Raw genomic sequence first — 55,973 nt, 5'->3', positions numbered from 1 at the left:
AACCAAAAAAATAAAACGTCAGTTTCAACTGACGTTTTTATGTTATTTAGACTTGATATAGTTGATACCATCTGCCTTCGGCGCAACAGCTTTACCAAAGAAGGCTGCTAGGACGACAATGGTCAAGAGATATGGTGCGATTTGTAAGTAAACGGCTGGTACTCCTTGCAAGAAAGGAAGCTGAGAACCGATAACTGCCAAACTTTGAGATAGCCCAAAGAAGAGACTTGAAAGCATAGCACCAACAGGATTCCATTTACCGAAGATCATAGCAGCAAGTGCGATAAATCCAGGCCCAACGATGGTTGTAACTGAGAAGTTAACAGAAATTGACTGAGCGTAGATAGCTCCACCGATTCCTCCAAGGAAACCTGAAATCACAACTCCAAGATATCTCATCTTGTAGACATTAATCCCCAAAGTATCTGCTGCTTGTGGGTGTTCACCAACTGAACGGAGGCGAAGTCCAAAGCGAGTCTTAAAGAGGATAAACCACGCTAAGAATGAGAAGGCAATTGCTAGGTAACCAAGTAAACTTGTTGACTTGAAGAAGATATCTCCGATAACTGGGATATTAGCCAAAAGAGGGAAATCAAAACGTCCAAAAGTTTGCGTTAAGTTATCCGTTTGTCCCTTGTTATAAAGCACCTTCACCAAGAAGACTGCCAAAGCTGGCGCCATTAAGTTAAGAACGGTACCACTGACAACATGGTCAGCACGGAAATGAATTGTAGCTACTGCGTGAATCAGTGAAAAGATAGCTCCGACTAATCCACCAACTAGAAGAGCCAACCAAGGAGTTAATGCTCCCAAATCTTGTGCAAATTCAAGGTTAAAAACAACTCCAGAAAAGGCACCCATGACCATGATTCCTTCAAGACCAACGTTAACAACCCCACCACGCTCAGAGAAAACTCCTCCGATACTTGTGAAAATAAGTGGTGCTGAGTAAATCAACATTGAAGAAACCATAAGGGTTAACATTGTTGTAATCGACATCCTTATTTACCTCCTTTTAGTTGTTTTCTTGGTTTGACAAAGCGTTCGATGATGTAGTGAACGCTGACAAAGAAGATAATTGAGGCTGTAACGATACTTACAAGCTCAGATGGTACTTGTGCAGCATTCATACCAGGAGCACCTACTTGAAGAACACTGAAAAGAAAGGCTGCAAATAGAATTCCAACTGGTGAGTTTGAAGCAAGAAGACTTACCGCCATACCATTAAATCCAACTGCCAATGATGAACCTTGAACGTATACGTTTTGGAAGGTACCAAGTCCTTCTACTGCTCCACCAAGTCCTGCAAGGGCACCAGAAATAATCATTGATAGAATAATGGTACGTTTCGCTGAAATACCTGCGTACTCAGAAGCAATTGGATTGAGACCAACTGCACGGATTTCAAAACCGAGAGTTGTCTTCTTAAGCAAGAACCAAATAACTGCTACTGCAATGATAGCAAAGAAAATCCCAATATTCATACGAGAGTTTCCTGTTAACTCAGCAAGCCAAGGTGTTTGATAAGTTGCGTTTGCACTTACTCGGATAGATGAGTCTGTACTTTGCATGATATCTTTTGGGAAAGAGTGGATAAAGGCGTTACTTGTATAGAGAACAATGTAGTTCATCATGATTGTTACGATAACTTCAGATGTTCCCAGATAGGCCCTTAAAATACCAGGAATAGCACCAACGATTCCTCCAGCAACTAGAGCAATCACAACTGTCGCAAGAATCAACAATGGACGTGGCAAATCTGGATTAGAAAGAGCGAACCAACCACTCATAACCCAACCAGCGAGTGCTTGTCCTGGAAGACCAACGTTAAAGAATCCAGCACGACTTGCAACTGCAAATCCTAGAGCAATCAAAACTAATGGCCCCATTGCACGGAAGATTTCACCAATACCACGAACACTACCAAAGGCTGTGTAGAACAACTCCTCGTAACCCCAAATAGCATCGTAGCCAAAAATCCACATGACGATGGCTCCGAGTAAAATCCCTAAAATAACAGAAATCAAGGGAACAGAAATTTGTTGTAATTTTTTAGACATCACTCTTCTCCTTTTCCAATTCACCACCAGCCATCAAGACACCAAGCTCTTGCTTGTTGGTTGTTTCTGGTGTAACAATTCCTTGAATCTTACCATCGTGGATAACAGCGATTCTATCTGAGACATTTAGAATTTCATCTAGTTCAAAGCTGACTACAAGGACAGCTTTCCCATTATCACGTTCTTGAATCAAGCGTTTGTGAATGTACTCAATGGCACCGACGTCCAAACCACGAGTTGGTTGGCTGACGATGAGGAGATCAGGGTTTCGATCAACTTCCCGAGCAATGATAGCTTTTTGTTGGTTCCCCCCTGAAAGAGCTGATGCTGGTACAATCTCGCTAGCAGCACGAACATCGAACTCCTGCATTAATTCTTTTGCATAGTTAATGATGTTGGAATAGTTTAAGATTCCCTTCTTGCTAAGCGGTTCCTTGTAGTAAGTTTGAAGGGCAATGTTTTCAGAAATCATCATTTCCAAAACCAAACCATCACGGTGGCGATCTTCAGGAACGTGACCAACACTCATTTCTGTGATTTGGCGAGGGTGTAAACCTACGATGGATTGCCCCTTCAATTCCACACTACCAGACTCAATTTTACGAAGACCTTTGATTGCTTGGATTAATTCTGACTGACCATTGCCATCAATCCCTGCAATTCCGACAATCTCACCAGCTCGAACATCTAGTGAAAGATTTTTAACAGCAGGAACACCTCGGTTTTCATTTACAACCAAGTCCTTAATAGAAAGAACAACTTCTTTTGGATGTGATGCTTCTTTAGCAGTTTTGAAAGAAACAGAACGTCCCACCATCATCTCAGCCAAGTCAGCGTTAGTCGCACCAGCAATCTCAACTGTTTCGATAGATTTCCCACGACGGATAACCGTAACACGGTCAGATACCGCACGAATTTCATCCAACTTGTGGGTAATCAAGATAATGGATTTGCCTTCTTTAACCAAGTTTTTCATGATAGCCATCAACTCATCAATTTCTGATGGCGTTAATACGGCAGTAGGTTCGTCAAAGATGAGAATATCAGCACCACGATAAAGTGTCTTCAGGATTTCAACACGTTGTTGAGCTCCGACAGAGATATCAGCTACTTTGGCAGACGGATTTACCGCTAACCCATAGCGTTCAGATAATTCATTAATTTCTCGAGTTGCTCGAGCAATATCTAGAACACCATTTTTGGTCATTTCACTTCCCAAAATGATATTTTCAGCGACTGTAAATGCCTCTACCAACATAAAGTGCTGGTGGACCATTCCAATCCCTAGACTAGCGGCTTTTGATGGAGAGTCTAGTTTCACAACTTGACCGTTGACCACAATTTCACCACTAGTCGGTTCAAGAAGCCCTGCTAGCATATTCATAAGAGTGGACTTCCCAGCTCCATTTTCTCCTAAAAGTGCATGAATTTCACCTTTGCGCAGTTCGAGGTTAATCTTGTCGTTAGCAACAAATTCACCAAAAACCTTGGTAATTTCACGCATCTCAATGACATTTTCGTGTGCCATGTGCTCTTCCTTTCAGAGTTTTATTTTGTTTCAATAAAACCTGCTAAAGAAACTTAGCAAGCTCTATTGAGACAAAATGATTTGTCTCAATTCTTAAAGAAGCGGCCCCAGGCCGCTTCCTAAGAAATGACTTCCTTTATTTATTTTTCAGGAACTTTAATGCTACCGTCAAGGATTTTAGCTTTTGCATCTTCAACAGCTTTTTTACCTTCTTCTGAAAGGTTAGTTGTTACTAAATCAACACCTTTATCCTTCAATGAGTAAACGATAGTTTGTCCACCAGGGAATTCACCTTTTTCAGCTTTGTTTGCGATATCTTGTACAGTTGTACCAACTTGTTTCAAAGTAGAAGCAAGTACGAAGTTAGCTTCTTTTCCGTCTTTAGAAGTGTATTTACCTTCTTCAACTTGGTCACGGTCTACACCAATAACCCAAACTTTTTCGTCTTCATTTTTGCTTTCATTCAAAGATTTAGCTTCTGAGAAGACACCAGCACCAGTACCACCAGCTGCTTGGTAGATTACGTCTGCACCTGCAGCGTATTGAGCTGCAGCGATTGTTTTACCTTTAGCGGCATCACCAAATGAACCAGCGTAGTCTACTTGAACTTTGATAGATGGGTCAACTGATTCAACACCAGCTTTGAAACCAGCTGCGAAACGAGAAATAACTTCAGATTCCATACCACCTACAAAACCAACTTGTTTTGTTTTAGTAGTTTTAGCTGCTGCTACACCTGCAAGGTAAGCTGCTTCGTTATCTGCAAATGTTACGCTTGCTACGTTCTTTTGATCTTTGATCACATCGTCAATCAAAACATAGTTTTTATCTGAGTGTTCTTTTGCTGCTTCTTCAACAGCGTTGTGAAGGGCAAAACCAACACCAAAGATTAAGTTGTAGCTTCCAGCCGCTTGGTTCAAGTTGTTAGCGTAGTCAGCTTCACTTGTTGATTGGAAGTAAGTGAAACCATTGTCTTTTGAAAGGTTGTGTTCTTTACCCCAAGCTTGTAGACCTTCCCAAGCTGATTGGTTGAATGATTTATCATCAACACCACCAGTATCTGTAACGATAGCTGCTTTTGTCTTCAAATCAGAAGATGAAGCCGCGTTACGAGAAGAGCGATTACCACATGCAGCAAGTCCAAATGCTGCTACTGCAACTAGACCAAGGCCTAGCCATTGTTTCTTGTTCATTACTGAACCTCCTAAATAAGATGCGCAACTAAGTTGCAAGTATGGATAGATTGGTCACTAGGACCTTGTCACTCAAGGAGTGACGCAGACTAATGTAAGTCTGTAAAAGAATATGGAAGTAATTCCCCGACCGTCATCTCGACCGTCGTTTTATCTTTGGCAACTAAGGTCACCTTTAGATCTGGTTTAAAAAATTCGACCATGACTTGGCGACAAGCACCGCAAGGCGAAATAGGTTTCTCAGTTTCCCCATAGACAATCAATTCTGAAAACTCTCGTTGTCCTTCAGAAACCGCCTTAAAGATTGCCGTCCTTTCGCCACAGTTGGTCAAAGAGAAACTAGCATTTTCAATGTTAACCCCTGTATAGATACTTCCGTCCTTGGCTACCAAAACAGCGCCAATCGGAAAATGTGAGTAGGGAACGTAAGCTTTTTTACTAGTTTCAATCGCTAAATCAATCAACTCAGTAGTCGCCATCAGCCAACTCTCCTTTTAAGATTGCTACACCAGAAGATGTTCCGATTCGTGTAGCCCCCGCTTCAACAAAGGCAACTGCATCTGCATAAGAACGAGCGCCACCAGCTGCTTTGACCCCCATATCAGGACCAACTGTCTGACGCATTAGTTTAACATCTGGTAACGTAGCGCCACCTGTTGAAAAACCTGTAGAAGTCTTTACAAAGTCTGCACCAGCTTTTTGGGCCAATTGGCAAGCCAAAACTTTTTCTTCATCCGTTAACAAACAAGCTTCAATAATAACTTTAACAAGTTTGTCTCCGCTCGCTTCAACAACTGCTCGAATATCTGACTCAACTAAATCACTATTTCCTGATTTGAGTGCACCCACATTGATAACCATATCAATCTCATCTGCACCATTCTGAATAGCTTCTTTGGTTTCAAATGCTTTAACAGCTGATATAGTCGCACCTAGAGGAAAGCCTACAACTGTACAAACCTTCACATCTGTGTCTGCAAGTCCTGCCTTTGCGTGAGAAACCCAGCAAGGATTTACACAGACACTCGCAAAATCATAATCTCTAGCTTCAGATAGCAAACAATCAATTTGTTTTTCTGTCGCATCTTGCTTCAAAAGTGTATGATCAATGTATTTATTTAATTTCATTTCGGATTTTCCTTAAATCAGGAGATAATTTCTATAATTTCTCTTGTTTTTATCACTTCGTCACTTATTTTAATTTTAACATATTTTTGAAAATCTGTAACTAGTTCAGGAGAAATTTTGCCATTAGCATATACTTTTGCGACAATTTCACCCTTTTTGACAGAATCTCCAACTTTCTTCTCAAAAACAATCCCTGTCTCATAGTCAAGAGTATCAGTTTTAACAGCACGACCAGCACCTAATCTCATAGCGAAAAGACCGAACTCCATAGCTGGAAGAGCCTCAATAACACCATCTACCTGAGCGGGAATCTCAACTACGTGGTCAACTTTTACTGGTCGATAAAGATCGTCTAAATCCCCACCTTGAGTTACAACCATCTCTTCAAACTTCCTGAGTGCCTGACCATTTTCAAGATGTTGCCTTACTTCCTCGACTGTTTTTTCAACATTTGCTAAAGAAAGCATAATCTGGGCTAATTCACAGATGAAATGACTAATATCTTCACGTCCTTTACCTTGAAGGATTTCTAAAGCTTCTAGAATTTCTAAGCGATTCCCAATAGCACGTCCCAAAGGTTGACTCATATCTGTAATGACTGCGACTGTCTTTCGTCCCACAGCTTTACCGAGATTTACCATAGTTTGTGCTAATTCACGAGCCTCATCGACCGTCTTCATAAAAGCACCTTCACCGACTGTTACGTCTAAAAGGATAGCATCAGCTCCAGCTGCAATCTTTTTACTCATGACAGAACTAGCAATCAAGGGAATCGTATCAACTGTCGCAGTGACATCTCGTAGTGCATAGAGAAGTTTATCCGCTTTAACTAATTGATTAGACTGACCAATAACTGAAACCCCGATATCCTGAACTTGTTTGATAAAGTCATCCTGACTGCGTTCGACTTGGAATCCTTTGATAGATTCTAATTTATCAATCGTACCACCAGTATGACCTAGACCTCTACCACTCATCTTGGCAACTGGAACACCAAAACTAGCGACTAAAGGAGCTAAAATCAAGGTAACTTTATCTCCAACCCCACCAGTAGAGTGTTTATCGACCTTTATGCCCTTGATGGCTGATAAATCGAATTCCTGACCTGTCTTAACCATGTTCATCGTCAAGTCAGAAATCTCACGTGTAGTCATACCTTTAAAAAAAACAGCCATAGCAAAGGCCGACATCTGGTAGTCAGGAACAGTCCCTGCAACATAACCTTCGATCAGCCATTGAATTTCACTTGAACTGAGTTCTTGGCCATCTCTTTTTTTCTGGATTAGGTCTACTGCTCTCATACTTTCACACTTCTAAGGATATAATATCCCTTATCTTTCTTTACAACTTCACAATTACCAAAGACTTCTTCCATTTTATTCTTGGCACTTGGAGCTCCTTGTTTTTTTTGAATAACGATGGTCAGATCACCACCATCTACGAGATAGTCAATACTCTTCTCGATAATTTCGTGGACTACTTGCTTACCGGCACGAATGGGCGGATTCGAAATGACATGGTCAAATTGTCCTTCTACTTGCTCATAAATATTGGACTGAAAAATAGTCGCTTGAACCTTGTTCTTTACTGCATTTTGTTGCGCCAAATCCAGGGCACGATTATTGATGTCAACCATGGTTGCTTGGGCACCATAAGCCTTGACTAAAGACAAGCCAATTGGCCCATAGCCACAACCAACATCAAGAATTTTTTCACCTTTTTCGACATCAAGACATCTTAATAATAACTGACTACCGAAATCAATCATTTTTTTACTGAAGACACCGGCATCCGTCAAAAAGGTCATCTTTTCCCCTAATAGTTCTACCTTTAGTTCGTGAACATCATGGGCTGCATCTGGATTTTCTGCATAATACATTTTACTCATAGTTTCATTTTACCACAAAAATAAGTTAATTGTAAATCGTTTACATGACAACAAAGGCTTTTGTTTGACATCGATTTATTAAAAAATAGTATAAGTTGCCTAATCCCTTAGGGGCCGAGCAAGTAAGAACCCAATGCCATAGTGATAGCAAAGGAAAAAATACAGGCTAGACCAAACAAGAAAAGCCACCATTTTCTTGTTAAAATGGCGAGAATCAAGTAAATAAAACCAATAATTGGTAGCAAGAATAACAAGACAAAGGCAGACCAACTATAGGTCTGACTTCCTAAACTCACAGTAAACTCAATCAAAGTCGGAGATAACCACAGAATCACAACCAGTAAGCTAGCCAGTTTTAGAATTTTATCACTCACTACTAGTCTCATAACATCACCTCATATCACGTCCATTCTATTTATATTCTAGCAAAGAAAGCGCTTTTTCTCAAATAATTCAGATGTCTTTCTTTCCATTTTATGGTATACTGAGTTATCAAACGAGGATATTTTATGACGAACGAATTTTTGCATTATGAAAAAATCAGCCGTAGAACCTGGCAATCTTTACACCGTAAAACAACCCCACCTTTAACTGAGGAGGAGTTAGATTCGATTAAGAGTTTCAATGACCAGATCAGTCTCCAAGATGTAACAGATATTTATCTACCGCTGGCTCACCTTATTCAAATCTACAAACGTTCCAAGGAAGATCTAGCCTTTTCAAAAGGAATTTTTCTCCAAAGAGAGAGTAAAAATCAGCCTTTTATTATCGGAGTTTCAGGTAGTGTAGCCGTTGGAAAATCAACTACAAGCCGTCTCTTACAAATTTTGCTTTCTCGTATTTTCCCTGAAGCAAGCGTGGAATTGGTTACAACTGATGGTTTTCTATATCCCAATAGCGTCTTAACTGAACGTAACATCTTAAATCGAAAAGGGTTCCCTGAGAGCTATGATATGGAGGCTCTACTTAATTTCCTAGACCAACTTAAGAATGGTCAGGATGTTGACATTCCAGTCTATTCTCACGAAATTTATGATATCGTACCTGATAAAACACAAAGAGTTCAAGCAGCGGATTTTGTCATCGTAGAGGGTATCAACGTCTTTCAAACACCGCATAATAGCCGACTTTATATCACAGATTTCTTTGATTTTTCAATCTATGTAGATGCAGCGGTTGATGATATCGAGAGTTGGTATTTGGATCGTTTCTTAAAACTACTTAGTTTTGCACAAGATGATCCCAGCAACTACTACTATCGTTTCACCCTGCAACCCATCAGTGAAGTTAAAGAATTTGCTCATCAAGTATGGACTAGTATCAATTTAACCAATCTACAGAACTATATCGAACCAACTAGAAATCGGGCTGAAGTCATTCTTCATAAATCTAAAAATCATGAAATTGATGAAATTTATTTAAAAAAATGATTTCCCCTTGTCAAAATAACAGTTTTCAGATATAATGGTATAGTTAGTAAATATGGAGGTAAGAACATTGGCAAACATTAAATCAGCTATCAAACGCGCTGAATTGAACGTTAAACAAAACGAAAAGAACTCAGCACAAAAATCAGCTATGCGTACTGCTATCAAAGCTTTTGAAGCAAACCCATCTGAAGAACTTTACCGTGCTGCTAGCTCAGCCATCGATAAAGCAGAAACTAAAGGTTTGATCCACAAGAACAAAGCAAGCCGTGATAAAGCACGTCTTGCAGCGAAACTTGGTTAATCAAAAACCGTAACATACAAAATGAGCTCTTCGGAGCTTTTTTTGTGCCATATTTTGGGAGCATATCATGAAAATAGCAATTATCGGATATTCTGGTTCAGGCAAATCTACCCTGACTGAAAAACTTTCCAACTACTACTCCATCCCAAAACTCCACATGGATACCCTACAATTTCAACCTGGTTGGAAAGATAGCGACCGCAAGTGGATGTATAACGAGATGGAAACTTTCCTTACTGAACATGATGATTGGGTCATTGATGGCAACTACACTTGGTGTTGCTATGAGGAGAGAATGAAGCAAGCTGATCAGATTATCTTTCTAAACTTTTCAGCTTGGAACTGCTTGTTTAGAGCCTTTATGCGTTATCTTAAATATAGAGGAAAAGTTAGAGAGAGTATGGCAGACGGTTGTCCTGAACAGTTTAACTGGGAATTTATCCGCTGGATTCTTTGGGACGGTCGTAGCCCCTCTCACAAGGCACATTATCAAAAAATATACCTTGACTATGCGAGTAAAATTACGATTATTAACAATCAAAAAGAACTTGACCGTTTTCTTCATAAAAAAGAGGTTTCCCTTTAAAGGAAACCTTTTTTCTTATTCTGCAATCAAGGTCTCTAGACCAACTTTCATCATGTCTGTGAAAGTATTTTGACGTTCTTCAGCAGTTGTGTCCTCATCTGGATTGACCAAACTGTCTGAAATAGTCATGATGGCCAGGGCATCCACATGATGTTGAGCAGCAAGGTAGTATAGTGCTGCTGCTTCCATTTCCACAGCTTTTACACCCCATTTACCAAGTTCAATGTTCTTTTCAAAGTAGTTTGAATAGAAGACATCTGATGACAAGACATTTCCGACATGGGTCGTCATACCGAGGTCTTTGGCAATGTGGTAGGCTTTATCTAGCAAATCAAAGCTAGCGATTTGTGGAAAATCGTATTGAGGCCAGTCGTTTCGGATGATGTTTGAGTTGGTTGCAGCTGCTTGTGCCAAGACCAATTCACGAACATGCACATCCTCATTCAAAGAACCAGCCGTTCCCACACGGATCAATTTCTTCACACCGTAGTCAACAATAAGCTCACGCGCATAGATAGAGATCGATGGCATCCCCATTCCAGTACCCATGACAGATACACGGTGACCTTTATAAGTACCTGTGTAACCAAACATGTTACGGACTTCATTAAAGCATACAGCATCTTCAAGGAAGTTCTCGGCGATAAATTTCGCACGAAGAGGATCTCCAGGAAGAAGAATTTTATCAGCAATTTCACCTTGCTTAGCAGCAATATGGATAGACATAATATAAGATACCAAGGGCGTTAAAGAGGCAAAGTAAAAATAGGAAATCCGACAAAGATGCATCGCATCTAGGAGAATTTATCTTTTTTAAACAGCCTCTAGCCCGGGTTCAATTTCAAACCCGAACTCCCTTTCCTTTCATTTTTTGTTTTGAAAAGCTTTCCGCTCGTGTTCAAATTAGAACACATGCTCTACCTTTCTTTTTTATTTATTTTGTTAATGAATCCAAAAACGCAAAGAGTTTGGCATTCATTTCTCGATAATCGTAAGCACGAATGTCTTGAGTGTTTTGAACAAATGTCAGGTTTTGACTTTGTTCTTCCAAAACTTCTTCACCGTCAGCAGCAATCAAGAAATTAACTGCTTCTGAATCAAATTCCAAGTGAGCTTGGAAAGCATAGTGTTTAGAACTGAAGCGAATAATCTGACGTGGACACCCTTGACTGGTCGCAAGAACAACAGCATCTTCTGTCAATCCTGGCATATCGCCATGCCAGTGTCCTGTATTTAGAGTCGATCCAAGAACCTTGACATGTTCATCTTTTAAACCAGCTTCAGTAAGCGATATTGGATAAACCCCAATCTCACGTTCTGGACTGTGCTCATACTTTGCACCATAGGCAACAGACAGGAGCTGGGCGCCAAGACAGACCCCAACAATATAGATATCTGCAGCTATCGCTTCTTTCATAAAAGCAAGCTCAGACTTAGGGTCATAGTAGGGGAAGTTTTCTCTGTCTTCATCAGGTGATTGAGGTCCTCCCATCACAATTAAGAAGTCAATCTCATCCACTGTCTCTGGTAAGGCTTCATTCTCATAGACTTTGGTCGTGGTCACTTGATGGCCACGCTCCTGCGCCCATTTTAGATAAGCGCCCGGCACTTCAAAGGTTTCATGCAGTACAAAATGTACCTTCATCATTTCTTCTCCCATCTCTTTCGAATCACGTAAGACAGACCAGCCGCAAGTACAAGCGGGATAGTCAAATTCCAAGTTTGGCCTGTAAATCCAAGGCTCAGGGCAATGGCTGTCAGAGGAGCTTTTAAGGTCGTCCCTAAAAAGACTGTCGCTCCTAGTAACATCCCTAGAGCAGGATCTAAATGAATCCCAACTGCTGTCAAAAGCAAGGTTACTAGGTAACCAGATCCAATCCCTAAGGCAAATGATGGTGTCAAGGTCCCCCCATAAGCACCATTGCGCAAGAGGAGATAAACCAGAAGCCCCTTCACTGCAAGAGCCAGTGGAAGATAAGGAATCGACTGGCTAGATAAGAGGGCTTGCGCTAGTACCTGGCCATTTCCCATAAAGATAGGAAAAAAGGCTACTAGGCTCCCCAGCACAAGAAAGGCTAGAGGAAGAGCCCAAAGAATCGTCCTATCCTTCCGCCGTTTGTGACTAGCCCGCTTAGCGAGGAAAGAAAAGACCAGAGCCAAGGGAGTGACCAAGAAAGCAATCACAACAGCCTGTATGAAACTGCTAGCCGACCATGAAACCGCAGATAGGTGATAAATGGCCTCCTGACCAACGATGGACTGAGCAAGCCAGGTGGCCAGATAAGTGCTGGTCAAAACCAGTAGAAAGTTCTGCCAACTGTAGGCGAGTCCTAAGGTCTCAAAGACAAATAAGCTACTGGCAAAGGGGACTTGATAGACTGCAGCTAAACCAGCTCCAGCACCACAGGCGACCAAGACTTTTCGGTCTTTGAGAGCTAGTGAGAAGCCCTTCGCCAAGCGACCAGCTAGAAGAGCCCCGACCTCACGTGGAGCTCCTTCTTTTCCGACCGATGCACCTGCTCCGACAATCGCAACCTGCATCCCTGCATGAAGGAGGTGGGCTAAGGGTGCTGGTTGCCTGTCTCCAGCTAAATCCATTTGCTGGCGAATAGACAGAATCTTATAACGCTTTTGCAGGACATACCAGAAGCCAGCTGCCAAGCACCCAGTCACACACAAGACCAGAAATCTACGGAGACCTCCAGCTTCTTGAAATTGCTGGAGCAAATCCGAACTAGCTTGGCCAAAGGCCAGCTCTTGTACCCCTTCTAGTAGATAATGACAGGCAATTCCGACCAGACCCGTCCCGATCCCTAATGATAAGGTGGCTAGAAGTAACCTCAGTCCGTAGGGCAGACTTTGGAGTCGTGCTTTCATTGGATTAGAGTTCAGCAAGGATCGCTTTTAGCAACCCTTTGAAGTCGCCTTTGACGCGCTCTGTCACTTCTACTACTTCTTCGTGGTTGAGCTCTTCTTGGAAACCAGCCGCAAAGTTGGTAATACATGAAATACCAAGAACCTTCAAACCAGAGTGTGCTGCAACGATGACTTCTGGAACAGTTGACATTCCGACAGCATCTGCTCCCAATGTCTTATAGGCACGGATTTCAGCTGGAGTTTCATAAGTTGGACCAGTCACACCAATATAGACACCATCATCCAATTTAATACCAAGTTTGTCAGCCACTTGATGAGCAGTCTTACGGTATTCTGGTGTGTAAGCTTTAGACATATCTGGGAAACGTGGACCAAAGTCATCCAAGTTTTCACCAATCAATGGGTTTTGACCAGTCATATTGATGTGGTCTGAAATAGCCATCAAGGTACCCGGTCCATATCCGATACCACCAGCAGCGTTGGTAACAAGAACCCCTTCACAGCCCAAAACTTTCATGACACGCACTGGGAAAGTAACAACTTCAAGCGGATTTCCTTCATAAAAATGGAAACGTCCTTGAAGTGCTAAAACCTTACGTCCTGCAAGCTCTCCGTAGACCAATTTACCAGCGTGTCCAACAACTGTTGAACGACCCCAGTTCGGAATTTCAGAGTAGTCTACTACGACTGGATTTTCGATTTCTTCAGCTAATTCACCAAGTCCTGAACCAAGGATTAAACCGAACTCTGGCGCCTCTACTCCCTTTTCTTTCAAGAAAGCAGCTGTTTCATTGATTTTTGCTAATAATGTCATTATCTGTCTCCTTCATAATTTTTTAGCAATTGACCGATTTTGTCAAAGGTATTCGCGTTTCGAATAGTAATCTTGCGATAGAAAGGCAGCTTCAGCAGTTGCTTGTGATAGGCTGTTTTAGCGTAGGTTTCTTCTGACAATTTGCCCCAGAAGATTCCATGCTTTCCGAAATGAAGAACTTCATCTAGAAGTTGTAGAGATTTCACTTTCTCTACAACTGTTTCTACATGTAGTCCCTCTGTATAAAAGAGAACATCCTTTCGAGCCATTTCTTGGAACCACCAAGCGGGAAGGGTTCTAAGTTCCTCTTCATAGTCTTCTTGAGACAATAAGGAAAAACTTTTGATAAATGGATAATGCACTCCAAAGAAGCTCTGCAGACTCTCAACTAAGAGAGTTCTAGCCTTACTGCTATCAAAGAAAATATTGCCACTATTAATGTAAGTTTCAACATTTTCTAATCCCAACTCTGCCAATTCCTGACGTAATTGAGCCATCACTACCTTATTCTTTCCACCAACATTGATTCCTCTTACGAGAAGAGCGTAGCGAGTCATCTTAAACTAATTGATCTAGGAAGCTCTTACCAATCATGGCAGTTTCAACGCCAAAATTCTCAGCAATAGTTGCTGAGATATCAGCGAAGTTTCCGACTGGAATTAGACCACTTCCTTTAAAGGATGGGCTGTATGCCAAGAGTGGGATATATTCACGAGTATGGTCAGTACCAGCATAGGTTGGATCGTTCCCATGGTCAGCAGTAATCAAAAGAAGATCATCTTCTCTCATGGCTGCCATAATTTCTGGCAATCGCTCATCAAACTCATGCAAGCAATCACGGTACCCGTGTGGATCACGACGGTGTCCATATAGGGCATCGAAGTCAACCAAGTTAGTGAATGAGAAGCCATGTTTAAAGTCTTCTGATTTCATAGCCTTGATCAAGTTGTCAATTCCATGACTATTTGACTTGTTGTGGCCCATGTCATGATTGATACCAGCGCCATTAAAGATATCGTTGATTTTACCAACAGCGTAAGTATCGATGCCAGCTTCATTCAATTTATCTAAAACAGTCGGTGCAAATGGAGATACAGCCAAGTCACGACGGTTTGCTGTACGAGTGAAGTTACCTGGTTCACCAACATATGGACGGGCAATGATACGACCTAGAAGGGCAGGACGCTCAAGGGTAATTGAACGAGCGTATTCACAGATACGATAGAGTTCATCCAAAGGAATGATATCTTCGTGGGCTGCGATTTGAAGAACTGGGTCAGCTGATGTATAGATAATCAACTCGCCGGTTTCCATTTGGCGTGGTCCAAAATCATCAATAACAGCTGTACCAGAATACGGCTTGTTAGCTTCACGGATAACCTTACGTCCTGAAAATTCTTCAATTTTTGTGATAATTTCTTCAGGGAAGCCATTCCAGAAAGTATCAAATGGTTCTGTGATATTAAGTCCCATGATTTCCCAGTGACCGGTCATGGTATCTTTTCCAAGAGAAACTTCCTCTAGCTTAGTCGCATAACCAGTAGGCTTTCTTTCAGATGGAACAGTCTTCAATGGTGTATCACGAGGGATGTTTCCAAGACCAAGTTTTGCCATGTTTGGTACATCCAAACCTACAGCTTTTGAAATGTGTCCAAGCGTGTCTGATGCACCATCAGGAACACCTGCATTGACAAAGTTATGAGCATCTGGTGCTGCACCGATTCCTACAGAATCTAATACTACCAAGTGAATACGATTAAATTTTGGCATAGTGTGTCTCCTTATTGTTTTAATTATTTTGCTTTTGTTGAAGTTAAAATTTGAAGGCCATTTTGTCCGGCCACAATGACCTTATCAACCATCTGGTTAAACAAGCCGTGCTCAACGACACCAACGACGTGGTCCAATTCTTGCCCAAGAGCAATTGGATCTTCAATGACTTCCAAGGCGAGGTCAATGATAAAGTTCTGCATATCCGTCACAAAACGTTGGCCATCCTTTTCACGGAAGATCGGTTTATAGCCAGCTCGTTCAAATCGACGAAAGACTTGTTCGGCACCGTACTGAACAACCTCTACTGGCAATTTAAAAGCACCCAGTTTCTCGACCAGTTTGCTCTCATCAACAACCCAGATATATTCTTTAGATGGAGTTGCTACAACCTTCTCCATGAGAAGGGCACCACCACCACCTTTGATGCCATTAAACTGACTGTCTACTTCATCCGCACCATCCACAGTTAAGTCTACAAAATCCACTTGGTCAATAGACTTAAGAGGAATATTGAGGCCTTCTGCTTGCTTGCTGGTTACACTAGAAGTCGTTACAGCTGTAATCCGTAAGCCTTCTTCCTTGATACGACGACCTATTTCTTCGACGAAATAGTAGGCAGTGGTGCCTGTTCCAAGCCCGACAACCATACCATTTTTGACGAACTCGGCAGCCTTAATCCCTGCCATTTTTTTCAGATTTTCCACTTATATACCTCCAAATAGAGCTACTTCTATTATATCATGAATACGCTTCAAATTCATCCAAATATTAGAAAAACCCGAACATTTTATTTCGGGTTTTTGATGCTTATTTAACCATATCAGGATCGTAGTCATAAAATCCAGTATCAAGGAAACGATTTTTAGGATGGAGCTTGCGAACTTCTTCATCTAACAAAAAGGCTTGGTCATGTGTGAAGTTCCCTTCTTGAATCAAGTTGCGAGCTTGGATAAAGAGCTTGGCAATTTCCACAAAGTTTTGACCTGGAGTATAGAGACCTTCTAATTTCCAGTGGGTAAAGCCATGTTCTACCAATTCATTCAACTTGGTCATCAAATCAAGGTCATTGTTGGCAAAGATATGAGTTCCATGATTATCCTCAAAAATAGAGTAATGACTCTCTGGGTCACTCGGTTCTGCAAGGAACAAATCACGTTGACGAGTTTTTTCATCATCAATCTGTGTGAAATTGTAGTAGTTTTGCAAGAGTGGACGCTTAGAATGATGGATAACACTAGCACCATAGACTAAGACTTCAGCAGGAATTTCCAAAATTTCAGGCATTTTAAAGAGCTCAGCAGATGGAATTTCGCGCGCCAAGACAGCTTCTGATGCCCCCGCTTTTTGTCCCCAGAAGTTAATCTGACGACTGCTTGTGACCATGGTTGATGCGTCATAGATGGTTTTAAAAGAATAACCATCACGGTTGACCACATAAAATACCCCTGCATCTCCTACAGTAATGTAGTCCGTCTTGATTTCCTCTAAAAAGTCCAAGAATGGCTTAATGCGGTCCATCATATCTTGGTGCATGAGGGCATTGACCGCAACGATTAATTCCTTCCCTGCATCGTGAACGATTTTTGCAATTTCACGCAATTCTTCATGACTAAAGGTGGTCGGCAAACGAAGCCCAAAATCTTTTTCACCAACATAAATACGGTCGACACCAGCCTCGAGTAGCTGTTTTACTTGTTCAATACTTTCAGCAGTTGCTGTAATGATAATCTTTTCCATAGAGAAAATTATACCACATTTCCAAAAAATCAGCTATATAGAAAAGTGAGTCTTGTTAGCCCAAATTTTCAAAAAAAGGGAACCGTATCAATGACAGTTCACTTTTTCGTATTATGCTTGTGTCTTTTCAACAAGTCGTCCGTCATCCATAACATAAACACGGTCAACCTTATCCAGTAAGCGAGTATCATGTGTAATCATGACAACACCCCTGCCTTGCTCATGGGCAATTGAAGCCAGCATATCTGTAACCTGGTAAGCACGTTGTGTATCTAGGCTAGCTGTTGGCTCATCTGCAAGTACAATACTCGGATTATTGTATAGAGCTCTAGCAATTGCAGCTCGTTGCCGTTCTCCACCTGAGAGAGCTTTGGGATAGTGGTTTTGAACCTTCTCCAAATCCAATAAACTGAACAACTCTTGTCGGTCACTTTTTATAGATTTCTTTTTATCCAAACGGTCAATTAAATCTAATTGCTCCTTAACCGTTAAAAAGGGAATCAGATTTGAAGCTTGGAGGATAAAACCAAATTCTCTAAAGCGCAAATCCGTTTTTTCTTTTTCAGATAAATGCCCAGTCTCTTTTCCCTTTACTAGAATCTTTCCACTTGAAGCTTCTTGAAGTTGGCCTAGAGTCGTTAAAAAGGTTGTTTTACCTGATCCAGAAGGCCCCACAATCGCTACAAACTCCCCAGCGTTTAGCTGAAAATTGGTTTCATGGAGAGCTGTAACTTTCATATTGCCTTCGCCATAAGTTTTTGTCACTTGAATCATCTCAATTAATGTCGTCATATCATTCTCCTTATCATTCTGCAATCGCTGTAATTGGATCCACTTTAAGTAGACGCGGAAGTGAAATGACGCCACCTAGTAGTGCCATCAAGCAAATGACCAGGCTTAAGACAAAGTATGCCAACCAACTAGGGTAGAAAAAGAAGGTTGCAGGTAAGACTAAAATGACAGCCCCAATAGCAAATAAGGCTAATCCGATACCCAAACCAGATAAGAGAAAGATTTGGCAGAAAAGAGACCATACGATGGATTTTATCTGAATCCCTTGTGCTCGCATAATTCCATAGAGGCCTAATTTTTGAATGGTAATGATGTAGATAAAAATTCCTACAATCAGACCTGTAATGACAATCATAGCTAGAATCATTCCTGAGAATACATTGACCTGAGGAGTATAGCCAGGAATTTTCGAAATCATTTTTTGAATAGAAATCTGCGTCAAGCCATCAACAGTCACTTCTACATCATTTTGCAATACCAATGCAGAGATCGAACGATTGCCTTTTGTTGTTCCTTGTAAATCCCAATACGTTGTTAGGCTCGTAAAGACAACAGGTTCCGTAAAAAATTTATTTTCTCTGGTCAAACCTACAATCTTAAAACTTGTCTCACTTCCGTTGAGTTGAATAGCGTCCCCGAGTTTGATGCCGTAATTTTCAAAAGACTGATCCACTACCACTTCTTGGTCATTTTCTGGGTAACGCCCTTCAATCAGGGTTGGCGAGATAAAACTGTCCCACTCTTGACCAAAAATAGAGACATTCATTTTGTCACTACTATTAACAAGGTTTGTCACCGCAAACATATAGCTCAGGGGAACAGCATCCTTAGACACTTTATCATTGTAGTCTTTTTCTGGTATAAAGGATGCAGTTAAATTATCATTTGCATAATCGGATAGCACAACTCCAGTTGCTTGCCAATTATCAATAGCAGCCCTGTTATTTCGAACAAGCCCGAGAGCCAAACTGGTCATAAAAAAGACCATAAAAGCAATGAGAAAAATGGTTGTTAGAATTAAACTGTAACGCAGTTTATTCTGTAAAATTTCTTTGATAGCAAGATACATGTCGATCTCCTTTAAGTATTCTGTTGTCGAGGGAACAAATCTCCTCTTTACCATAGCACTAAAGATAGAAAACTATCTCGTCATGAACAGCTAGAATCAATTTAAAAGAATCCTGTCCTTACTTCAAAATTGAATTTATTTGCATCTGTGTATGATTTTTATTCGTTTCAACCATCAAATTTTCCTTGTATATAATATGAGAAAATGATAAAGTTTAAACGGTTTACTCATCCTATCATTTTCCCATCAGCATGTCAAGAATTCCGAAATTGGCCTTGATAACAGATTTTATGCAATTTGTAACAATCCTGTAATAATTCTCTCTTTAAAAAATGATAAAATAGTAATGTACTGTTAAGGAGAGAAATATGCCCGCAAGAAAACTACACCCGTATGAGTTAGAACAAGAAAGTATAAAAACTGCTCAGTTTCAAGATTATGTTCCAGAAAATACTTCTGTTACTAGTGTAAAGGAAGTCCTATTTTTTGTAAACATTGCTTGCTTCTGTGTCTTTTTAGCTATCTTTAGTTTTATGTTCTTATCGCTTAAATTGAACACTGTTTTATCATTTGCTTTGGCTATCGGCCTCAGTCTTGTAGCTTTACAATTTCAGCGCACTTTTATCAAGAAAAAATTCAAATAAAAAAACCTTCGATGAATCGAAGGTTTTTTTATTTATTCTTTCGTTTTGGTGGTGTTGAGATAGCAATCTTGACTTCAAAGATGGTTCCATTTGGTTTATTGTCCTTAACGTTGATAGTTCCCTTAAGAGCATCAACGATTTGCTTGGCTAATGACAAACCAAGACCAAAACCTCCCTTTTGACGTGTACGAGCCTTATCAACACGGTAAAATCGATCAAAGATTTTCTTTTTATCTTCTGCAGAGATACCAATACCATTATCCGCTACCGTTAAATATAGGCTGCGTTCTGTCGTTGAAATCTCAAAATAAATATCTCCTTCTTCTTCCGTATACTTGACAGCATTGTCAAACAGAATGGTCATCAATTGCTTGAGGAGGAGTTTATCTGTGATAATGGTACGATGCACACGGTTTTCGAAACGAAAGACACGATCATTTTCAGATGCAATCATTTCATAGTTGGTAAAGATTGTATTAAAGAAGTCGGGTTCAACTTCTCCAAGCTCCGGCTTAATCCCGTCATCTCTACGCGCTAAATTGAGCAAATTCGTCGTTAGGAATCTCATGTTTCTAACTTCTTCCAAACTAGATGCGATGCTCTCACTAGATTCCATAATAGTCGCTTCTGGTTTTCTAAAAAGTGTTTCCAGACGGTTTTGAAGAACTGCTAGTGGAGTGCGTAATTCATGACTAGCATTTTCCACAAAGCTCTGCTGCTTTTGCATACTTTCGAGTAGGGGCTTAACACTGACACGAGCAAGGTAAAGACTAGCCAAGATAGATAGAATCCAAAAGCTTGCCATCACAACTACGATTAACTGTTCGTGATTTTGACTGGTTTGTTCTAGCTGGCTGGTATTGATTAGGACAGCAGCATACTTAATATTACTAGAGACAGAATCGACTTTCATGTCCGTCAAGACGACACGATAAACCTCATCCTGACCATAGCTATTTACAATATGAAGCTGACGAATATGGTTTAAATCCTTTTTATTGAAGGTTATTCTATCCAAACCTAAGAAGCGATTGCCAGTCACTAGCTGATTGAGATTAGAATCCAGCAAAATAACTTCCGTATTGGAGCTAATTGTGACTCTTTTATCCGGATTTGAGGTAACATTTCCACCATCTATATCCTTAACATTTTCTGTTGCACGATTGACTGCCAATTGAATAATATCCTGAGGATTATTGCTAAGCGCTAAAAGTTTCTCATCCACAGATGTGTAAAGACTGGAGTGCATAACCTGCAAGATAATCAAGGTCATAGCAGAGAAAATCAGAGTAAATACTCCAAAGTTACGGATAAAGTAGCTGAAATCTTCTGCGTACCAATTCTTTTTAAATTTATTAAACATGTTTTAAAATATACCCAACACTACGCAAGGTTTGAAGGTTTTCGGCAAAGGCTGTCCCCTTTAATTTCTTACGAACTTTTGATACATAGACTTCTACAACGGAAATAGTTGTATCACTATCAAATCCCCATAAACGGTCAAAAATCTGTGTCTTAGGTAGAATAACATTTTGGTTTTGGAGGAAATAGACCAAGAGCTCAAATTCTTTACCGAGCAACTCAACAGAAGTATCGTGAACCTTAACCTCATTTGTAGAGAGGTTAACTGTCAAGTCGCCATAAGAAAGAGTGTTTTCGTTAAATTTACCAGAACGTTTAAGAAGGGCTTGGATACGCATTTTGAGCTCTTCTAAATAGAAAGGTTTTGTTAGATAATCGTCTGCCCCAAGTTCAAATCCATGTCCTTTGTCATCGAGACTTTCCTTGGCTGTCATGATCAGAACAGGAGTCGAAATACCTTTTTCACGCAACTCTTTTAAAACTTGGAATCCATTTTTCTCAGGCAACATCAAGTCCAACAGAATCAAATCATATACGCCACTTTCAGCCTCATAAAGACCTTCTTCTCCATCAAAAACTTGCATGACATCAGCAAAATCATCCAAAAAATCAAAGACTGAATTTGACAGGCCTAGGTCATCTTCCACTAATAGAATTTTGATCATCAAAAATTCCTCCTTATTAAGCTTATTATAACAAAAATATCTTAAAAAAAACTCAACTTTCCTTGTTTTTCTAGGAAAAAGTTGAGTTTTTATCATCTATTTAGACTTGAATGTGTTAAGCCTTGCTATATTGTGCAACTGCTGCTTCAACGGCTGCTTTTTCACGCTTAATCAATTCAACGCGAGCTGCGATATCCTTGATACCCATACGGATATTACGGCTAAGAGCTAGGTCAGAAACTTGTGGTTCAAAGAAGGCTTTGTATTCTGCCAAGCGTTCTTCCGTCTTAAAAACGTTTGAAGGGTAGATAACAAATCGATCAAAGCTCATATCTCCACCTAGAGCGCCTTTAACCCAATCCCAGTTTTCACGCGCCCATGTCCAAGCAGTTTCTTGAGTGGCCTTGTGTCCAAGGAAGTGGAGGTACCACAATGCAAGGTCTTGTGGTTTGACGATAAATTTATCCTTCCAAGTTGCGAGAAGCGTTTGGATATTTTCAGCATCTGTGCTGTATGATAGGGCTGCAGCTAACTGACGTTTAAAGACTGCATCTGTAGCATGAGTATATAAGTCGAGGTAAAGAGCTACCAATTCTTTTGTCTCATGATGTTTCATTTCATTGATGAGAACTTGTGAACGAATAGCTGCTGGAAGACCTGCAAGATTGTCCTTATGTAATGCAAAGATTTGACTTGCGACTTGGCTCGCTTCCTCATCATTTGAGCGAATCATCATTGAGATTGTCAATTGACGAACCAATTCGTCCTCATCTGCTTCTCCGTCTTTTGCTTCAAATCCAAGGCGGTTGTAGTTGTATCGAGCAAGTTTCGCAACAAGTGCTTTAAAGGCTTTCTCAGTTTCAGTTCCTTCATCGATAAAGCGTTCAAGGGCTGAAATAACTTGAGAAACTGCTGCAACAACTAGGTAAGATTCTTCTTGTGCTAATTGATCCACAACTGGAAGCAAGTCCGCAAATGAAATGTGACCAGCTTCAGCCAACAAACGACGTTCTTGGACGATTTGAAGTTTGCTTGTATTATCAAGTTCTACTAATTCTGAAAGGATTGCATCCAACAATTCACCTTGATAGTCTGTAATGTAGTGGGCTGTATTTTCAGTGTTGAGTCGAAGGGCTGTTTTGTTTTCAGCAAGCAAAGCAGCGTAGCCAGGAATCTCAATACTTTCAGTTTCGAGTGTATCTGGCAAACCTTTCCAGTTGCTGTTGAGTGGCACTACCCAGAGACGGTTCTTATCTTCGTGTTCACCGATGAAGAATTGTTTTTGTGAAATCTTTAAGACATCATTTTCAACTTTAACAGTCAACACTGGATAACCAGGTTGTTCCAACCAAGAATCCATAAAGGCTGCTACGTCACGACCTGACGCTTGACCAAGAGCATTCCATAGGTCACGACCGATTGTATTTCCATATTGGTGTTTTTCAAAGTAGGCATGCAATCCTTTCGCAAAATCAGCATCTCCTAGCCAACGACGAAGCATGTGCATGAGACGGCTACCCTTGGCGTAGACAATAGCAGGGTCAAAGAGAGTATTGATTTCGTCTGGATGGCTGACCTCAACGTGAACTGACTGAACACCATCTGTCGCATCGCGTTTTAGAGCTGAAGGAACACCACTTGTTTGGAAATCTTCAAAGATATTCCAGCTTGGTTCAATGGCGTCCACACAGACATATTCCATCATGTTTGCGAAGCTTTCATTGAGCCAAAGGTCATCCCACCACTTCATAGTCACAAGGTTACCAAACCATTGGTGAGCAAGCTCATGGGCAATGACAAGGGCTACTTGTTGACGGCTAGCAAAGGTAGAGTTTTCATCCACAACCAAGTAAACTTCACGGTAAGTGACAAGACCCCAGTTTTCCATAGCACCTGCTGAGAAGTCAGGAAGGGCGATATGAAGAGATTGAGGAATTGGATATTTGACACCATAGTAGTCTTCGTAAAATTCGATGGAACGAACAGCGATGTCTAGTGAGAATTCAAGGTTAGAAAGTGGATGTGCTTTGGTTGAGTAGACACCTACCAAAGTACCATTTTTAGTTTTTGCGGTAACTCCTTGCAAGTCTCCAGCCGCAAAAGCTAACAAGTAAGAAGACATACGAGGTGTTGTCTCAAACTTCCAGATACCAGTTTCTTTACGATTCTCAACATCAAGCTCAGGCATGTTTGACAAGGCCAATTCGCCTTCTGCCTGGTCAAAACGAAGAGAAAGGTCAAAGGTTGCTTTTGCTTCTGGCTCGTCCACACATGGGAAGGCTTCGCGGGCAAAGTGACTTTCAAACTGAGTTGACAAAACTTCCTTCTTTACTCCATCAACTGTGTAGTAAGATGGGTAGATTCCTGTCATGTTGTCAGTGATTTTACCTGAAAAAGCAAGAACCAATTCAACTTGACCTGCTTGCTCAAGTTCGATATGAAGAGCTTCGTTTTCGTTATCAAGACTGAATGGACGAGCTTGACCAGCTACTTCTACAGAAGCAATCTCCAAGTCTTTTTGGTGAAGAGAAATACGATCACTTTTAGCATGACCGGTGATGGTTACTTTCCCTGAAAAGGTCTTGGTTTCGCGACTTAAGTCCAAAAATAAATCATAATGTTCAGGAACAAGTTTTTCAATGTAATGTTCTACTGCTTGCATAATGTTCTCCTATTCTAAATATCAGAGCAGATGCTCTAGTTCAAACATACCTATTTTATCATAATTCAGGACAGAAAAAAGCTTTTAAACTACTTTTAGAAGAATTTTGTCTTTTTAAACTAAATATATAAGAAAAAAGTTTCCGAAACGCTTTTATTTTCTAGGTTTTAAGCCGTTTATCAGAAATTGTCAAAAATAGTCAAAAATTGCCTAAATTTATATGAAATTTGCATCAAATTCATTGACTAATGAATATGTTAATGCTAAAATTTGATTGGTATCATTAATACCATGTTATAACATTCATTTTGTCTTACTTTTTCTTTACTATTTTACAGTTAATTTATTAGTTTTTTTCTGTAACGAATCATATTTATTCAGAAATTCAGAGTTCTCTTCTAAATAAAATCAACATGTATTCTCTGTCATGAAGAAAACTAATCGAAAATCCATTCTACGTTTTACTATCAAACATATTGTAGACTAGTTGATAATATACGGAGATTGAAAAACTAGTGTAATTTTATCTACCTTGGAGCAGTAGTAAAATTACACTAATTGTCGTAGTTAGACTGTAAATCTTATTAATGATAAAAGTAAACATTTTGGGTGTTAAAACTAAATAAGAAGATTTTATAGAAGAAAGGATTTGGGGAAATTGAAATCTCTATATAAAAAACTATTTGCGTTTGTAGCAATGATTAGTGTAGTTGCACTTGGTTTGTCAATCATTAACCCAGTGTCTGCAGCAACTGTTACACCAACAGTAACTAATTTAAAAGCTCAAGCAAGTGGACAAAAAGTTACCTTCTCATTTGACTGGGATTTAACAGGTAAATCTGTTAAAGATGGGGATACTTTCACCATTGACACCCCAGAAGGTGTCAATATCACAGAACTCGCAACGCAATCACTTCAAGCTAACGGTGCTGAAGTAGCGACTGTTTCAATGACAAACAAAAAGATTACTTTTACATTCAAAAAAGCAATCGAGTCAATGAACGAAAACGTTAAAGGTGGATTCTCATACAAAGCAGAATGGGATAGCACACCAGGAAATCCTGGAAACAAAACAGCTACTTCAAAAGTAGGTTCTGAATCAGTTGTCATCACACGTCCTGACGGTCCTGGCGTATTTGAATCAGTCTTAAATAAATACAACCTTACAGGTGACTATGTAGCTAAGCAATTCAAATTAGACGCATCTGAAAACTATGCATGGATGAATGTTGGAGATGACTACTATCTTACAAAATGGTTCATCCGTATCAATGGTGATGGTAAGAAACAAGCCCTCACAAACCCTGTTGTATCAGATAAAATCCAAGCTCCAGCTGTAGATTACTCAAAAATCACTTTTGCTCCTGCTGCAAATCACGCTGCAAGTGAATTCTTCGTGGGTACTTACTTGAAACCATCATTCACATTAAGAAAAGGTGGACAAGTGGTTGCTTCAGGTTGGGATTTCTGGAAACATGTGAAATTCGATGCAGACGGCAATGGATTTACTGTGAACTTATCAGATGTTAGTGATGTATTTAAAACAGCATCTAGCGATGAATTGATCGTTGAATACCAAACAATCATTCCTAAGACAACTATTCGAGTAGATAACAATGCTACTTTAACAGCTGATGAAATCACAACGCCTCAAACTGACCCAGCCTTCTGGAACAACACAGAATTGAAATTCTGGGTGAGCGGTGACAAAACCGTAACAGTTCAAAAAGAATGGGTTGGCGATAGCGAAGCAGATCGTAAAGACATCACAGTTCAATTGTACGCTGACGGTAAAGCCTTGGAAGGATTAACACAAACCCTTACAAAAGCTTCTGGCTGGCAAGCAACATTTACAAATTTGCCAGGTATCAAAGATGGTAAGGCAATTGAATATTCAGTAGTAGAAACAAACACTCCAGAAGGTTACACTTCTAAAGTTGAAAAAATTGATGATTCAAACGTGATTAAAGTCGTAAATACTTCAAACAAACCAACAACGACTACGACAACTTCAACTACGACTACGACATCTACTACTACAACTACTGAGTCTACGACTTCATCTACTACTACAACAACTCCTGAGTCTACATCATCAACTACGACTACAACTCCTGAGTCTACATCATCAACTACGACTACAACTCCTGAGTCTACATCATCAACTACGACTCCAGAAGAGCCAACTAGTCAAAATAGTAGTGAAGAATCAAGCTCTACAACGACTACAACTCCTGAGTCTACAACTTCAACTACGACTCCAGAAGAACCAACTAGTCAAAACAGTAGCGAAGAAGAATCAACTTCTTCAACAACAACTCCTGAGAGCTCATCTTCTGAAACAACAGCTCCAACAACTCCAGGTTCAAATGGTTCAACATCATCAACTACAACTCCTGGAGGACCTACAACAGATTCAACAACTGGAGACAAACCAGGACTTCCAAATACTGGTGAACGTAACAGCCTAATTGTTTCTGTTGCTGGTGTTGCAATGCTTATCGTAGCTGTAGGAACAGTTTTACATTATCGTAAAAAATAATCAACCAATGTAGAAGTGATATGAATAGGGATTCCAAAGCCAAACATCTTTGAAATACTTTATCCACAACTTCACTTGATAGATTCAAAAAAGCGGACATGATTGTCCGCTTTTTGTTTACTCGTTTTATCATTTAAAGTCAGAAAAAAGCTTTGGACAACTACTTCCAAAACTTTCTTTTTCAATCTAAAGTGGGTAGACCTTGCGAAATTCTTCCAAAACCACCTTGCTGTCAGGTGTAAAAGCCAGACCGGCCTCATTCATCCACTCGGTGAAAAACTCTTCATGAACCTGACGCCAATAGGCTAAAGACTTGTCTCCTTCACCTTCCTTGTAAGCATGGTCGGCTGACACTTGATGGAAAGGCTGAACGGAAACCTTTGTAACTTCGATGATGCAAACAGCTTTATCTTGACTGTCTAAAATGACATCAAAGGTCCCTGCTTGTGGAAGGGGTTCGTTCTCTATTGCATATAGATCATAGGCTGAGGCGGTTGCTGTTTTTTCACCTTTAAAGACCAGTTCCGCTAAAAGGTCTGGTTCCACTCCAAAAGCCCAGGCGTCTATCTCATCTCCGATAGAGGGGTTGATTTGCTTGTAAGCATTCCACATTTCTTGCGGTGTCATGTGTTGTTCTCCTTCTTTTACCTGCCAATTCATCTTGGAGGTATTACTAAATTCTTCCCTACTTCAAAGACCAGCCACCATCAATCATCAGTATTTGCCCTTGCATGGCGTTGGCTTTTCCACTGGCCAAAAAGAGGCTGACTTCTGCTACTTCCTCTGGCTCAATCCAGCGTTTGATAGGTGTTTCACTGGCTACCCAGTCTGCCAGACCGCCTGGTTCAAAATCAGCTGCGGTCATACCAGTCTTAACTGCACCAGGAGCAATCCCAAAGACCTGGATACCAGCTTCTGCATAGTCTAGTGCCAACTGCTTGGTAAAGCCAGCCAAGGCGTGTTTGGACGAGGTATAGGCGTGACCACCACCACCAGCTAGGCTTGAAGCGATGGAACACATATTGATGATGATTCCTTTTTTATTTTCCAGCATTTGAGTCAGATAATATCGCGTCAACTCTACTGGAGTCAAATAGTTGATTTCAAAAATCTCTTGGATTTCCTGAATTGATTGTTCTAGTAAAGGTTTGTAGTCATCCAAAACTCCAGCTGTGTTACACAAAATATCCACCTGAGGGCACCAGTCAAAAATAGGTTCCAAGTCAAGCGTTAAATCACGTTGTAGAAAGTGAAAATCACCTTGCAAGTCAGGATTATCCCCCTGATCCACACCGTAAACCTGATAACCTTTTTCTAAAAATAGGCGAGCTTGAGCCAGAGCAATCCCTGAGCTAACGCCTGTAACTAAGACTCGTTTAGTCATGGACTTCCACCCAGTCTGTGGCTAGGACATCACAAGGAGTTGGACTCCACATGGAAAAACCTTCCCCTTCACCAGAGACGTTGATGAGGAAATAAGGTGTCACTTCAAGAGCGACTCCGTTTTGTTCAATGGTATCAAAGAGCTGGACATAGTTCTCAGCTCCACCCCAACCAGTACGTACATATTTCTTTTTTGCCTTTAGTCCTGGCAAGATTTCTTCAAATGTCATGTTTTTCTCCTTTATAGTTCTCTTGTTTTATTATAACAAAAAACCGTTTTGCAACGGCTTTTTGACAATTATTTTTCATGTTTTCTTAGGCTTTAGTAGATTACCACTGCAAACCGGCTTCTCTGATTTCCTTTTTAGAGGCAAACTTTCCATTTGGTCGATGCCATCTTCCATTTCTATCTCTAAAGTAGCCACCTGAATTACTGCTTTGTGATTCTTCTGCTGGGGCTTCAGTTTCCTGCTGTGTCTGTTCTGCTTCTTTTTTAGCTTTTTCTTGTGCTTCTTTTTCTTCAGCTTCTTTCTTGGCTTTTTCCTCGGCTGCCTTAAGCTCAGCTGCACGTTCTTCAGCTGACTTAACTGTATTTTTTGCAGTACCATCCGCATAATTTATTTCAGCATTTTCTGAAACATTATCCAAAGCGACATGTGTTACAGAATACTTATCAATTTTTTCCTTGCTACTACCTAATTTAATCTCAAGTAACTTTCCATCCTGATCAATTCCTACGTACTGTAAGATAATCTGTCTAGGAATCAATTCATTATCCTTATAGACTGCTGTCACCTTATAGTCGAGGTAATAGTTTGGATGATTTGCAAGCCATGAATCTAGTCCGTTTTCATAATAAAGCATGCTACTTTGATTTTTGTCATCTGTTCCAGTAAAGGCCCCTGTATTTAACCAGGCTGTCATAGGAACTAGATTGCGACCTTCATCGTTTAGTCCGCTAAATTGATAACCAACTAAATGACCGCGATTCATTAACCAGGCTTCCTTTGTACCATCACCATAATAAAATTTATAGTTATGCCAACCAACTGGATCAAAGGTTAATTTAGCTTCTCTCTTTTCTTTAGGCTCATCACTATCTTTCAGCTGAATATGAGCATAGGTTGCACGAGATTTGGAATCCAGTTCTCCAAGTTCAAGTTGCTTTTCGTTTCTAAAAGTAAGTAAACCAGCTTCCTTGTACAATTTTGTATTATCTTGCGTAGTCTGTTCAGTCGTTACAGGTTCAGTTACTTTCGCCTCTTCCTTATGTTTCGATCAACCAACTGATGTCAGCAACGATAGTAAAACAACAGAAGTCAAAACTATTCTTTTCATTCTATATTCTCCTAAATTATTAAAATATTTATTATATTGTTATCTTATACCATTTTATCATTTTTAGTTTGTATTTTCAAACAATTATATGAAATTTTTTTTAAACAAAAAGAGCGAGATAGAATCTCGCTCTTGAATGGATTTCGTTTTAGTTTCTAAGGCAAATCATTCCCTGCTGCTAGGTAAATCTCATACCATTCTTTTCGAGTTAGGTTAACATTACTTGCTTGGCTAGCTTCTATCAAATGTTTAGGGTTAGTTGTTCCTACTACTGCCTGCATCTTAGCTGGGTAGCGCAACACCCACGCGATAGCAATAGCCGAAGGACTCACTCCATATTTTAGGGCTAGTTGATTTAGAACTTGGTTTAGTTGTTTGAACTTCTCATTGCCAACAAAATTCCCTTTGAAATATCCGAACTGCAAGACTGACCAAGCCTGAATAACCATGTCATTCAGTTTGCAGTATTCAAAGACGCTACCATCACGCAAAGCTGCCTTGTCACCTTCCATATTGACATGGAAACCTGATTCAAATCCTGGCGTGAAAGCTGCGCTTAGCTGTAATTGATTGATCGTTAGAGGTTGTTTGACTTCTCTCTTCAGTAATTCCATCATCATGGGATTTTGGTTAGACACACCAAAGTCTCGAACCTTACCCGACTTGTGCAGGATTTCAAAGGCCTCTGCCACTTGGTCTGCTTCCATCAAGGCATCTGGACGATGGAGAAGCAAGCTATCTAGGTAATCAACCTGCAATCGTTGTAGAATCCCATAAACTGACTCTATAATATAATCTTTTGAAAAATCAAAATAGGTAAATTCTTCTATGCGAATACCACACTTGGACTGAATCCACATCTTTTCTCGCAGGTCAGGACGATTGTTTAACACTTGACCTAGTAATTCTTCGCAACGACCTCCACCATAGATATCTGCCAAGTCAAAGGCATTGATTCCTACAGATAGGGCTGTTTCAACCAGCTCCTCAACCTCCTTGACCGACTTGTCACTGATTCGCATCATGCCTAGGACGATTTCGGACAATTCTCTTTTCTCTTGACCAAATGGAATGTATTTCATGGCAACTTCCTCCGTTTTTCTTCATTATAAAGCAGAATGACACTTTTATCAACTGATACCTTACATAAGAAAAGAACCAGTTCAAACTGGTTCTTTTTAGATCTTAGCCAATCAAACTTCCGTTTGGTACAGCTGGATCAACTGTGAGAAGGGTTAATTTGCCATCATGTTCAGCTGAGAGGATCATACCTTGGCTGACATATTTTTTCATCATTTTACGTGGTTTAAGGTTGGCAACGATTTGTACTTTCTTGCCGACCAATTCTTGCTCATTTGGATAGAATTTCGCAATACCAGAAAGGATTTGACGATCTTCACCATCACCAGCATCTAAGCGGAATTGAAGCAACTTATCAGAACCTTCTACTTTAGAAACTTCTTTGACTTCTGCGACACGGATTTCAACCTTGTCGAAGTCTTCAAACTTGATTTCTTCCTTGTTTAGTTTGAGTTCGACTTCATCTGGGTTCCACTCTTTTTCAACGGCTGGCTTGTTGCCTTCCATTTGTTCCTTGATATAGGCGATTTCTTCTTCCATTTCGAGACGTGGGAAGATTGGTGTTCCTTTGGCAACTACTGTTACACCTGCAGGGAAATCAGCTAAGCTCAAGTTTTCAAGGCTAGAAACTTCTGCTAGACCAAGTTGTGTCAAGACTGCACGACTGGTTTCCATCATAAATGGCTCAATCAAGTGCGCTACGACACGAAGGCTAGCTGCCAAGTGGCTCATAACACTTGCCAATTGCTCACGGTGCGCTTCGTCCTTAGCCAGTACCCATGGAGCTGTCTCATCGATGTATTTATTAGTACGTGAGATAAGAGTCCAGACTGCTTCAAGTGCACGTGGATAGTCAACTGCCTCCATGTAGGTATTGTAGTCAGCGATTGATTGTTCTGCCACTTGAGCAAGTTCATTGTCAAAGTCTGTTACACCTTCTACATAGGCAGGGATTTGACCATCAAAGTACTTGTTAATCATTGAAACCGTACGGTTGAGGAGGTTTCCGAGGTCATTCGCTAATTCATAGTTGATACGCCCTACATAGTCCTCTGGAGTAAAGGTGCCGTCTGAACCAACTGGAAGGCTACGCATGAGGTAGTAACGAAGTGGATCGAGACCATAGCGCTCTACCAACATTTCAGGATAAACGACATTCCCTTTAGACTTGGACATCTTGCCATCTTTCATGACAAACCAACCATGGGCAATCAAGCGGTCAGGTAATTTAACATCCAACATCATAAGAAGGATTGGCCAGTAAATCGAGTGGAAACGAAGGATGTCTTTCCCAACCATTTGGAAGACTGTTCCATTCCAGAACTTGTCAAAGTTACCATGCTCATCTTGTTCATAACCAAGAGCCGTCACGTAGTTGAGAAGAGCATCAATCCAAACATAGACAACGTGTTTTGGATTTGATGGGACTGGTACTCCCCATGTAAAGGTTGTACGAGACACTGCCAAATCTTCTAAACCTGGCTCGATGAAGTTACGAAGCATTTCATTAAGGCGACCATCTGGAGTGATGAAGTCAGGATGTGATTTGAAAAATTCGACCAAGCGGTCTTGGTATTTGCTGAGGCGAAGGAAGTAAGACTCTTCTGAAACCCATTCAACCTCGTGACCTGATGGAGCGATACCACCCGTCACATTTCCAGCTTCGTCGCGGAAAACTTCCGCAAGTTGGCTTTCTGTAAAGAATTCCTCATCGGATACTGAGTACCAGCCAGAGTATTCACCTAGGTAGATGTCATCTTGAGCTAGCAAGCGTTCAAAAACTTGTGCTACCACTTTTTCATGGTAGTCATCAGTTGTACGGATAAATTTATCATATGAGATATCGAGTAATTGCCAGAGTTCTTTAACTCCAACTGCCATTCCGTCAACATAGGCTTGAGGTGTGATGCCAGCTTCTTCTGCTTTTTGTTGAATCTTTTGACCATGCTCATCAAGACCAGTCAGATAAAAGACATCGTAGCCCATCAGGCGTTTGTAACGTGCTAGGACATCACATGCGATAGTTGTGTAGGCAGAACCGATATGAAGTTTACCAGATGGATAGTAAATCGGTGTTGTAATATAAAAATTCTTTTCAGACATAATATTTCCTTTCCAGGCTAATGAAACCTGTTTTTCTAACACTTCATTATACCACATTTTTAGTGATTTTCGATAGAGAAATCCATACAAAAACAAGACAGACTGATGTCTATCTCGTTTTTTATCTTTTAAATTATTCATAGCGAAGAGCTTCGATTGGATCCAGCTTAGAGGCTTTGTTGGCTGGTAGAACACCAAATATCATACCGATACTAGCTGAGACAGCTAAACTAAAGAGAGCGATTGGGATGGATACACCAACTTCGATTCCTGCAATCATGTTTTGAAGAAGAACACCTGCAAGCATAGTCACCCCTGCAGCAAGCAGTAGACCAATGAATCCACCTAATAAGGTTAAAATCATGGATTCAATCAAAAATTGAACCAGAATATTTGCCCGTGTTGCTCCTAGTGCTTTACGTAGACCAATCTCACGGGTACGCTCTGTCACCGAAACAAGCATAATGTTCATAACACCAGTACCACCAACAAAGAGAGAAATTCCCGCAATGGCACTAATAATCGTAGTTATAAAGCCGAAGAGTTGTTGTACTTCTTGGAAGGCGGCAGACGCATCTGCAACTTGATACTCCCCTTGTTGAAGCCCCGCAATCTCTGTCATTCTTCTTGCCAACTCTGGCCCCAAAGTCTGAGTCAAGCTCGTATCGTTAACACGGAAGACAATGTTTGAAATCTCGTCTGTGTTAAAATTAGCTGCCAAGGAAATATTGGTCGTAATTGGAAGTCCTCCAACACCAAATGCTTTGGCTGCCTTGGCTTCCTTACTTGCGTAAACACCAATAACACGGTAACTAATCTCATTTACTTCAATAATTTGATTGAGGGCTTCTTTTGCTGAACCAAAAAGGCTATTGGCTAGTTCTTCATCTAGGATGATAACACTTGCGAAATCCTTATAATCTTGTGCTTTAAGTCCACGACCTGCAATGATTTCATTTTCGACCGCATCCATATAAGTGACATTTCCACCCGTCATGTTCGCGTGTTCGACCTTTTTATCCTTATAAGTCAAGGTCACATTGGCCGAGTTGGTTACGTAATAACTATCTACTCCCTTGAGCTTTGCAGCTTCCTTAACCCAAGCTTCTTGAGGTTTTGGTGGTTCAACAAAATCTTCTTCTTGACCGCCAGACAAGGTCAGGGCAGATTGTCTTTGTGTAAAGGAACCGTCCTTACTCTTGGTAGGTGAGAAGAAGACATGGATGTCTTTTTGAGACTTGGTCATGTTTTTATTGACCTGGCGAGACATAGAATCTCCCAAAGCCATGATAACTACAACAGAGGAAACACCTATGATAATCCCAATCATAGTGAGGAAGGAACGCATCTTGTGGGCCATGATAGATGAAAAGGCAAATTTCAGATTCTGCATCTTAGTTTTCCTCCTTTTCTACTTGAGCACTGTCAGACGAAATGACACCATCGCGGATGACGATCTGACGCTTCGCATAGGCAGCAATTTCAGGCTCATGCGTAACCATAATGATGGTTTTTCCTTCTTTGTTTAATTCAACTAAGAGTTGCATGATCTGATTACCCGTTTTGGTATCCAGAGCTCCAGTTGGCTCATCAGCCAAGATAATAGATGGATTGTTAACGAGTGCACGCGCTATGGCTACTCTCTGCTTCTGACCACCTGATAATTCTGATGGTAAGTGGTGGCTACGCTCAGTCAGTTCAACCTTTTCCAGATACTCTTCTGCTAATTTGCGACGTTTTGAAGCTGAAACTCCCGCATAAATCAAGGGAAGTTCGACATTCTGGAGAGCATTCATCTTAGATAAGAGAAAGAATTGCTGAAAGACAAAGCCAATCTCTTGATTTCGCACCTTGGCTAATTGTTTCTCACCCAAACCAGCTACTTCTTTTCCATCTAGAAAATACTGACCACTTGTAGGGGTATCCAACATCCCAATGGTATTCATGAGGGTGGACTTACCAGAACCAGATGGTCCCATGATAGCCACGAATTCTCCCTCGTGAACTTCAAGGTTAATGTTTTTGAGAACTTGAAGCTCTTGATCACCATTTCGATAGCTACGGCAGATATTTTTGAGGCTAATTAGTTGCTTCATCAGTCTTCACCTCTTTTCCTTCTTGCAAGGAAGCTGTCGGATTACTGATGACTTTTGCTCCATCTGTCAGACCAGATGTAATTTCTTGGTTTTCTGCATCTGCATTGCCCAATCCAACTTCAACCTTTTTGGCCTTTTGATTTTCATCAAGAATCCAAACATAGTTTTTATCTTCTTCCATGACGATACTTGTAATAGGAACAAGCAATGCTTTACTCATACTTTTCACTTCGACACTGACAGAAAAACCTTGTTTCAAATCGCCAATTTCACTAGTTACATCGACCGTATATGGGTACTTAGATCCTGAGTTTGAACCAGCTAAGCTACTACTTGCTTCACTACTGTTCTTTGGATAATTTGAAATATAGCTAATCTTACCATTCCAAGTTTTATCTGGATAAACCTTTGAAGTAAAGGTAACTTCTTGGCCTACAGATAGATTGGCAAGGTTGTATTCAGAAAGCTCTCCCTTGACCTGCAAGTTGTCGTTACTAACGATATGTACCAATACTTGGCTATTTCCTGTTGGAGATTTTGAAACATTGCGATTAACTTCAACAACCGTACCTTCTACTGTACTCAAAACTGTAGCGGCATCCAACTGTGCTTGAGCTTTTTCAAGTTGTGCCGCTGCATCTGCACGAACATCACGCGCATCACTGATTTGTGAATCGATAGAAGATGTAGCTGATGTAGAAGATTGTGCTGGGGTTTGGTCCGTAGCGCCTTCAATCCCAGCTTGAGGGAGCACAGGTGTTGCTGCGGCGGTATTTCGAGCCTCATTCAATTCATTGATATGACGGTCAGCTTTAGCAACTGCACGACTGGCAGCATCATAGGCAGCCTGAGCTTCAGTACTACTATATTTAACAAGTGCTTGGCCTTCACTTACCTTATCTCCGACAGAGACCGAAACCTCATCCAAGTCACCTTTACTAGCATCATAATAAACATATTGTTCATTTTGAGCTGTTACGGTACCAGATAAGAGAACCGATGAAGCCACTGACCCCTCTTTGGCAAGAACGATTTTTGCAGTTTCGTCTTGTGTTGCAGCTTGATTTGGTTGTCTCAATAGAAGGACAGCAGCTGCTCCTACTACAAGAACTGACGTAACTCCTATAGCTGTAAATAGGGGCCATTTTTTAGCTTTTGACTTCTTTTTCATATCCATACCTCATTTATAAACATATATTAAGATTATAGCACAAGTCCTAAAAATGGACAATTGCTTTCTGAGTACCCAAAAACAATTGCCAAATCTTTTATTGTTGTGTTAGTTATATAATACAACATCTTTTTTATTTTTGCAAGCAGTTTCTTAAGAAATTTAAGCGTAGCAGATTTTTGCATTGACTCCCAAAAAAAGATAGAATGTAACTAGAAAACAAGTAAAGGAGCTTGCTATGAGAGAATATGATATTATCGCCATCGGTGGAGGTAGCGGAGGTATTGCTACCATGAACCGTGCTGGTGAACATGGTGCCAAAGCTGCAGTTATTGAAAAAAACAAACTAGGAGGAACCTGTGTTAATATTGGTTGTGTGCCTAAGAAAATTATGTGGTATGGAGCCCAAATTGCAGAAAGTATCCACAAATATGGACCTGACTATGGTTTTACAAGTACTGGGAGTGAATTTGATTACGCCACACTTCGTCAGAATCGTGAAGCCTACATTGACCGTTCTCGCTCTTCTTACGATGGAAGCTTCAAGCGTAACGGGGTTGATTTGATTGAAGGACGTGCCGAGTTTGTCGACGCTCATACTGTCAGCGTTAATGGCGAATTAATCCGAGCTAAGCACATCGTGATTGCAACTGGAGCCCATCCTCATATTCCAGCTATTCCTGGTGCTGAACTGGGGGGTAGCTCAGACGATGTCTTTGCCTGGAAAGAGTTGCCTGAATCTGTAGCTATTCTAGGTGCTGGTTACATTGCTGTAGAATTGGCTGGTGTACTCCATACACTTGGTGTTCAGACAGATTTATTTGTCCGTCGTGAACGTCCGCTACGTGGATTTGATAGCTATATCGTTGAGAGTCTAGTTCAAGAAATGGAAAATACAGGACTAAACCTCCACACCCATAAGGTTCCTGCTAAACTTGAAGAAACTGAACAAGGCATTACCATTCATTTCGAAGATGGCAGCGCTCATACTGCCAGTCAAGTTATCTGGGCAACTGGTCGCCGTCCAAATGTTGAAGGACTTCAACTCGAAAAAGCTGGTGTCACCCTCAATGAACGCGGCTTTATCCAGGTTGATGAATACCAGAACACAGTCGTTGACGGAATCTACGCTCTTGGAGATGTCACAGGTGAAAAGGAACTAACTCCTGTTGCTATCAAGGCTGGTCGTACCCTATCCGAGAGACTTTTCAACGGTAAAACTAATGCTAAAATGGACTACACGACCATTCCAACTGTAGTTTTCTCACACCCAGCAATCGGAACAGTCGGTCTGACTGAGGAAGAAGCTATCAAAGAGTACGGCCAAGAAAACGTTAAAGTCTATACTTCAAAATTTGCATCTATGTATTCTGCTGTTACTAGTCACCGTCAAGAAGCTCGCTTCAAGCTCGTAACAGCTGGTGCAGACGAAAAGGTAGTAGGACTTCATGGAATCGGCTATGGCGTTGACGAAATGATTCAAGGTTTCGCAGTTGCTATCAAGATGGGAGCTACAAAAGCTGACTTTGATGCTACTGTCGCTATCCATCCTACAGGCTCAGAAGAATTTGTGACCATGCGTTAAAACAAACAGAGACCTCTTGGTCTCTTTTTTTCTCTAAATCGGCCGTTACAAATTTGTAACCTTTTATTTTAAAATAGGTTGACATTTATATCTCATTCAGTATAATAGTTACTATAAATTATAGAAGAGGTTAACTATTTTGAAAAAAGCACACATTTACGCTATTCCTGCTATTGGAGCGGCTCTTATTGCAGTATTGGCACAAATTAGTATGCCGATTGGTCCAGTTCCTTTCACTCTGCAAAACTTTGCTATTGGACTCATCGCTACTGTTTTTAGACCAAGGGAAGCTGTTCTCTCTGTCGGACTCTATCTCTTACTTGGGGCTATTGGACTTCCGGTATTTGCTAACGGTGGAGCTGGATTTCATGTTTTAGTTGGACCAAGCGCTGGTTATCTTTGGTTCGACCTTGTCTATGCAGGGCTTACTTCCTATCTCATTCACACCAATAGTGGTGTCCTACGTATTTTCTTTGCAAATCTGTTGGGAGATTCACTTGTTTTTGTCGGTGGTATTCTCAGTCTCCACTTCTTAGCTGGAATGCCTTTTGATAAAGCGCTGGCTGTCGGTGTTATTCCCTTTATCATACCTGATCTTGCCAAAATTGTAGCCATTAGCTTCATCAGCCGACCACTACTCCAACGTCTTCGTACACAAGCTTATTTTTCAAGCAAATAAAAGAGGCTGGGATTTTCCCTAGCCTCTTTTTAATTCATCTTAGATGAACGTTTATTGATTCTTAAAAGCATCCACCATGATTTGAAATTCTTCATTTGAGAGGGTAATTCCTTTCCCCATTTTGGTGTGGTCAGGACTCCAGCTACGAATGTCAAACTTCGCCGGTGCACCATTAAAGCTGACACGATTGATTTCTTTGGTCCATCCTTTTTCATTTTCAGATAGAGTAAGCAAGTGTTCTTCAATTTCAAATGTAAATTCTGCCATGTTCTTCTCCTTTTTGTTCTCAATTGATTATTCGAAAAATCTTGTAGATTTCATAAAATTTTTATATAATGATGTAAAGAAGGGAGGCCGGAATGAAAGATTTATTAAAACAGGCTTTGCAAAAAGTTCATGATTTTGTCAATGGACATGAAGATTCCATTCCTGAAAAAAGCGATCCCCTAATTGCTAGACTTGAAAAAGCCCTAGCCCAAAAAAAGGCTGTACATATCATCTTTGCTGAGTCAAGTTTTACAGGCGATATTATCAAGTATGATACTGACCGCCAACAAATTATCGTTAAAAATTTCGCCAAAAACGTCAGCCATATTATTCGAGTGTCGGATATTCGAAGAGTAACTTTCGTTCCTTCTACTATCCAAACGGCCCAAAAAAGAAGATTTAAGAAAGAGTGAGATGCTTCTATCATCTCACTCTTTTTATCTTAGCGAATTTGTTCAAAATGAAGGTGAACAGCGATGTGGTCGCCATAACCACTTCTCTCCAAATCACGTTGCAAACGATAAGAGATATAGTGTTCTGCGATTGTAATGTAGCCAGCACCAAGCAAGCGGTGCTCAACCATTGATTGAATCATACTGATAGTCGCACGTTCTACTTTTGCTTCTTCTAAGTCCAAAACAACCTTTTTAGTAACTTGAGCTAGGTTTTGGCGCAAATCGTCAGTCAAAACATAGACTGTCTGAGCCGCCTTAAGGATAGCTTGGTAGATTTTATCTGGATCAAAATCAGCGACTTGTCCATCACGTTTAATTACTTGCATAGTTTTCTCCTTTTAATTGTTATTTTCTTTAATTTCTGCTAACATTTTCTCTTCTTCTGCTGTCAGTTCATACTCTTCCAGCAAATCAGGTCTACGTTGGTAGGTTTTCTTGAGACTCTCATAGAGTCGCCATTGACGTATGTTTTCATGGTGTCCACTCATAAGAACATCTGGAACTAGCATTCCACGATAATCGTAAGGTCTTGTGTACTGAGGATATTCCAAGAGCCCTGATGAAAAGCTATCATCTTGGTGACTTGCTTCCTTCCCAATAACTTCTGGAATCAAGCGAACCGTCGCATCAATCATGGTCATCGCTGCTAGTTCTCCACCAGTCAAGACATAATCTCCAAGAGATATCTCATCGGTTACCAAGGTCTTAATACGCTCATCATAGCCTTCGTAGTGACCACAGATAAAGATCAGTTCTTCTTCTTGCGCCAAATCTTCCGCATAAGCCTGATCGAACTGTTTCCCAGCAGGGTCTAAGAGAATCACGCGCGGGTTCTTTTTTTCAATCGCATCAAAGGCGTCAAAGATGGGTTGCGCTCGAAGGAGCATCCCTTGACCACCTCCATAAGGTTCATCATCAACATGACGAGCCTTTTCAGCGTAGTCACGAAAATTATGATAGTGGATATCTAAGAGTCCTTTTTCACGAGCCTTGCCAACGATGGAATGTTCTAAAGGTGTGAACATTTCTGGAAAGAGAGTTAAAATATCAATCTTCATCGTCTAACCCTTCTAAGAGTTCAACATCCACACGGTTATTAGGAATATCTATATTAAGAACTACAGGCGGGATATAAGGTAAGAGTAGGTCTCGTTTGCCTTTTCGTTTGACTACCCAGACATCATTGGCGCCTGGCTGAAGGATTTCCTTGATAGTTCCAATCAAGTTATCTCCCTCATAGACTTCTAAACCGATAATCTCGTGGTAGTAAAACTCACCTTCATCGAGGTCATTGAGATTCTCCTCTGCAACCTTCAGACTGTACCCCTTGTATTTTTCGATGTCATTGATATGGTACATATCTTTAAACTTGATGATATCGAAGTTCTTTTGTTTACGGTGGCTTGCAATGACCACTGTTCGCACAAACTGATCTTTTTCATCAAATAAGGCAAGCTCTGCCCCTTTTTTAAAGCGTTCTTCAGCAAAATCTGTCACTGACAAGACTCGCATCTCACCCTGCAAACCTTGCGTATTGACGATTTTCCCAACGTTAAAGTAGTTCATCTTGTCTCCTGTATCTGTTTCTCCCTTTATTTTATCATGTTACAGGGATTTTCACAAGTTGGAGAAAGGGATAACGATTCTTTAATTATGAAGAACATTCATGGATTTTCTTGCAAAAAAAGCGAGATATCATCCCGCTTTTCTTATTTTTCGTCAATAACGATTCTTACTTTTTTGTCTTCAGTTGGGACAGAGTAGACAATCGTTCTTATCGCAGAAATAGTGCGACCCTTACGACCGATTACACGACCCACATCGCTTTGGTCAAGATCCAAGTGATACTCCAAAAATTCTGGTGTATCTTCAATCTTGATAGTTAAGGCATCTGGTTGTGAAATCAAAGGTTTCACAATTGCAATAATGAGATTTTCAATTGTATCCATCTGTCAACCTACTTTAAACTTATTTTGAGAATTTAGAATCGTGGAATTTCTTCAATACGCCTTCTTTTGAAAGGATGTTGCGAACTGTATCTGAAGGTTGAGCTCCATCAGCCAACCATGCAAGAATACGGTCTTCTTTCAAAGTTACTTGGTTTTCTTCAACAAGTGGGTTGTAAGTTCCAACTGTTTCGATGAAACGTCCGTCACGTGGTGAACGTGAATCTGCTACGTTAATACGGTAGAAAGGTTTTTTCTTAGAACCCATACGAGTCAAACGGATTTTTACTGCCATTTTTAATATCTCTTTTCTTTTATTTTTTAGTTCGGTGAAATAGCTAAGCTATTTACCACATGTTCTATTATAGCAGATTTCTGGATAGTGTCAAGAAAAAAACTTGACAGAGTTTAAATGTTTTTAAATTTTTTAGACTAATAGGGATAAATTAGAAAGAAAAAATTAACTTCTACACCTACAAAGCTTACTCTGATCGACTTTATAACTGTCTAAGAAAAAAGTAAAGATTCATACAGTATCTAGATTTTCCAAAAATTCTTTATCATCAAATACTATTAACGAAACTATCCAAACCAAATTCGATGCATTGCTTCAAAGAATTTTTTAGTTGTTTGACTAGCGAGGTATTTATTAAAAAAATTTTTCAAATAATTGCCACATTGACACATAAATTCTTGCTTTCTAAATTTAAGTGTGATATATTTATAACATAAATTTAAGTGTGATATATTTATAACACAAAAAGGAGTCTATCATGAAAAAAAGTCAAAAAATGCGTGGCCTCATTGCAATGATTGCCGTAGCTCTCTTTATTGATTTTATTGTTTTATTTGGTTCTAATCTTAGTTGGGAACCCAAGTTAGTTATTACTGGTATTTCAGTGTCAGGTCAAATTATAGCTATTTGGAGCTGGCTACATATGAAACCACGGCCTCATAAGAGTCAGAAAGATAAAGGGAAGATTATTTTTGACTTGTCTGCTAAGCTTTACTCGATACTTATTTTTGCAGCAAGCATTTTTTATACAGTAGGGATTTGGGTTGCGACCCCAAGCGTAAGTTCTGGTATTAAAGAATGGATTTTGGGAATTGGCCTCGTTATTGAAGTGATTGTATTTGGTTTTTTCTGTTTGAAAAATGTCAAGGAAACTCCGGACGAACGCTTTTATGCTAATTTAGCCAAGGCAGCTAGCTTGATGTTTGTTTTTATACTAGGTGCACTGACGATCCTAGCAGTTATCATTGGGTATATGGGGTCTCTCACTCTTTACATGGGCCAGATCTTTATTAGCATAGCTGCCTTGATTTGCATCTTTGCGGTTGTCTATCTTATCTTGGAACGGAGAGGATAAGCATGTCCAAAGAAAGCAATATTATTACTAATCTCAAATCTGTTCGTGAGTCCACAGGCATGACCCAGCAGGAGTTAGCCGACCTCATCGGCATGCGACGCGAGACAATTCTGCACTTGGAAAATAATCGTTACAATCCTTCGCTGGAAATGGCTCTTAAAATTGCTCAAGTTTTTGATTTGAAAGTAGAAGACCTCTTTGAACTCAGACAGAAAGAGGAAGCATAATTCTTTTCGAGACCTAGCATTAAGTTCATTGATTAATTAGGAATTGAAGCCAAAAGAAAAAATCCTTTGAAAATGTGCTCTTTTAAAATATAGTAATTCTTATGGCATTGATATCCCAAAACATTTAGATACGCTTGTTGAAAAAGGATATGCTATTATCGAAACCGCCTTTGACTCGCTTTACCATCTAAATGCTACTATGAAAAAGAGTATCCTTAAAAAGAAGGGTGTTACTGGACTCTCCAAGATGAAGGCCACCGAATTGAATCAAGCACTTCATGATCATTTTTCAGAAGAAGAATTAGCTAACCGCTTTTCGATTCGTGGCTATAAACTAACTCCAAAAGGTGAACAAGCTCTCAAAGACCATCAAGTAATCATTGACCGCCATCCTAAAAAGAATCTTTAATCAACCAAAGCTGGTTGATTTTTTTGTAATTTTTTAAAACACTTACAAATCATTACAATTATTGACAAATGCTTATAAAAAGAGTATAGTATTAAAAAAAGGAGGAATTCCTATGTACCAAGAACAACGATTAGAAGAAATCATAAAACTTTTAGAGGATAGAGGAAGTCTGTCAGCAAAAGAAATGGTTGACCATTTCCATGTTTCCAAAGATACCATCCGTAGAGATTTTTCAATTCTCGCAAAGGAAAAACGAGCAAGAAGAACTCATGGAGGTTTATTGCCAATTCAAAAGCAAAGGATTCTTGATTTTCAAGGTAGAGCAGAACAATCTTCTAAAGAAAAAGAGAAAATTGCTCATTTAGCTACCCAACTCATTTCTGATTCACAACTGATATTCTTTGATGTTTCAACCACTATACTTGAGTTAGCAAAAATAACTGATAAAAAAGTTACTATTTTCAGTCATTCATTAGATAACGCACTTATCTTAGGAAATAATGAAAATGTCGATTTTCATATTCTCGGTGGAAAATTTCATAGACAGAATCGTTTTTATTATTCACTAGAAGAATCCAATACTTTAGAGGGAATTAGATTTGATGTAGCATTTTTTGGCGCTGCTAGTCTTTCAGACGGACAAGTTAGTTTTGAGGATCAAGAAGATGTTCTCATGAAAAAAAGAGCATTTAAAACTAGTAAAATTCGCGTCTTGTTAGCTGAAACAGGAAAGATAAACAAACACTCTCATTTTATACTTTCTGAACTAGCTGATTTTGATTACTGGATTACAGATAAAGAGCCTGATGTAGAAATACAAGAATCTTTAGATGGTAGAACAACAATACTATTTTAAAAAGGAGCAAAATATGTCAAGAATTAAATTAATTATGAGTGATATTGACGGCACTATTTTGGATAAAAATCACCAATTAGATTCTTATTTGATAGAACTGATGCCACTTTTAAAACAATGTAATATTCCTTTTGTTCTAGCTTCTGCTAGATCTCCTCTCGGTATAGCTCCAATTTCTAAAGAACTTGGCATCACCGACTGTCCTATTGCCTGCTATAATGGAGCACTCATCAGTTTAGGAGATAAAATCCTAAGTCAGTATTCTATTGATAAAAGCGAATTGCTCTTACTTCATGACTTTCTGAAAAAAGAATTCCCGACAGTTTCTATCAATGTTTATTCTGGAAAAGATTGGTACGTCAATACTTTAGATAAATGGGTAGAAATTGAAGCACAGATTACTGGAGAGAGCCCAAAAGTTACTTCACTAGCAGATTTTCTTCAGGAAGAAAAAAATCTTATTCATAAACTTTTACTAATAGATAACGCAGCTACTATCCAGAAACTTAAAGAGACATTAGCAACCATGGATTTCCCTCAAACTGATTTTTACCTCTCGAAGGATAACTATCTAGAAGTTACACATAATCAAGTATCCAAAAAACAAGCTTTATTAGAATTAGCCAACTATTATCAACTTTCACTTTCTGAAATTATGACTATTGGAGATAATTATAATGATATTCCAATGATTGAGACTGCTGGACTTGGTGTTGCAATGGGAAACGCTCCTACAGAAGTTAAAACTTGCGCAAATACAGTAACAGATTCTAATGATCAAAATGGTGTAAGCAAGGCTATAAAATTGTATGTACTATCGGAATCATCACAATTGAATATTTGAAATCCACCTCCTTTTAGGGTACAATGGTAAAAATGATTTTTGAAAGGACTAATATGAAAAAATTAGCAACACTATTACTCATTTCAACTTTTGCTCTTGGTGGATGTACAAGCATCCAACGTACTCTTCGTGGTGATGATTACGTAGATTCTAAAATTGCTGCTGAAGAAAGTTCTAAAGCCGCTACTCAAGCAGAAAAAGATTTGAAAGACGCCTTAACAAATGAAAATGCTAACTTCCCTCAACTTTCTAAAGAAGTAGCTGAAGACGAAGCTGAAGCTATCATTCACACAAGTCTGGGTGATATTCGTATCAAACTTTTTCCAAAGCTAGCCCCTCTTGCAGTTGAAAACTTCCTTACTCATGCTAAAGAAGGTTACTACAATGGTGTGACTTTCCACCGTGTAATTGACGGCTTTATGGTACAAACTGGGGATCCTAAAGGAGATGGAACAGGTGGTGAATCTATCTGGCATGATAAGGATAAAACCAAAGACAAGGGAACAGGTTTCAAAAACGAAATTTCTCCATATCTCTATAATATCCGTGGTTCTCTATCTATGGCCAATACTGGTCAACCAAATTCAAATGGTAGCCAATTCTTCATTAACCAAAGTACAACAGATTATTCTGCTAAACTTCCTACAAGTAGCTATCCTAAGAAAATTATCGAAGCCTACAAAGAAGGTGGAAATCCTACTCTAGATGGGAAACACCCCGTCTTTGGTCAAGTAATTGATGGGATGGATGTAGTAGATAAAATTGCAAAAGCTGAAAAAGACGAAAAAAATAAACCAACTACTGCTATTACCATCGACAGCATCGAAATTGTTAAAGACTACGATTTCAGTAAACAATAAAAGATTGCTTTAAGGAGATGTTAAAATGCTTTTACTTTGGGGTTCAAAAGGTTATCAAAAAGTGTTAGGACATACTCAAACTGCTATTGAGTGTGGACACTGTCACAATGTTGACACTTGGGAAATTACAGAAACTGGACGTAAGTTTACCCTTTACTGGATTCCACTCTTTCCTTATGGTAAAACTTATTTCGTTTCTTGTCCGATTTGTCATTACGGTAAAGAAATTCAAAAATCTGATATTGAACAGTATCGAAATTACTAATAAGAGATAGGTCTAAAGACCTATCTCTTTTCTATCCACACTTTTAGGTAAACGCTCTCTTTTTGCTCCAAATATGATATAATTTAGTCAATAGTAACGAGGAGGTTTTCCTATGAAACCCTATAAAATAAATCTATTCCGGCTTGGTTTACTCTTGCTAACATATTTAGTCTTTAACGTTGTTTATTCGATTACTTATGATTCTGGAGGTTTTGCTTTTATAATCTTGTGGCCAGCATTTTTCGCATCATATGCAGGAATGGTGCTAGGAAATATTTTTATTTTTAGAGATATTTCAAAATTAAAAGCCTCCTTTGAAGATAATGAGTTGATCCAAAAGACTTCTACTGTACAGTTAGTTCTAGCTACAATTGGATTTTTCATGCAAATAATAGGTTTTAAGGGGGCTCCACTTAATTACATTGATAATTATCCACTACTAGTTAGCGCTAGTATTGTGTACTCTATCGTTCTCCTTATCGGTATTTATCAGACGATCAAGTTAGGACAAGGGAAAGATACTTTGGCAATACTTGGCTTTGTCTTTTCAATTATGGTAATTTTATACACTTGCCTAGGACTGTTCACAACCACTTCCTCTCCCTCTTCGCCAGCCAATACATACTCTACTCCCAATTTTGCTGAAGAATTTCAATCACTGGGACTAAAGGGTAAAGTTGAGTTGGTTGATAAACACAGAGAGATTGAAGCATTTTATGGAACAGCCTACAAGCTAACATATACAGAAAAATTATCAGATGGAACTATTTTAAAAGAAACTACTACTGCACAAATTCATGGAACGAGCGGAAAACATTTATCAAATTTCTTTCTTCTTTCAGGAACAGATCTTGAAACACTTCTTAACGACAAAGAAAAGGCACTATTTACTACTGTCAAACAAGATGAATTCAGTTTCTTACTAGATGTATACAAAGAAAGGCCAAATTTCCAACAAGAAGAAGACAGTATCAAAAATGCTACTGCTGAAAAAATAGATAAACTCTTTGCGACACCAATAACTTCTAGTTTTAAATTTGGAAAATATCCTATAGAAAACTACTATGTGGCAATTATGGCGCAGGCTGTCAGCAATCGAGAAAAAGGAGATTCTGACGCAGCTGGCTTTTATAATATTACAACAAAAGATCTCATGAAAAACAAGGGTCTTACTCTCGATTTTGATTGTGACATTTCGAAAATCAAGGCAGAAAATGCTAGTTCTTTAGATGCCTTTAAGGAGGGAATCTTATCTTTACCAAAAAATTCATTTTCCGATGGAATCTATAACATGAGTTGTTCTTATGATGAAAATGGAATAAAAAAGAAAGTTACTTGCCCATTTGTTGTTGAAGATGGTGTGGGACACTTTGAAGAAGATGAAATCGTGGGAAATCAAACCAATTAGTTATTTTTGATACAAAAACTAGGAGATAGCATTATGACTTCTACTAGTTGCAATCCTCGTAAAAAAGCCAAGTCAAATAGACTTGGCTTTTTTATGGCTATTTATGTTAACTCATTGAAATCCCAGATTTGATCCATCCATCCTTCATAGAAGTCTGGTTCATGGCACACCATGAGGATAGAACCCTTGTATTCTTTCAGAGCACGTTTGAGTTCGTCCTTGGCATCCACATCCAAGTGATTGGTTGGCTCGTCAAGAACAAGGACATTGTTCTCACGGTTCATCAAGAGACAGAAACGAACTTTGGCTTGCTCTCCACCTGAAAGAACTTGAATTTGACTTTCGATGTGTTTAGTCGTCAAACCACAACGGGCAAGGGCTGCACGAACTTCAGCTTGGTTAAGTGCAGGAAAGGCATTCCAGACCGCTTCTAGAGGTGTTTGGCGATTGCCACCTTCCACTTCTTGTTCAAAGTAACCGAGTTCTAAATAGTCACCACGTTCAACCTCCCCAGCAATTGGAGGAATGATGCCCAAGAGACTCTTCAAGAGGGTTGTTTTCCCGATACCATTGGCACCGATGATAGCAACCTTTTGATTGCGTTCAAAGGTAAGATTTAAGGGTTTGGTAAGGGGACGGTCATACCCAATCTGCAAGTCCTTAGCTTGGAAGATAAAGCGTCCAGGTGTACGAGCCGTTTTGAATTCAAAGGATGGCTTTGGTTTCTCACTTTGGAGCTCAATAATGTCCATCTTGTCCAATTTCTTCTGACGAGACATGGCCATGTTACGCGTTGCGACACGTGCTTTGTTTCGAGCTACAAAGTCCTTGAGATCCGCAATTTCTTTCTGTTGACGCTCATAGGCTGCTTCCAGTTGTGATTTCTTCATGGCATAGACTTCTTGGAACTGGTAGTAATCGCCTGAATAACGAGTCAACTGTTGATTTTCAACGTGATAGACGATATTGATTACATCGTTTAGGAAAGGAATATCGTGAGAAATAAGAACAAAGGCATTTTCATAGTTCTGGAGATAGCGTTTGAGCCAGTCAATATGCTCAGCATCCAGATAGTTGGTTGGCTCGTCCAAAAGGAAGATATCTGGTTTTTCAAGAAGCAATTTGGCTAAAAGTACCTTTGTTCTTTGCCCACCAGACAATGCTGTTGCATCCGTGTCCATCCCAAAGTCCATGACACCTAGGGCACGCGCCACTTCATCGATTTTAGCATCCAAGGTATAGAAATCACGGCTTTCCAAACGGTCCTGAAGTTCTCCGACTTCCTCCATGAGGGAATCAATATCAGCCCCATCTTCTGCCATTTCCATGTAGAGATCATTGATACGTGCTTCTGCTTTGAATAATTCGTCAAATGCTGTACGAAGAACATCACGCACAGTTTGACCCTCTTTGAGCACCGCATGCTGATCTAGGTAGCCGGCAGTCACATATTTAGACCACTCCACCTTACCTTCATCAGGTAACATTTTACCAGTCACGATGCTCATGAAAGTTGATTTCCCTTCACCATTGGCACCGACCAGACCGATATGTTCACCTTTGAGGAGACGGAAGGATACGTCTTCAAAAATCGCACGATCACCAAAACCGTGACTTAAATTCTTTACTTCTAAGATACTCATTTTAATTCCTTATCTTGTTTTTATGTAGTAGTTTATAGAGGAGCCAGGCTAGGTAGCCACCCAAGGTATTGGTCCACAAATCATCAATCTCAAAGACCCGATTAAAATCAAAGAAAAAGTCTAAAACTAGCTGTGTACATTCGATTCCTAGACTTAGTAAAAAACTGAACCAAATCACTTTCTTCGTTTTTCTTAGTGCAGGTATAAGATAGAGAAGCTGGAAAATTAATGGGAAGAGCAAGAGGATATTTAAAGCATTTTGTAAAAATATCCAAAAGAGCTGTAAAAAGCTGGTTACTTCTCCCAGATTCCAAAGGGAGTTAAAAGGCGTCAAAAGAAAAACCAGGCGTCCAATAGTTTGAATACCTGGAGTTTCCACTCCTTTAGGAAGTTGAGGCTGGGGAGTAAAACAAAAACAGACGATACAAAGACTGTATAAAAGCACTCCCAAGCTTAGTAATTTTTTTCGTTTCATTTTATGGATTTAATTCAGCTACTGCTTTTTGGCGATCACGTTTCATGGTATTTGAACGCAATTGTCCACATGCTGCATCGATATCAGTACCATGTTCCTGACGAACAACACAGTTGATGCCTTTCTTCTTGAGCGTATCATAAAAGGCCATGACACGCTCTTTAGGGCTTCGACTATACTGGTCATGCTCACTAACTGGATTATAAGGAATCAAGTTGACATAAGACAATTTCTTGATATTCTTAAGCAATTCTGCCAACTCAAGCGCTTGTTCAACTCCATCGTTAACTTCATTCAACATGATGTATTCAAAAGTTACGCGACGGTTGGTTGTTTCGATGTAATACTCGATAGCTGCAAATAGTTTTTCAATTGGAAAGGCACGGTTAATCTTCATAATGCTTGAACGAAGTTCATTGTTTGGTGCATGAAGAGAAACAGCAAGGTTGACCTGCACACCTTCATTAGCAAATTCACGAATCTTGTGAGCCAAACCTGAAGTTGATACAGTGATATGGCGAGCACCAATTGCCATTCCCTTATCGTCGTTGATGGTACGGATAAAGTTCAAGACGTTATTATAGTTATCAAATGGCTCTCCGATACCCATTACAACGATATGGCTTACACGTTCATCTTGTCCACGTTCGTCAAAATATTTTTGAACCAACATAATCTGGGCAACGATTTCCCCGTTATTGAGGTCACGTTGCTTCTTGATCAAACCTGATGCACAGAAGGTACAACCGATATTGCATCCTACTTGAGTTGTTACACAGACTGACAAACCATAGTGCTGACGCATAAGCACTGTCTCAATCAACATACCATCTGGTAATTCAAAGAGATATTTCACAGTACCATCTGCAGACTCTTGAACGATGCGTTGTTTCAAAGGGTTGACTACAAATTGATCATTGAGCTTGGCAATCAAGTCCTTAGACAAGTTGGTCATTTCTTCAAATGTCTGAACACGTTTACGGTAAAGCCATTCCCAAATTTGGTCGGCACGGAATTTCTTTTCGCCCTGTTCCAAGACCCATTCTTGCATGCCTTGGCGTGTTAAACTATAAATCGACGGTTTCATGTTTTCTCCTTATTCTCTAATCTTTCTTACGGATGACGAAATGACGTTGTCCTTTATCTTCGTTCTGAGGTTTCTGTTCCTTACGACGACGTCTATTTCTCTTGTCCGTGTTATTCCTTTTTTTATTTTGAGAAGTTTTTTTGCCTTTTCGAGTATCTTTTTCTTCCTCTTTTTTGCGCATTTTTTGGTCAAATGGTGCTCGTTTAGGAGTTTCATTTTCTAGGACAAAATAGGCACAACCATAGCTACAATACTCGAGTAGGTAATCTTGTAAACGGCTGATTTTCTCGAGAGACTCTTCAGCTCGCTCATTCTTGTAGAAACCACGTAAGCGCAGCTGCTCATTGCTCCAGTCTCCTACAATATAATCGAACTTACTTAAAACTTCTGAAAAGCGTTGAGAAAATGCCGTTGCATCAAAGGCTTCCTTACTATTTTCAACTAAGGTAAAAGTAAAACCTTCCGCTTCGACTTTATCTCCAGACAAATGAAATTCAGGACCAGGGAATTTATTGTAATTATATAATTCAGGTGCAATTTCTTTACGCATAATATTCCTTTTTAACGTTTACTTAATACTTTATTTTACCATATTTTTGCCATATTTACATCTTTTGATTTAAAATGAAAAAAGTCTGACGATTTCAACATTCAATTCTAAAAGGTACAACTTTACTAAAAAGAAAAAAACTGGGAATTCCCAGTTTTTTAAAGATTACATGTAAAGTAATTTGAAAAGTGCTACTGCTGCAATAGCAGCTGCAATCGGTGCAACTACTGGTACCCAAGCATACCACCATTTTGAATCACCTTTATGTTCACCAAGGATTGATTTTGGAAGTACTGCGTGAAGGAGACGTGGTCCAAAGTCACGAGCTGGGTTCAAACCTGGTCCTGTAGGTCCACCAAGAGATGTTACCAAGGCCATTACTAGGAAACCAAGAGCCAAGTGTCCAACAGCAAGACCTGGTGACAAGAATGGAGCTACTTGAGTTTTTGCTTGTTCAAGAGCTGCAGTAACTTGTTCTTGAGGAATTGTTTGACCTTGAGCAGTCGCTTGTGCCACTTGATCGTTAATCAATCCTTGAGCTTTAGAAAGCAACTCAGCACCAAAGAAGTTCTTTGTCATACCAAGTGCTGCAAAGAAAAGTACGAATGAACCAACGAACTCGTTGATAAAACCGTTAACTGAAGCTGCAAAGCGTGATTCTTTAGTTCCGTGGTCAATACTTGAAATTGTTGAGAAAGTTCCCAAGATGTTGTTTGGATTTTCTGTCTTCAAGTAATATGGACGGTGAGCTGCAACAACCAAGGCTTGTCCAAAGATTGCTCCCAAAACTTGAGCGATGATGTATTGAGCTACTTGTGACCAAGGGAAAAGTCCGCTAACAGCAAGACCAAGTGTGAAGGCTGGGTTGATGTGGTTACCAGAAACATTACCAAACATCAAGGCAGGGATCATAACCCCCATACCGTAACCAACAGCGATAACTAGCCAGCCACTTTGGTGACCTTTCGTACCTTTAAGTTCAACGTTGGCAACTGCACCATTACCCAAGATAATCAAGATGGCTGTTCCCAAAAATTCAGTGGCATATTTGACTGCCCATGTGAAATCCATTGATAGATTCTCCTTAATATTTTTTAGACAGTCCCTATTCTATCAATTTTTAGGGCTTTTAGCAACAGATTTTCTAAAAGAATCCTGTGAGAAAACGCTTTTATTTCAATTCTACAAAAAAGACCTAACAAACATCCTTTGTTAAGTCCAAATTTTAATTATTCTTGACGCTGACCAAAGTCCTTAATCATTTGTTCCATCTCTTCACGACTTGGTGTCGTTAGCATATAGAGAAAGTCTCCTTGCAATTCAGCAAAGGCAGCCGGCATGATTTTTTTGACCTTGAACTGCTGACCATACTTGGCGAGCAAGTCTTCTTCTGAATAAACATAGTTGGCATTGGCACGACGTGATGTCGCCAAACAGTATAGGGGCTCGAATTGAGAAGCTGGTAATGGTTCACCTGCGACGATCGCTGCATAACCCTTGTACAAGTCAAAAGAATGGGCATAGTTATAGACATCAATGGTGAAGCCACCCGCTGGACGGTTATTGTATTCAATGGCGATATAATCATCACCCTCACGGAAGAACTCAATATGGAAGAAACGTTCCTTCATACCAAATTCCTTGACAATTGCCTCACCATATTTACGCAATTTTGGATCCATATCTTTAAGAACGTAATAAGAATTGTCCATCTTATAGATCATGAGATCGAGGGGTGTGTGTGCGTAGTCAAAGGTCGTAGAAAAAACAATATTTCCATCTCTATCGACCAAACCATCGAAGGTACAGATTTCACTAGAGGTGACAAATTTTTCAAAGAAATAAACGGTTGAGTGGTCCCATTCAGCCTTAAAGTGATTGACATCATCTGCTGTTTCAAGCTTGAATGTTGCCGCTGCTCCAACTCCATTGTCAGGTTTGGCAATCATGGGAAGGCCAATTTCTTTCACAGCTTTATCAATATCTGCCTCTGTTTCAATAACCGAACCTGGAACCACGGGAACTCCTGCTTTTTTGAAGAGTTTCTTCATTTCAGACTTGAACTTAGTCTTCTTAAGGTCTTCTGGTTTGGCACCAAAGACATTAAACTGTTCACGAAGGGCAGCGTCCAACTCTAGCCAGTATTCATTGTGTGATTCAATGCGGTCAATTGGACCATGTTTATAGAAAAGAAAGGCGACGGCGCGTTTAACCTCATCGATATTTTCAAGATTATCAACTCGGAAATATTCCGTCAGACTATTTCGCAATGGTTCATCTAGTTGTTCGTAGGGTTCTTGCCCAATCCCTAGAACGGTGATTCCTTTATTGGCTAGTTCAATACTAAATTGTTGGAAATTTTGTGGGTAATAGGGTGAAATTACAAGATAATTCATAAGCGACTCCTTTTATAGATTCATGTGACCGAGAAAATAAGGCATTTGTTTGCGCCACCATTCCCAGTCATGGGCGACATCATGTCCCCATTCTGCAAACCAGGCAGGAATTTGCTTTTGATCAAAGGCTTCTTTGAGTTTGTAGTAAGAAGGTAGGCCATCATGTTCCCAAGCACCTAGACCTGTACAGACCACAATTTCAGCCTGACGATAACGATCGATAAACCAGCCATCATTTTGATTCCAGATATAATCCACTGGTGAATTTTGATAGATGGCATCGTCATTGTAGTAATCACCCACAAAGAAACGTGCATCGTAAACTCCACTAAGGGCAATCACTTTCGTGAAGACATCTGGGTGTTGTAGAAAGAAGTTGAGGGCATGGTAAGCTCCCATGGAGCAACCTGTCGCCATCATACCATCAAACCATCCTGTCTTATGTTTGATAAAAGGAATGGCTTCTTCAATCACATATCGTTCATAAGCACGATGCATTTCAGCTTGGTCATGCCCGTTTTTCCAAGTCGCAAGCCAGCTCTCGCTATCGACACTTGAAAGTGTAAAGAACTGGACACGGCCTTCCTCGATAAAGGACGCACAAGCATCAATCATGCCAAAATCATAGTATTCATTGTGGCTACCACCTGAAGAAGGAAAGACTACAATAGGGATACCCGCATGTCCATATCGGTTGACGTACATTTCACGATTTAGATGTCCACTCCAGTGGCTAAGATGTTCAATATTCATATCCTGTCTCCTTTAAACTGATTACCAATTTTCTGCAAAAAAGCGTAGGCAAGCTGGTAGATTTTCTGACCATGGCACTTCATGGTGAATGGCTCCAGCCTGAACCTTGAGCGATAGATTTTCTAACCGTACCCCTCCTGCTATCAAATCATGATAATAACGAAGAGAAGAATCAATATAGGCCTGCTTGATATTGCCTGCCATCAAGCTCTTATCAGTGTCATCTGCTTCTTCCGTTCCAACATAGATAAAGATGCGTTGGTCAGGCAAAAGCTTTTTACGTTCAATATAGCGATCAAAGGCTTCTTGGTGTAGCCAGTTAGCTGATGAGAAAACTCCTAAGCAACCAATCTGATCTTGATATTCTAAACCAATAAACTGGGTAATATTCCCACCCAGAGAAGATCCTATCATAGCAGTGTGTTTCCTGTCTGATTTTGTCCGATAGTTTTCATCGATAAAAGGCTTAACCACTTCCATAACAAACTCTGCATACTCAACACCTTTACCACCAAATTGTTGACCAGGAATGTTAGACTCTTGGAATTTCCATGCCGCATACTCATTCATCCGTCCAAGTCCATCGTTGTCAATGGCCACGATAATCATGCGACTGATATCCGGATTTCGTTTTATAGCTGGGATAATCTTCCAGGAATGGCCTACGTAGGATTCCTTACTATAAAAGACGTTTTGTCCATCATGGAAATACACGACTGGGTAACTTCTATCCGTATCTTTCTCGTAGTTTTTAGGGAGGAGAACACGGACTCGGCGCTCCTTACCTGTGTAGGGAACCACCAATTTATGCTCTCGCATTTTTAAATAAAAATAAGATTGATTCATTGTCAGAAAACTCTCTATATTCAAAATTTTACCTAATTATATCATAAAAATAGAAAAAAAGTCAGTTTCCGTCCAAATTTAAGACAATAAACTAACTTTTTTTACTTATTTTATCTTTTCCTCTGGTTTTTCTGATTAAAGGAGATCATCAATCAACTCATCGACTGCATCCTTCTCAGCCTGAGGTGTGATTTCAGTAATCATGATTCCCGCTACTGCTCTCTCAACCAAGCCTTCGACATCCATACGTGCTTCATATTGCTCCGCATTCTTAATCTTAGGATTTGTTTTTGGACGATCTGGCGCAAAAATGGTACAGCAGTCCTCAAAGGGCTGGATAGAGATTTCAAAAGTATCAATTTCTTGCGCAATATCAATGATTTCTAGCTTGTCCATAGTTACAACTGGACGAATGATTGGCGTATTTGTGACAGCATTGATAGCTTGCATACTTTCAAGGGTTTGGCTAGCCACCTGACCAAGACTTTCACCATTGATGATGACCAAACCATTTCGCACTTCACGGATACGGTCGGTAATCCGCATCATAAAGCGACGAGTCAGGGTCATCAGATAGGCTTCTGGCGCTTTAGCCTTGATTTCTTCTTGAATCTCCGTGAAGGGAACCTCGATAAATTGGATATTTCCTCCGAACTTAGTCAATTTACGGGTTAAGTCCTGGGCTTTCTTGAGGGCACCTGGACTTGTGTATGGAGGGCTAGCAAAGTGAACAGCCTCGATATCTACACCACGTTTCAGTGCAAGATAGCCTGCTACAGGCGAGTCAATTCCCCCTGACAACATGAGCATCCCTTTACCTGAAGTTCCGA

Annotated in this window: 62 protein-coding genes and 1 pseudogene (2 of these 63 only partly in view); 17 read left to right on the top strand and 46 right to left on the bottom strand. The window is 39.9% G+C overall.

The window, feature by feature from the left end:
- Positions 1-14: the end of a glycerol-3-phosphate 1-O-acyltransferase PlsY gene (plsY, locus tag HMPREF1481_RS03375; RefSeq protein ID WP_016465679.1), read on the top strand. The gene continues 628 nt to the left of window position 1, outside the view; 14 of the gene's 642 nt are visible here — the last part of the coding sequence; its start codon lies off the left edge, out of view; the stop codon is at positions 12-14.
- 28 nt (positions 15-42) lie between these two features.
- Here the strand turns inward: plsY and HMPREF1481_RS03370 are convergent, their stop codons facing one another.
- The 9 genes from HMPREF1481_RS03370 to HMPREF1481_RS03330 form a co-directional block, all read right to left on the bottom strand.
- Positions 43-999: an ABC transporter permease gene (locus HMPREF1481_RS03370; RefSeq protein WP_016465678.1), complete on the bottom strand. Its 957-nt coding sequence runs from the start codon at positions 997-999 to the stop codon at positions 43-45.
- Positions 1,000-1,001: 2 nt separating this feature from the next.
- Positions 1,002-2,060: an ABC transporter permease gene (locus HMPREF1481_RS03365; protein WP_016465677.1), complete on the bottom strand. Its 1,059-nt coding sequence runs from the start codon at positions 2,058-2,060 to the stop codon at positions 1,002-1,004.
- Positions 2,053-3,588 carry an ABC transporter ATP-binding protein gene (locus HMPREF1481_RS03360; RefSeq protein WP_016465676.1) on the bottom strand — a complete coding sequence of 512 codons (1,536 nt, stop codon included), beginning with the start codon at positions 3,586-3,588 and terminating at the stop codon, positions 2,053-2,055. The genes HMPREF1481_RS03365 and HMPREF1481_RS03360 overlap by 8 nt, the downstream gene beginning before the upstream one ends.
- Positions 3,589-3,728: 140 nt before the next feature.
- Positions 3,729-4,781: a BMP family lipoprotein gene (locus tag HMPREF1481_RS03355; RefSeq protein WP_016465675.1), complete on the bottom strand. Its 1,053-nt coding sequence runs from the start codon at positions 4,779-4,781 to the stop codon at positions 3,729-3,731.
- Positions 4,782-4,870: 89 nt separating this feature from the next.
- Positions 4,871-5,260, bottom strand: a complete 390-nt coding sequence (locus HMPREF1481_RS03350; RefSeq protein WP_016465674.1) for a cytidine deaminase — start codon at positions 5,258-5,260, stop codon at positions 4,871-4,873.
- Entirely contained in the window at positions 5,247-5,909 is a 663-nt protein-coding gene (gene deoC, locus HMPREF1481_RS03345) for a deoxyribose-phosphate aldolase (protein WP_016465673.1), read from the bottom strand. Before deoC ends, HMPREF1481_RS03350 begins: the two co-directional genes overlap by 14 nt.
- A gap of 17 nt (positions 5,910-5,926) precedes the next feature.
- Entirely contained in the window at positions 5,927-7,210 is a 1,284-nt protein-coding gene (locus tag HMPREF1481_RS03340) for a pyrimidine-nucleoside phosphorylase (RefSeq protein ID WP_016465672.1), read from the bottom strand.
- Positions 7,207-7,797: a class I SAM-dependent methyltransferase gene (locus tag HMPREF1481_RS03335; RefSeq protein ID WP_083936636.1), complete on the bottom strand. Its 591-nt coding sequence runs from the start codon at positions 7,795-7,797 to the stop codon at positions 7,207-7,209. Before HMPREF1481_RS03335 ends, HMPREF1481_RS03340 begins: the two co-directional genes overlap by 4 nt.
- A 107-nt stretch (positions 7,798-7,904) precedes the next feature.
- Positions 7,905-8,183, bottom strand: a complete 279-nt coding sequence (locus HMPREF1481_RS03330; RefSeq protein WP_016465670.1) for a hypothetical protein — start codon at positions 8,181-8,183, stop codon at positions 7,905-7,907.
- A gap of 123 nt (positions 8,184-8,306) precedes the next feature.
- Between HMPREF1481_RS03330 and coaA the strand changes: the two genes are divergently transcribed.
- The 3 genes from coaA (at position 8,307) to HMPREF1481_RS03315 (ending at position 10,114) form a co-directional block, all read left to right on the top strand.
- Positions 8,307-9,227: a type I pantothenate kinase gene (gene coaA, locus HMPREF1481_RS03325; RefSeq protein ID WP_016465669.1), complete on the top strand. Its 921-nt coding sequence runs from the start codon at positions 8,307-8,309 to the stop codon at positions 9,225-9,227.
- Positions 9,228-9,279: 52 nt separating this feature from the next.
- The gene (gene rpsT, locus HMPREF1481_RS03320) at positions 9,280-9,528 is read left to right on the top strand and encodes a 30S ribosomal protein S20 (RefSeq protein ID WP_029689628.1); all 249 of its coding nucleotides are present in this window, start codon (positions 9,280-9,282) and stop codon (positions 9,526-9,528) included.
- 67 nt (positions 9,529-9,595) lie between these two features.
- Entirely contained in the window at positions 9,596-10,114 is a 519-nt protein-coding gene (locus HMPREF1481_RS03315) for a DNA topology modulation protein (protein ID WP_016465668.1), read from the top strand.
- Between the two features lie 15 nt (positions 10,115-10,129).
- On the opposite strand, the gene deoD is transcribed toward HMPREF1481_RS03315, so the two are convergent.
- From deoD to HMPREF1481_RS03265, 10 genes are all read right to left on the bottom strand, one after another.
- Positions 10,130-10,840, bottom strand: a complete 711-nt coding sequence (deoD, locus tag HMPREF1481_RS03310; RefSeq protein WP_025173256.1) for a purine-nucleoside phosphorylase — start codon at positions 10,838-10,840, stop codon at positions 10,130-10,132.
- A gap of 208 nt (positions 10,841-11,048) precedes the next feature.
- Complete coding sequence (locus HMPREF1481_RS03305; RefSeq protein WP_025173255.1) at positions 11,049-11,759, bottom strand: type 1 glutamine amidotransferase; 711 nt, start codon at positions 11,757-11,759, stop codon at positions 11,049-11,051.
- Positions 11,759-12,991: a chloride channel protein gene (locus HMPREF1481_RS03300; RefSeq protein WP_016465665.1), complete on the bottom strand. Its 1,233-nt coding sequence runs from the start codon at positions 12,989-12,991 to the stop codon at positions 11,759-11,761. Before HMPREF1481_RS03300 ends, HMPREF1481_RS03305 begins: the two co-directional genes overlap by 1 nt.
- Positions 12,992-12,995: 4 nt before the next feature.
- On the bottom strand, positions 12,996-13,805 hold the full coding sequence (locus HMPREF1481_RS03295; RefSeq protein WP_016465664.1) for a purine-nucleoside phosphorylase: 810 nt from the start codon (positions 13,803-13,805) through the stop codon (positions 12,996-12,998).
- The gene (locus HMPREF1481_RS03290; RefSeq protein ID WP_016465663.1) at positions 13,805-14,362 is read right to left on the bottom strand and encodes a DUF1697 domain-containing protein; all 558 of its coding nucleotides are present in this window, start codon (positions 14,360-14,362) and stop codon (positions 13,805-13,807) included. Before HMPREF1481_RS03290 ends, HMPREF1481_RS03295 begins: the two co-directional genes overlap by 1 nt.
- A gap of 1 nt (position 14,363) precedes the next feature.
- Entirely contained in the window at positions 14,364-15,575 is a 1,212-nt protein-coding gene (locus tag HMPREF1481_RS03285; protein ID WP_016465662.1) for a phosphopentomutase, read from the bottom strand.
- Positions 15,576-15,598: 23 nt separating this feature from the next.
- A complete protein-coding gene (gene rpiA, locus HMPREF1481_RS03280) occupies positions 15,599-16,282 on the bottom strand; it encodes a ribose-5-phosphate isomerase RpiA (RefSeq protein ID WP_016465661.1) in 684 nt (227 codons plus the stop codon).
- A 103-nt stretch (positions 16,283-16,385) separates the two neighbouring features.
- The gene (locus HMPREF1481_RS03275; protein ID WP_016465660.1) at positions 16,386-17,315 is read right to left on the bottom strand and encodes a peptidase U32 family protein; all 930 of its coding nucleotides are present in this window, start codon (positions 17,313-17,315) and stop codon (positions 16,386-16,388) included.
- Positions 17,316-17,426: 111 nt separating this feature from the next.
- On the bottom strand, positions 17,427-18,107 hold the full coding sequence (locus tag HMPREF1481_RS03270; RefSeq protein ID WP_016465659.1) for an ABC transporter ATP-binding protein: 681 nt from the start codon (positions 18,105-18,107) through the stop codon (positions 17,427-17,429).
- Positions 18,108-18,120: 13 nt separating this feature from the next.
- A complete protein-coding gene (locus HMPREF1481_RS03265; protein ID WP_016465658.1) occupies positions 18,121-19,176 on the bottom strand; it encodes an ABC transporter permease in 1,056 nt (351 codons plus the stop codon).
- A 368-nt stretch (positions 19,177-19,544) separates the two neighbouring features.
- Here HMPREF1481_RS03265 and HMPREF1481_RS03260 point away from each other — a divergent pair, with 368 nt between their 5' ends.
- Positions 19,545-19,820: a DUF3270 family protein gene (locus HMPREF1481_RS03260; protein ID WP_016465657.1), complete on the top strand. Its 276-nt coding sequence runs from the start codon at positions 19,545-19,547 to the stop codon at positions 19,818-19,820.
- A 28-nt stretch (positions 19,821-19,848) separates the two neighbouring features.
- On the opposite strand, the gene HMPREF1481_RS03255 is transcribed toward HMPREF1481_RS03260, so the two are convergent.
- The 3 genes from HMPREF1481_RS03255 to HMPREF1481_RS03245 all read right to left on the bottom strand — a co-directional run bounded on the left by HMPREF1481_RS03255 (position 19,849) and on the right by HMPREF1481_RS03245 (position 24,509).
- A complete protein-coding gene (locus HMPREF1481_RS03255; RefSeq protein WP_016465656.1) occupies positions 19,849-21,183 on the bottom strand; it encodes a sensor histidine kinase in 1,335 nt (444 codons plus the stop codon).
- Positions 21,176-21,847, bottom strand: coding sequence for a two-component system response regulator CiaR (gene ciaR, locus HMPREF1481_RS03250; RefSeq protein WP_016465655.1), 672 nt, complete (start codon positions 21,845-21,847; stop codon positions 21,176-21,178). The genes HMPREF1481_RS03255 and ciaR overlap by 8 nt, the downstream gene beginning before the upstream one ends.
- Positions 21,848-21,962: 115 nt before the next feature.
- Entirely contained in the window at positions 21,963-24,509 is a 2,547-nt protein-coding gene (locus HMPREF1481_RS03245) for a M1 family metallopeptidase (protein WP_016465654.1), read from the bottom strand.
- Between the two features lie 658 nt (positions 24,510-25,167).
- Between HMPREF1481_RS03245 and HMPREF1481_RS03240 the strand changes: the two genes are divergently transcribed.
- A complete protein-coding gene (locus HMPREF1481_RS03240) occupies positions 25,168-27,051 on the top strand; it encodes a Cna B-type domain-containing protein (protein ID WP_016465653.1) in 1,884 nt (627 codons plus the stop codon).
- Between the two features lie 186 nt (positions 27,052-27,237).
- Here HMPREF1481_RS03240 and HMPREF1481_RS03235 read toward each other — a convergent pair whose 3' ends face one another.
- From HMPREF1481_RS03235 to HMPREF1481_RS03195, 9 genes and pseudogenes are all read right to left on the bottom strand, one after another.
- On the bottom strand, positions 27,238-27,678 hold the full coding sequence (locus tag HMPREF1481_RS03235) for an ASCH domain-containing protein (RefSeq protein ID WP_016465652.1): 441 nt from the start codon (positions 27,676-27,678) through the stop codon (positions 27,238-27,240).
- 58 nt (positions 27,679-27,736) lie between these two features.
- Entirely contained in the window at positions 27,737-28,435 is a 699-nt protein-coding gene (locus tag HMPREF1481_RS03230) for a 3-oxoacyl-ACP reductase (protein WP_016465651.1), read from the bottom strand.
- Positions 28,428-28,664 (bottom strand): DUF2829 domain-containing protein, encoded by a 237-nt coding sequence (locus HMPREF1481_RS03225; RefSeq protein ID WP_000141913.1) that lies wholly within the window; start codon positions 28,662-28,664, stop codon positions 28,428-28,430. Before HMPREF1481_RS03225 ends, HMPREF1481_RS03230 begins: the two co-directional genes overlap by 8 nt.
- Before the next feature lie 100 nt (positions 28,665-28,764).
- Positions 28,765-29,772 (bottom strand): annotated as a pseudogene (locus HMPREF1481_RS10960) (DNA/RNA non-specific endonuclease).
- Between the two features lie 155 nt (positions 29,773-29,927).
- Positions 29,928-30,854 carry an aldo/keto reductase gene (locus tag HMPREF1481_RS03215; protein ID WP_016465649.1) on the bottom strand — a complete coding sequence of 309 codons (927 nt, stop codon included), beginning with the start codon at positions 30,852-30,854 and terminating at the stop codon, positions 29,928-29,930.
- Between the two features lie 103 nt (positions 30,855-30,957).
- Positions 30,958-32,955: a methionine--tRNA ligase gene (metG, locus tag HMPREF1481_RS03210; RefSeq protein ID WP_025173254.1), complete on the bottom strand. Its 1,998-nt coding sequence runs from the start codon at positions 32,953-32,955 to the stop codon at positions 30,958-30,960.
- 133 nt (positions 32,956-33,088) lie between these two features.
- Positions 33,089-34,348 (bottom strand): ABC transporter permease, encoded by a 1,260-nt coding sequence (locus tag HMPREF1481_RS03205; protein WP_016465647.1) that lies wholly within the window; start codon positions 34,346-34,348, stop codon positions 33,089-33,091.
- A 1-nt stretch (position 34,349) separates the two neighbouring features.
- Positions 34,350-35,051: an ABC transporter ATP-binding protein gene (locus HMPREF1481_RS03200; RefSeq protein ID WP_016465646.1), complete on the bottom strand. Its 702-nt coding sequence runs from the start codon at positions 35,049-35,051 to the stop codon at positions 34,350-34,352.
- Positions 35,035-36,222 (bottom strand): efflux RND transporter periplasmic adaptor subunit, encoded by a 1,188-nt coding sequence (locus tag HMPREF1481_RS03195; protein ID WP_016465645.1) that lies wholly within the window; start codon positions 36,220-36,222, stop codon positions 35,035-35,037. Before HMPREF1481_RS03195 ends, HMPREF1481_RS03200 begins: the two co-directional genes overlap by 17 nt.
- 238 nt (positions 36,223-36,460) lie before the next feature.
- Here HMPREF1481_RS03195 and gor point away from each other — a divergent pair, with 238 nt between their 5' ends.
- The gene (gor, locus tag HMPREF1481_RS03190) at positions 36,461-37,807 is read left to right on the top strand and encodes a glutathione-disulfide reductase (RefSeq protein WP_016465644.1); all 1,347 of its coding nucleotides are present in this window, start codon (positions 36,461-36,463) and stop codon (positions 37,805-37,807) included.
- A 139-nt stretch (positions 37,808-37,946) separates the two neighbouring features.
- Positions 37,947-38,486 carry a biotin transporter BioY gene (locus HMPREF1481_RS03185; RefSeq protein WP_016465643.1) on the top strand — a complete coding sequence of 180 codons (540 nt, stop codon included), beginning with the start codon at positions 37,947-37,949 and terminating at the stop codon, positions 38,484-38,486.
- Positions 38,487-38,537: 51 nt separating this feature from the next.
- Here HMPREF1481_RS03185 and HMPREF1481_RS03180 read toward each other — a convergent pair whose 3' ends face one another.
- Positions 38,538-38,753 carry a YdbC family protein gene (locus HMPREF1481_RS03180; protein ID WP_004253080.1) on the bottom strand — a complete coding sequence of 72 codons (216 nt, stop codon included), beginning with the start codon at positions 38,751-38,753 and terminating at the stop codon, positions 38,538-38,540.
- 92 nt (positions 38,754-38,845) lie between these two features.
- Between HMPREF1481_RS03180 and HMPREF1481_RS03175 the strand changes: the two genes are divergently transcribed.
- A complete protein-coding gene (locus HMPREF1481_RS03175) occupies positions 38,846-39,166 on the top strand; it encodes a hypothetical protein (RefSeq protein ID WP_016465642.1) in 321 nt (106 codons plus the stop codon).
- Between the two features lie 29 nt (positions 39,167-39,195).
- Here HMPREF1481_RS03175 and HMPREF1481_RS03170 read toward each other — a convergent pair whose 3' ends face one another.
- From HMPREF1481_RS03170 to rpsP, 5 genes are all read right to left on the bottom strand, one after another.
- On the bottom strand, positions 39,196-39,534 hold the full coding sequence (locus tag HMPREF1481_RS03170; RefSeq protein ID WP_004253071.1) for an ATP cone domain-containing protein: 339 nt from the start codon (positions 39,532-39,534) through the stop codon (positions 39,196-39,198).
- Between the two features lie 12 nt (positions 39,535-39,546).
- Positions 39,547-40,266 carry a tRNA (guanosine(37)-N1)-methyltransferase TrmD gene (trmD, locus tag HMPREF1481_RS03165; protein WP_006148775.1) on the bottom strand — a complete coding sequence of 240 codons (720 nt, stop codon included), beginning with the start codon at positions 40,264-40,266 and terminating at the stop codon, positions 39,547-39,549.
- A complete protein-coding gene (gene rimM / locus HMPREF1481_RS03160) occupies positions 40,256-40,774 on the bottom strand; it encodes a ribosome maturation factor RimM (protein ID WP_016465641.1) in 519 nt (172 codons plus the stop codon). Before rimM ends, trmD begins: the two co-directional genes overlap by 11 nt.
- Before the next feature lie 143 nt (positions 40,775-40,917).
- Positions 40,918-41,157, bottom strand: coding sequence for an RNA-binding protein KphA (gene kphA / locus HMPREF1481_RS03155; protein ID WP_000379617.1), 240 nt, complete (start codon positions 41,155-41,157; stop codon positions 40,918-40,920).
- 19 nt (positions 41,158-41,176) lie between these two features.
- Complete coding sequence (gene rpsP / locus HMPREF1481_RS03150) at positions 41,177-41,449, bottom strand: 30S ribosomal protein S16 (protein WP_004253064.1); 273 nt, start codon at positions 41,447-41,449, stop codon at positions 41,177-41,179.
- A gap of 478 nt (positions 41,450-41,927) precedes the next feature.
- On the opposite strand from rpsP, the gene HMPREF1481_RS03145 reads away from it, so the two are divergent.
- The 8 genes from HMPREF1481_RS03145 to HMPREF1481_RS03115 all read left to right on the top strand — a co-directional run bounded on the left by HMPREF1481_RS03145 (position 41,928) and on the right by HMPREF1481_RS03115 (position 47,393).
- On the top strand, positions 41,928-42,524 hold the full coding sequence (locus HMPREF1481_RS03145) for a hypothetical protein (protein WP_016465640.1): 597 nt from the start codon (positions 41,928-41,930) through the stop codon (positions 42,522-42,524).
- A 2-nt stretch (positions 42,525-42,526) separates the two neighbouring features.
- Positions 42,527-42,751, top strand: coding sequence for a helix-turn-helix transcriptional regulator (locus tag HMPREF1481_RS03140; RefSeq protein ID WP_016465639.1), 225 nt, complete (start codon positions 42,527-42,529; stop codon positions 42,749-42,751).
- Between the two features lie 199 nt (positions 42,752-42,950).
- Positions 42,951-43,160, top strand: a complete 210-nt coding sequence (locus tag HMPREF1481_RS0101755; RefSeq protein WP_025173253.1) for a hypothetical protein — start codon at positions 42,951-42,953, stop codon at positions 43,158-43,160.
- Between the two features lie 112 nt (positions 43,161-43,272).
- A complete protein-coding gene (locus HMPREF1481_RS03135) occupies positions 43,273-44,016 on the top strand; it encodes a DeoR/GlpR family DNA-binding transcription regulator (RefSeq protein WP_016465637.1) in 744 nt (247 codons plus the stop codon).
- 13 nt (positions 44,017-44,029) lie between these two features.
- Complete coding sequence (locus tag HMPREF1481_RS03130) at positions 44,030-44,860, top strand: Cof-type HAD-IIB family hydrolase (RefSeq protein ID WP_016465636.1); 831 nt, start codon at positions 44,030-44,032, stop codon at positions 44,858-44,860.
- 53 nt (positions 44,861-44,913) lie between these two features.
- Positions 44,914-45,720, top strand: a complete 807-nt coding sequence (locus tag HMPREF1481_RS03125; protein ID WP_016465635.1) for a peptidylprolyl isomerase — start codon at positions 44,914-44,916, stop codon at positions 45,718-45,720.
- Between the two features lie 25 nt (positions 45,721-45,745).
- A complete protein-coding gene (locus HMPREF1481_RS03120) occupies positions 45,746-45,985 on the top strand; it encodes a zinc-ribbon domain-containing protein (RefSeq protein ID WP_016465634.1) in 240 nt (79 codons plus the stop codon).
- Between the two features lie 112 nt (positions 45,986-46,097).
- On the top strand, positions 46,098-47,393 hold the full coding sequence (locus tag HMPREF1481_RS03115; protein ID WP_016465633.1) for a hypothetical protein: 1,296 nt from the start codon (positions 46,098-46,100) through the stop codon (positions 47,391-47,393).
- A gap of 101 nt (positions 47,394-47,494) precedes the next feature.
- Here HMPREF1481_RS03115 and HMPREF1481_RS03110 read toward each other — a convergent pair whose 3' ends face one another.
- The 9 genes from HMPREF1481_RS03110 to thiI form a co-directional block, all read right to left on the bottom strand.
- Positions 47,495-49,036 carry an ABC-F family ATP-binding cassette domain-containing protein gene (locus tag HMPREF1481_RS03110; protein ID WP_016465632.1) on the bottom strand — a complete coding sequence of 514 codons (1,542 nt, stop codon included), beginning with the start codon at positions 49,034-49,036 and terminating at the stop codon, positions 47,495-47,497.
- 1 nt (position 49,037) lies between these two features.
- The gene (locus HMPREF1481_RS03105; protein ID WP_016465631.1) at positions 49,038-49,511 is read right to left on the bottom strand and encodes a VanZ family protein; all 474 of its coding nucleotides are present in this window, start codon (positions 49,509-49,511) and stop codon (positions 49,038-49,040) included.
- A 1-nt stretch (position 49,512) separates the two neighbouring features.
- Positions 49,513-50,598, bottom strand: a complete 1,086-nt coding sequence (gene rlmN, locus HMPREF1481_RS03100; protein WP_016465630.1) for a 23S rRNA (adenine(2503)-C(2))-methyltransferase RlmN — start codon at positions 50,596-50,598, stop codon at positions 49,513-49,515.
- A gap of 16 nt (positions 50,599-50,614) precedes the next feature.
- On the bottom strand, positions 50,615-51,148 hold the full coding sequence (locus HMPREF1481_RS03095) for a YutD family protein (protein ID WP_016465629.1): 534 nt from the start codon (positions 51,146-51,148) through the stop codon (positions 50,615-50,617).
- Between the two features lie 165 nt (positions 51,149-51,313).
- Positions 51,314-52,219: an aquaglyceroporin Gla gene (gla, locus tag HMPREF1481_RS03090; protein ID WP_016465628.1), complete on the bottom strand. Its 906-nt coding sequence runs from the start codon at positions 52,217-52,219 to the stop codon at positions 51,314-51,316.
- Between the two features lie 158 nt (positions 52,220-52,377).
- Positions 52,378-53,544 (bottom strand): ATP-grasp domain-containing protein, encoded by a 1,167-nt coding sequence (locus HMPREF1481_RS03085; protein ID WP_016465627.1) that lies wholly within the window; start codon positions 53,542-53,544, stop codon positions 52,378-52,380.
- 12 nt (positions 53,545-53,556) lie between these two features.
- Positions 53,557-54,297, bottom strand: a complete 741-nt coding sequence (locus HMPREF1481_RS03080; RefSeq protein WP_016465626.1) for an esterase family protein — start codon at positions 54,295-54,297, stop codon at positions 53,557-53,559.
- A 21-nt stretch (positions 54,298-54,318) separates the two neighbouring features.
- Positions 54,319-55,143 (bottom strand): alpha/beta hydrolase, encoded by an 825-nt coding sequence (locus HMPREF1481_RS03075; RefSeq protein ID WP_016465625.1) that lies wholly within the window; start codon positions 55,141-55,143, stop codon positions 54,319-54,321.
- Between the two features lie 135 nt (positions 55,144-55,278).
- On the bottom strand, positions 55,279-55,973 hold the 3' portion of the coding sequence (gene thiI, locus HMPREF1481_RS03070; protein WP_016465624.1) for a tRNA uracil 4-sulfurtransferase ThiI. Its footprint extends 520 nt past the window's final position; the window shows 695 of its 1,215 coding nt (coding positions 521-1,215); its start codon lies off the right edge, out of view; it ends in the stop codon at positions 55,279-55,281.

Source organism: Streptococcus sp. HPH0090 (assembly GCF_000411475.1).
GTDB lineage: Bacteria > Bacillota > Bacilli > Lactobacillales > Streptococcaceae > Streptococcus.
This window is presented reverse-complemented; position numbering and strand designations above follow the sequence as displayed.

What these genes read in the sequence shown, in the direction of transcription:
- HMPREF1481_RS03370 (WP_016465678.1), bottom strand. Translation starts at nt 999, where the DNA reads ATGTCGATTACAACAATGTTAACCCTTATGGTTTCTTCAATGTTGATT.
- HMPREF1481_RS03365 (WP_016465677.1), bottom strand. Translation starts at nt 2,060, where the DNA reads ATGTCTAAAAAATTACAACAAATTTCTGTTCCCTTGATTTCTGTTATT.
- HMPREF1481_RS03360 (WP_016465676.1), bottom strand. Translation starts at nt 3,588, where the DNA reads ATGGCACACGAAAATGTCATTGAGATGCGTGAAATTACCAAGGTTTTT.
- HMPREF1481_RS03355 (WP_016465675.1), bottom strand. Translation starts at nt 4,781, where the DNA reads ATGAACAAGAAACAATGGCTAGGCCTTGGTCTAGTTGCAGTAGCAGCA.
- HMPREF1481_RS03350 (WP_016465674.1), bottom strand. Translation starts at nt 5,260, where the DNA reads ATGGCGACTACTGAGTTGATTGATTTAGCGATTGAAACTAGTAAAAAA.
- deoC (WP_016465673.1), bottom strand. Translation starts at nt 5,909, where the DNA reads ATGAAATTAAATAAATACATTGATCATACACTTTTGAAGCAAGATGCG.
- HMPREF1481_RS03340 (WP_016465672.1), bottom strand. Translation starts at nt 7,210, where the DNA reads ATGAGAGCAGTAGACCTAATCCAGAAAAAAAGAGATGGCCAAGAACTC.
- HMPREF1481_RS03335 (WP_083936636.1), bottom strand. Translation starts at nt 7,797, where the DNA reads ATGAGTAAAATGTATTATGCAGAAAATCCAGATGCAGCCCATGATGTT.
- HMPREF1481_RS03330 (WP_016465670.1), bottom strand. Translation starts at nt 8,183, where the DNA reads ATGAGACTAGTAGTGAGTGATAAAATTCTAAAACTGGCTAGCTTACTG.
- coaA (WP_016465669.1), top strand. Translation starts at nt 8,307, where the DNA reads ATGACGAACGAATTTTTGCATTATGAAAAAATCAGCCGTAGAACCTGG.
- rpsT (WP_029689628.1), top strand. Translation starts at nt 9,280, where the DNA reads ATGGAGGTAAGAACATTGGCAAACATTAAATCAGCTATCAAACGCGCT.
- HMPREF1481_RS03315 (WP_016465668.1), top strand. Translation starts at nt 9,596, where the DNA reads ATGAAAATAGCAATTATCGGATATTCTGGTTCAGGCAAATCTACCCTG.
- deoD (WP_025173256.1), bottom strand. Translation starts at nt 10,840, where the DNA reads ATGTCTATCCATATTGCTGCTAAGCAAGGTGAAATTGCTGATAAAATT.
- HMPREF1481_RS03305 (WP_025173255.1), bottom strand. Translation starts at nt 11,759, where the DNA reads ATGAAGGTACATTTTGTACTGCATGAAACCTTTGAAGTGCCGGGCGCT.
- HMPREF1481_RS03300 (WP_016465665.1), bottom strand. Translation starts at nt 12,991, where the DNA reads ATGAAAGCACGACTCCAAAGTCTGCCCTACGGACTGAGGTTACTTCTA.
- HMPREF1481_RS03295 (WP_016465664.1), bottom strand. Translation starts at nt 13,805, where the DNA reads ATGACATTATTAGCAAAAATCAATGAAACAGCTGCTTTCTTGAAAGAA.
- HMPREF1481_RS03290 (WP_016465663.1), bottom strand. Translation starts at nt 14,362, where the DNA reads ATGACTCGCTACGCTCTTCTCGTAAGAGGAATCAATGTTGGTGGAAAG.
- HMPREF1481_RS03285 (WP_016465662.1), bottom strand. Translation starts at nt 15,575, where the DNA reads ATGCCAAAATTTAATCGTATTCACTTGGTAGTATTAGATTCTGTAGGA.
- HMPREF1481_RS03275 (WP_016465660.1), bottom strand. Translation starts at nt 17,315, where the DNA reads ATGGAAAAGATTATCATTACAGCAACTGCTGAAAGTATTGAACAAGTA.
- HMPREF1481_RS03270 (WP_016465659.1), bottom strand. Translation starts at nt 18,107, where the DNA reads ATGACGACATTAATTGAGATGATTCAAGTGACAAAAACTTATGGCGAA.
- HMPREF1481_RS03265 (WP_016465658.1), bottom strand. Translation starts at nt 19,176, where the DNA reads ATGTATCTTGCTATCAAAGAAATTTTACAGAATAAACTGCGTTACAGT.
- HMPREF1481_RS03260 (WP_016465657.1), top strand. Translation starts at nt 19,545, where the DNA reads ATGCCCGCAAGAAAACTACACCCGTATGAGTTAGAACAAGAAAGTATA.
- HMPREF1481_RS03255 (WP_016465656.1), bottom strand. Translation starts at nt 21,183, where the DNA reads ATGTTTAATAAATTTAAAAAGAATTGGTACGCAGAAGATTTCAGCTAC.
- ciaR (WP_016465655.1), bottom strand. Translation starts at nt 21,847, where the DNA reads ATGATCAAAATTCTATTAGTGGAAGATGACCTAGGCCTGTCAAATTCA.
- HMPREF1481_RS03245 (WP_016465654.1), bottom strand. Translation starts at nt 24,509, where the DNA reads ATGCAAGCAGTAGAACATTACATTGAAAAACTTGTTCCTGAACATTAT.
- HMPREF1481_RS03235 (WP_016465652.1), bottom strand. Translation starts at nt 27,678, where the DNA reads ATGACACCGCAAGAAATGTGGAATGCTTACAAGCAAATCAACCCCTCT.
- HMPREF1481_RS03230 (WP_016465651.1), bottom strand. Translation starts at nt 28,435, where the DNA reads ATGACTAAACGAGTCTTAGTTACAGGCGTTAGCTCAGGGATTGCTCTG.
- HMPREF1481_RS03225 (WP_000141913.1), bottom strand. Translation starts at nt 28,664, where the DNA reads ATGACATTTGAAGAAATCTTGCCAGGACTAAAGGCAAAAAAGAAATAT.
- HMPREF1481_RS03215 (WP_016465649.1), bottom strand. Translation starts at nt 30,854, where the DNA reads ATGAAATACATTCCATTTGGTCAAGAGAAAAGAGAATTGTCCGAAATC.
- metG (WP_025173254.1), bottom strand. Translation starts at nt 32,955, where the DNA reads ATGTCTGAAAAGAATTTTTATATTACAACACCGATTTACTATCCATCT.
- HMPREF1481_RS03205 (WP_016465647.1), bottom strand. Translation starts at nt 34,348, where the DNA reads ATGCAGAATCTGAAATTTGCCTTTTCATCTATCATGGCCCACAAGATG.
- HMPREF1481_RS03200 (WP_016465646.1), bottom strand. Translation starts at nt 35,051, where the DNA reads ATGAAGCAACTAATTAGCCTCAAAAATATCTGCCGTAGCTATCGAAAT.
- HMPREF1481_RS03195 (WP_016465645.1), bottom strand. Translation starts at nt 36,222, where the DNA reads ATGAAAAAGAAGTCAAAAGCTAAAAAATGGCCCCTATTTACAGCTATA.
- gor (WP_016465644.1), top strand. Translation starts at nt 36,461, where the DNA reads ATGAGAGAATATGATATTATCGCCATCGGTGGAGGTAGCGGAGGTATT.
- HMPREF1481_RS03180 (WP_004253080.1), bottom strand. Translation starts at nt 38,753, where the DNA reads ATGGCAGAATTTACATTTGAAATTGAAGAACACTTGCTTACTCTATCT.
- HMPREF1481_RS03175 (WP_016465642.1), top strand. Translation starts at nt 38,846, where the DNA reads ATGAAAGATTTATTAAAACAGGCTTTGCAAAAAGTTCATGATTTTGTC.
- HMPREF1481_RS03170 (WP_004253071.1), bottom strand. Translation starts at nt 39,534, where the DNA reads ATGCAAGTAATTAAACGTGATGGACAAGTCGCTGATTTTGATCCAGAT.
- trmD (WP_006148775.1), bottom strand. Translation starts at nt 40,266, where the DNA reads ATGAAGATTGATATTTTAACTCTCTTTCCAGAAATGTTCACACCTTTA.
- rimM (WP_016465641.1), bottom strand. Translation starts at nt 40,774, where the DNA reads ATGAACTACTTTAACGTTGGGAAAATCGTCAATACGCAAGGTTTGCAG.
- kphA (WP_000379617.1), bottom strand. Translation starts at nt 41,157, where the DNA reads ATGGATACAATTGAAAATCTCATTATTGCAATTGTGAAACCTTTGATT.
- rpsP (WP_004253064.1), bottom strand. Translation starts at nt 41,449, where the DNA reads ATGGCAGTAAAAATCCGTTTGACTCGTATGGGTTCTAAGAAAAAACCT.
- HMPREF1481_RS03145 (WP_016465640.1), top strand. Translation starts at nt 41,928, where the DNA reads ATGAAAAAAAGTCAAAAAATGCGTGGCCTCATTGCAATGATTGCCGTA.
- HMPREF1481_RS03140 (WP_016465639.1), top strand. Translation starts at nt 42,527, where the DNA reads ATGTCCAAAGAAAGCAATATTATTACTAATCTCAAATCTGTTCGTGAG.
- HMPREF1481_RS0101755 (WP_025173253.1), top strand. Translation starts at nt 42,951, where the DNA reads ATGAAAAAGAGTATCCTTAAAAAGAAGGGTGTTACTGGACTCTCCAAG.
- HMPREF1481_RS03135 (WP_016465637.1), top strand. Translation starts at nt 43,273, where the DNA reads ATGTACCAAGAACAACGATTAGAAGAAATCATAAAACTTTTAGAGGAT.
- HMPREF1481_RS03130 (WP_016465636.1), top strand. Translation starts at nt 44,030, where the DNA reads ATGTCAAGAATTAAATTAATTATGAGTGATATTGACGGCACTATTTTG.
- HMPREF1481_RS03125 (WP_016465635.1), top strand. Translation starts at nt 44,914, where the DNA reads ATGAAAAAATTAGCAACACTATTACTCATTTCAACTTTTGCTCTTGGT.
- HMPREF1481_RS03120 (WP_016465634.1), top strand. Translation starts at nt 45,746, where the DNA reads ATGCTTTTACTTTGGGGTTCAAAAGGTTATCAAAAAGTGTTAGGACAT.
- HMPREF1481_RS03115 (WP_016465633.1), top strand. Translation starts at nt 46,098, where the DNA reads ATGAAACCCTATAAAATAAATCTATTCCGGCTTGGTTTACTCTTGCTA.
- HMPREF1481_RS03110 (WP_016465632.1), bottom strand. Translation starts at nt 49,036, where the DNA reads ATGAGTATCTTAGAAGTAAAGAATTTAAGTCACGGTTTTGGTGATCGT.
- HMPREF1481_RS03105 (WP_016465631.1), bottom strand. Translation starts at nt 49,511, where the DNA reads ATGAAACGAAAAAAATTACTAAGCTTGGGAGTGCTTTTATACAGTCTT.
- rlmN (WP_016465630.1), bottom strand. Translation starts at nt 50,598, where the DNA reads ATGAAACCGTCGATTTATAGTTTAACACGCCAAGGCATGCAAGAATGG.
- HMPREF1481_RS03095 (WP_016465629.1), bottom strand. Translation starts at nt 51,148, where the DNA reads ATGCGTAAAGAAATTGCACCTGAATTATATAATTACAATAAATTCCCT.
- gla (WP_016465628.1), bottom strand. Translation starts at nt 52,219, where the DNA reads ATGGATTTCACATGGGCAGTCAAATATGCCACTGAATTTTTGGGAACA.
- HMPREF1481_RS03085 (WP_016465627.1), bottom strand. Translation starts at nt 53,544, where the DNA reads ATGAATTATCTTGTAATTTCACCCTATTACCCACAAAATTTCCAACAA.
- HMPREF1481_RS03080 (WP_016465626.1), bottom strand. Translation starts at nt 54,297, where the DNA reads ATGAATATTGAACATCTTAGCCACTGGAGTGGACATCTAAATCGTGAA.
- HMPREF1481_RS03075 (WP_016465625.1), bottom strand. Translation starts at nt 55,143, where the DNA reads ATGAATCAATCTTATTTTTATTTAAAAATGCGAGAGCATAAATTGGTG.